Origin of the sequence: Sphingomonas elodea ATCC 31461 (assembly GCF_000226955.1) — a bacterium.
Classification (GTDB): domain Bacteria; phylum Pseudomonadota; class Alphaproteobacteria; order Sphingomonadales; family Sphingomonadaceae; genus Sphingomonas; species Sphingomonas elodea.
The window spans coordinates 1-54735 of sequence record NZ_AGFU01000011.1; the positions used below are offsets into that span (position 1 = coordinate 1).

Below are 54735 nucleotides of genomic sequence, written 5' to 3' on the forward strand. Positions count from 1 at the left end.
CCCCCGCCTCGTCGGCGGTCGAGCGGCCATTGTCGACCGTCGACATGGTGCCGTCGGCGCGCTCCACCGTGCGGCCGGCGGCGGCGGCGGTGGCCTTCAGGCGCTGGTCCATCTGGGTGACGGCGGCAGCCGTCTCCTCCAGGCTGGCGGCATTGGCCTCGGTGCGGCGGGCAAGATCCTCGCTGGCCTGGGCGATCTCGTTCGAGCCGGTACGGATCGACGTCGTCGCCTCGATCACCGAGGCGATCAGCTCGCGCAGGCTCGACAGGGCGCCGTTGAAGTTGGTCTTCACGACGCTGTATTCGCCCGGGAAGTCGGCGGTGATCTGCGCGGTCAGGTTGCCCTGGGCCAGCTCGGCCAGGTGGGTCGACACGGTTTCGACCACCATCTTCTGCGTTGCTTCGGCCTTGGCGCTGGCGGCGTCCGAGGCTTCCTTGGCGACCGCAGCGTCGCGGAACACGAGCACCGCGCGTGCCATGTCGCCGAGTTCGTCGCCGCGGGCGGTCGCCGGCACGTCGATATGATTCCGGCCGGCCGCCAGATCGGCCATGGTGCGGGTGAGCTGGCTGATCGGACGCGCGATGATGCGGCTGAGCATCACGGCCAGGCCGATCGCGATGCCGATCAGGGCAATCGCGCCGATGATCAGCACGGTGGTCGCCGTGGCGATCGCGCCCTCCTGGCGGGCACCGTTCTTCTCGATCGCCTCGGCCTGGGCATCCTTGATCGCGCGCAGCGGCAGCACGGCTGCGGAGACGAGCACCGCCTTGCCGGCATTGCGGACCTCTGCCTGCGCTTCCTCGCGCCGGCCGGCCTTCACTTCCGCGATCAGGCGGTCGCCCCACTTCTCGCGCCACGACAGCGTCTCGGCGCGCGACTTGCGCAGCGCGTCGAGCAGCGACGGATCGGTCAGCAGCTTTTCCAGCTCGACCGAGGTCTCGTCATATTCCGAGCGACCTTCGTCGTACGACTTCAGATAGGTCGGATCAGCGGTGACGAGGAAGCCGCGCAGCTGGCTGTTCTGGCGCAGCAGCGCGGTTTCGAGCGTGAGCGTCTTCGAGTGGATCTGCTGGCTGAGATTGTTCTGGTCGGTGACCGAACGGATCATCGAGATGTTCATGAAGAACACGATCATCACGATCGCCGCCGATGCGCAGATCAGCAGGAACGACAGTGCGAGCTTCCTCGGAATTTTCATCGATGCAATCATTTCTGGTCTTTCCGATACCTGTGTCCGCGCCCCGATGTGCTGGTTTCGATCGCGGCGTGCGCTTCCGCCGAATCAATTGCCGAATGGTCAGGAGGATTTCGGATCATGCGCGGTCCGCATCGATCGAAGGCGTACCGGAAGGCGCAAGGCCCCCTCCTGCATCACCGCCAGCACTGGACTGCAATCGAACGAACATGCGCACTCCCAAACCCATTCCCGGTCTGTGGTTGATCGCATTATAGGAACAATCCCTTACCGAGCGGTCACCGCGCGCAGAAACAGTCCACCGGAGAAACACTTAGGTTTCCGTGGCATTAACACTCCATTTACGAAGTCGCAGAAGCGGCCGGCGAAATCGCCCTGTACGGGCGCCAAGGCCGTCGACGAAGGTCGCGTTGCGTTCGTCGAGAAGATGCGGCGGCAATTGGCGAAATTGTCGTCTTCGCACCGATGATTGCGGAGCGGATCGGCCACTCGGCCATATCCGCCCCACCCGATATCATCTCAAAATATCGCGTTACTTGCGGTCCTTGCGCCCGCCCTTCCAGTATAGCAGCCCGGCGACGATTGCGGCGGAGCCCACGCCGATCGCGGCGCCCATGCCGATCTGGCGCGTGCTCGGCATCCGGCGCTTGGCGGCGGCCGCCAGTTCCTTGGCGACGGCGACGGCTTCGCTTTCCCCGCCCTGGGACGTATCCGATACAGGGGTGGACGATGGCGTTTCGGCGGGCACGGACGGATTCTTGCTCATCTTGTTCCTTCGACACACGCAGTCTTAACCGCCATCTTCATGCGGCGATTGCCCCGCGGCTTGCAAGGCGCAACCGCTCCCCGCAATAGCGCTCTGCGATGAACCCGATCTATTCTTCGATGGGCACCACCATCTTCGAGGCCATGTCCGCCCGTGCCCGGGCGAACGGCGCGATCAATCTGGGCCAGGGCTTTGCCGACGGGCGCGGGCCGGAAGCGGTGCTGGAGGCGGCGGCGCGCGCGCTTCTCGAGCGATCGAACCAATATCCTCCCATGGCCGGGCTGCCCGAGCTGCGGCAGGCGGTGGCGGACCATTATGCCCGGCACCAAGGCCTGAACCTCGCCCCCGAGGAAGTGATCGTCACCTCCGGCGCGACCGAGGCGCTGGCCGCCGCGCTGCTCGCGCTGATCGAGCCCGGCGACGAAGTACTGTGCTTCCAGCCGCTCTACGACGCCTATGTGCCGCTGATCCGCCGCGCCGGCGGCGTGCCCCGCTTCGTGCGGCTTCAGCCGCCCGAATGGCGGATCGAGCGCGCCGCGCTGGAAGCCGCGGTCACGCCCAGGACGCGGCTGATCCTGCTCAACAATCCGCTCAACCCCGCCGCGACCATGACCAGCGCGGAGGATCTGGCGATGCTCGCCGACCTATGCGTCGCGCACGACCTGACCGCGATCTGCGACGAGGTGTGGGAGCAGGTGACCTTCGACGGCGCCCGCCACCTGCCCCTGCTCGGCTTTCCCGGCATGCGGGAGCGGACGGTGAAGATCGGCAGCGCGGGCAAGATCTTCGCGCTCACCGGCTTCAAGGTCGGCTGGATGTGCGCGGCGCCGCCGCTTGCCCGCGTGCTGGCCAAGGCCCACCAGTTCCTAACCTTCACCACCCCGCCAAACCTGCAATGGGCGGTGGCCGAGGGCCTTGCCACGCAGGACGACTGGATCCACGCCGCCCGTGGCCGCTTTCAGGCCGGCCGAGACCGGCTGGCCGCAGGGCTCCGCGACGCCGGTTTCGCGGTACTGCCGAGTGCGGCGACCTATTTCCTCTCGGTCGACCTTGCCGCCTCGGGCATCGCGATGGACGATGTGGCCTTCAGCGAACGGCTGGTCGACGAGGCGAAAGTGGCGACCATCCCCGTCTCCGCCTTCTACGCCGAGGCTCCGGTGACCAACGTCGTCCGCTTCTGCTTCGTCAAGGACGATGCGGTGCTGGACGAGGCGCTCGCCCGCGTGGCCGCATGGCGCGCCTGATCGCTCAAATCCGGTCGAGCACCCCGCGCTCGGTGATATAGCCGGTCACCAGCCGCGCGGGCGTCACGTCGAAGGCGGGGTTGTGCGCGGGGGAATCGGTCACGCGGATCGTCGCGATTCGGCCGGCCTCGTCCGGTCCGGTAAGCCGCGTCACCTCCTCTGCCGCACGCGCCTCAATCGGGATGTCGGCGCCGCTGGCGGTGGCGGGATCGAAGGTGGTGTAGGGCAAGGCGACGTAGAAGGGCACGCCGTTGTCGTGCGCCGCCAGCGCCTTCAGATAGGTACCGATCTTGTTGCACACGTCGCCGTTCGCGGTCACGCGGTCGGTGCCGACGATCACCGCGTCCACTTGCCCCTGCATCATCAGCAACCCGCCGGCATTGTCGGCGATCACGGTGTGCGGCACGCCGTGGTTGCGCAGTTCGAACGCGGTGAGCAGCGCGCCCTGGTTGCGCGGCCGCGTCTCGTCCACCCAGACATGGACCGGGATGCCTGCGTCGTGCGCGAGATAGATCGGCGCGGTGGCGGTGCCGTAATCCACCGTCGCCAGCCAGCCGGCGTTGCAATGGGTGAGGATGTTGAGCGGACGCCCGGCATTCCGCGCGTGCAGGTCGCGCAGCAGCGCCAGACCATGGGCGCCGATCGCGCGGCACAGCGCGGCATCCTCGTCGCAGATCGCATCGGCGCGGTCGAAGGCGGCCGCGGCCCGCTCGGCCTCCGGGAGCGGCGCCACCGCCGCGCGAACCTGGTCGAGCGCCCAGCGCAGGTTGATCGCCGTCGGACGCGTCTCGACCAGCGTCGCATAGGCGGCCGCCAGCGCCGCATCGCGCGCGTCGACGGCCAGGGCCATGGCGAGGCCATAGGCGGCGGTCGCCCCGATCATCGGGGCACCACGCGTCCACATCTCGCGAATGGCGACCGCCGCGGCATCCAGGCTCCGCAGTTCGACCCAGCGTATCTCCCAGGGCAGCTGACGCTGGTCGAGAATGCGAATGCCCTGCCCGTCCTCGGTTCGCGCGATCGAGCGGGTGTGCCGGCCATCGAGGATCACAGGCGAATCTCCGCGAGCGAGTGAATGTCGGCGGGGCCGCCGGCGCGATCGATCAGCAACGCGCCCAACCCGGCGGCGCGCGCCGCCTCCACCTCGGCCCGCATGTCCGACACGAAAAGAATTTCCTTTGGATCCATACCTGTTGCGGCCGCGATCTTCGTATAGCTCTCAGCTTCGCGCTTCGGTCCGGTGGTGGTGTCGAAATAGCCCGATATCATCGGTGTCAGGTCGCCTTCGACCGAGTGTCCGAAGATCAGCTTCTGCGCCGCGATCGATCCGGAGGAATAGATATGGATCGCCACGCCCGCCGTGTGCCAACGGCGGAGCGCCTCGGGCGTATCGGGATAGACATGGCCTTGGAGCGTCCCGTCGGCATAGCCCTGCGCCCAGACCAGGCCCTGAAGCGTCTTGAGCAGGGTGGCCTTGCGGTCCTCGGCGATCCAGCCGAGCAGCGTGGCGATCTTGTCCTCGCCCGGCACCTCGGCCAGGATCGGCGCCACCTCCTCACAATGACTGGCAATATATGCCGGCAAGTGCTTGGCTGCATAAGGAAACAGAACGTCCGCAACGAACGCGATGCTGCTCGTTGTCCCCTCGATGTCGAGCAGGACGGCCTTGGGCTTGGTCATGGTCTGGCTCTCGTTGCGCCGCGCTCAGGCAGCGACAGGCTCGTGACGCGGAAAACGCTCGGCGATCGCGTCACCGGTGAACTGCGCGATCCAGCCATCGGCATTGGTGAACAGCCGGATCGCGGTGAAGCGCGGCGCCGGGCCCATATCGAACCAGTGCGGCGTGCCCGCGGGCACCGAGATCAGATCCCCCGCTTCGCAAAGAACCGCATATACCCGGTCGTTCAGATGCAATGTGAAGAGCCCCTCCCCTTCGACAAAGAAGCGGACCTCGTCCTCGGCGTGGCGATGCTCGGAGAGAAACTTGGCCCGGAGCAGGTCCTTCTCGGGATGATCGGGCACCATCCGGATCACGTCCACGGACCGATAGCCCTTCTCCGCCTTCAGCCGCTCGACTTCCGGCGCGAACGCGGCAAGCACCGCCTCCTGGTCGGCATCGGCGGCGATCGGACGGGCGGGCCAGCGCTCGAACCGCACGCCCTGCGCCGCGAGTTCGGCCGCGATCGTCATCGGCTCGCGCGTGTCGAGGAGCGGGGTCGATCCGGTTTCCGCGAAGATACGAAGCTGGCTCATCGTGCCCATGCCTGTCTGAAGCTGGCTTCGGCGAGTTCGGCGGCGATCATCCACTCGGTCGCCTCCAGCACGCGCTCTGCCTCGTCCACATCCTTGCCCCAGGCATAGAGCCCATGGGCGCGGATCAGATACGCCGGAATGGCGCCCGGCGCCAGCAGCACGGGGCGAATCGCAGCCTCGATCACCGCCATGTCCTGGCTGTTGTCGACGATCGGCAGCCGCACTTGGGCGTCGTGGGTGGTGTGGCCGGGATAGGCCTTCAGCATTTCATGCCCGGCAAGCGTCCAGCCGTCCGCATCGGTCGCGCGGCTGAGGCCCACCGCCTGGGGCGAATGCCCGTGCAGGACCGCGCCCGCGTCCGGAAACATGCGGTACAGCGCGAGATGCAGATCCGTCTCGGCGGAAGGCTTGCCGGGGGTTAGCGGGCGCCCCTCCAGGTCGACACGCATGATCCCGTCGGCGCCGAGCCGGCCCTTGTGGCGTCCGGACACGGTAAGCGCGATGCTGCCGTCGTCGAGCCGGGCCGAATAGTTGCCCGAGGTTGCCGGCGCCCAACCGCGCGCGTCGAGCCGGCGGCCGGCCTCGATCAACGCCGTGACGGCCTGTTGGTAGGACATGGTCATGCCGCGCCTCTAGCGCTTCGCACGCGCCGCGCCACCTGCCATTTTCCGATGCGAAAAGAGCATCGGCACACCTGTCGCGCCGCAGCGTGATTCGCCCAGCAATCGCAGCGCGCATTCACGCCTGGCGGTACGTCAATGCGTGACAGTTCGGTGAACCGAGCAACGGACGCGGCGAAACGCGCCCGATTCCGCCATCGGCCAGCGCATCGTTAACGCCGCTTCTGTTATACGGTTTCCGGAGCATGACAGAAATTTGCGGGCGCAGAACACCATCATGAAGTCTATCGGTACGGTTCAATCGCGACGGGCACTGCTCAAATCGGCGCTGATCATGGCAAGCGGTGCAGCGGTTTCGGCCTGCGCCTCGCGGACGATCGGCACGACGATGGCCAGCGCGCCCCCCGCCCCGCTCCCGCCGCGGATCCAGCCGGTGCATGCCGCCACGCTGGGCGAAGCTCCGAAGGTTGCCGCCCAGGCGCGGATCGTTCCTGCGGGCATCCGTCCGGAGCTGTTCAAGCGGGCCACCGCCGCGCTCGACCGCCACTCGATGCGGGTCGATACCCATGACCGGATCGCGATCGCCGATTTCTCGCTGCCCTCGTCGCAGGCGCGCTTCTTCCTGGTCAACATGGGTACCGGCGAGGTCGAGCCGCTGCTCGTGGCGCACGGCATCGGCTCCGATCCGGGGCACACCGGGCTGCTCCAGCGTTTCTCCAACCAGATCAATTCGGAGGCGACCTGCGAGGGCGCATTCCTGACCGCCGATTATTATGTCGGCAAGCACGGCGACTCGCAGCGCCTGATCGGGCTCGACCCGACCAACAACAACGCGCTGGCCCGCGCCATCGTTGTCCATTCGGCCTGGTATGCCAACCCGGACATGGTTTCCAAGCACGGCAAGCTCGGCCGCAGCCAGGGCTGCTTCGCGGTCGGCGAGCGCCAGCTGGCCAAGGTGTTCGAACGCCTCGGCCCCGGCCGCATGATCTACGCCGCCAAGGCGTAAGGGCGAACCCTGTGCCGCTCCTCCGGCAGGAGGAGCCAAGGGCGTTTCCGCCGCAACCGACCCGCGCCCGCGGGGTTGGCAGGCCATGGTACCCGGCATAGGACATCCGCATGGCCGATCCGCATCCGTTCTTCGCGCTCCACCGCCACGGGATGATCCGGGCGGGCGTCTGCACCCCCATGGGCACCGTCGCCGATCCCGCGGCCAATGCCCGCGCGACGATCGCGCTGGCGCAAGCCGGCGACGCGCAGGGCGCCGACATCCTCGTCTTCCCCGAACTCAACGTCACCAGCTATGCGATCGACGACCTGCACCTGCAGGATACGATCCTCGCTGCCAGCGCGGCAGGCATCGCCGCGATCGCCGAGGCGAGCCGCACGCTGAAGCCGGTGCTGCTGGTAGGCGCGGCGCTGGCGCGGGGCGGGCGCCTCTACAACTGCGCCGTCGCCATCGCGCGCGGCCGGATCCTCGGCGTCGTCCCCAAGACCTACCTGCCAAACTACCGTGAATATTACGAGAAGCGCTGGTTCGCATCGGGCGCGGGCCTGCGCGACCTCGAGATCACCGTCGCCGGCCAGACCGTGCCCTTCGGCCCGGACCTGCTGTTCGCCGCGGAAGACCTGCCGGACTTCGTCTTCCATATCGAGATCTGCGAGGACTACTGGGCGCCGCAGCCTCCCTCCACCGAAGGCGCCTTGGCCGGCGCGCTGGTACTGTGCAACCTGTCCGCCTCGAACATCGTGATCGGCAAGGGCCGCGAGCGCGAGCTGCTCTGCGCCTCGCAAAGCTCGCGCACGATCTCCGCCTATCTCTATTCCGCCTCGGGACCCGGCGAGAGCACCACCGATCTCGCCTGGGACGGCCAGGGCCTGATCTACGAGTTCGGCGAGAAGCTGGCGGCTTCGCAGCGCTTCGAGCTGGCCGACGCGATCACCTATGCCGATCTGGACCTCGAGCGGCTGCGGCTGGAGCGGCTGCGCGACGGCACCTTCAACGACAGCGCCCGCAATGCCGGGCACCCGGAAACCCGCTTCCGCCGCATCGCCTTCCAGCACCAGCCGGACTTCGCCGATCGCGGATTGATCCGCCCGATCCGGCGCTTCCCCTTCGTTCCGAACACGCCGGCGGCGCTGGAGGAGGACTGCTACGAGGCGTTCAACATCCAGGTGGAAGGCCTGCGCCAGCGCCTCGCCTCGACCAGGAGCAAGTCGCTGGTGATCGGCATTTCCGGCGGGCTCGATTCCACCCACGCGCTGATCGTGGCGGCCAAGGCGATGGACCGGCTCGGACGCCCGCGCACCGACATACTGGGCTATACCATGCCCGGCTTCGCCACCAGCGAGGGCACCAAGTCCAACGCCTGGGCGCTGATGCGCGCCGTGGGCATTACGCCCGCCGAGATCGACATCCGCCCTACCGCCCGGCAGATGCTGGCCGATATCGGCCATCCCTTCGCCAAGGGCGAGCCGGTCTATGACGTGACCTTCGAGAACGTCCAGGCGGGGCTGCGGACTGACTATCTGTTCCGCCTCGCCAACCAGAATCACGGCTTCGTGCTCGGCACGGGCGATCTTTCGGAGCTGGCGCTGGGCTGGTCCACCTATGGCGTGGGCGACCAGATGAGCCATTACGGCGTCAATGCCGGCGTGCCGAAGACGCTGATCCAGTATCTGATCCGCTGGAGCGTCGAGAGCGGCCAGTTCGACGGCGAGGCGGCGGCGGTGCTCCTCGCCATCCTCGATACCGAGATTTCCCCCGAGCTCGTCCCCGCCGATGCCGATGGCAAGATGCAGAGCACGCAAGACCGGATCGGCCCCTATGAGCTGCACGACTTCTTCCTGCACCATGTCGCGCGCTTCGGGCTGAAACCGTCCAAGGTGGCGTTTCTTGCCTGGCACGCCTGGAAGGATGCCGAGGCCGGGCTTTGGCCGATCGGCTTCCCCGCCCAAGGGCGCAACCACTATGACCTGACGACAATCGCCAGGTGGCTGGAAACCTTTCTGTTCCGCTTCTTCCAGATCAGCCAGTTCAAGCGATCGGCGCTGCCCAACGGCCCCAAGGTCTCGGGTGCCGCCGCGCTCAGCCCGCGGGGCGACTGGCGCGCACCGTCGGACAGCGTGGCGACGGCCTGGATCGAGGAACTGCGCGCCGCGCTGCCCTGAGCCCTGCTCAGCGGCGGGCGACGTCGCGGATCTTGCGGAGCAGCTCCTGCGATTCGAACGGCTTGCGCAGCACGGTGACGTTTGGCGAGGTCATCGCGTCCAGCTTGGCCGAATCGGCGAAGCCGGTGATGAGGATCACCGGCAGCCCGGCATCGATCGCAGCCACCTGCTCGGCGACTTCGTTGCCGCTCAGCTCGGGCATGGCAAAGTCGACCACCAGCACATCAAACCGCTTCGACTGGACCAGCGCGACCCCGGCCGCGCCGTCGCTCGCCTCTTCCACCATCGCCCCGGCGGTGTGCAGCGTCTCGGCCAGCGAGGCGCGGACCTGGGGATCATCGTCGACCAGCGCGACCTTCAGCGTCGACAGGCTGATCCGTTCGTCCCGCGCGGCATCGTCCTGCACGTCGCGGCGCGGCGGCACGGTGGCCAGCGGCAGCACCAGCGTGATTGCCGTGCCGCGACCCGCCTCGCTGTCGATCAGCAGCGTGCCGCCCGACTGGCGCATCACGCCGAACGCCATGGAAAGGCCCATGCCGGTGCCCTTGCCCACGCCCTTGGTGGAGAAGAACGGCTCCACCGCGCGCGCGCGCACCTCGGGCGGCATGCCGGTGCCGGTATCGGCGACGGTCAGCGCGACATAGTCGCCCGGCGGCAGGTCCGCAGCCACCTTGCCGCTGCGCAGCTCCGCGCTGATCGTCAGTACGCCACCCTCGGGCATGGCGTCGCGGGCGTTGAAGGCGAGGTTCAGCACCGCCAATTCCAGTTGCAGCGCGTCGGTCTGCACGTTCCAGACGGGATCGATCCGCTCCAGCCGCACCCGGCTGAGCGGCGCCACCGCGCGTTCGATGAGGCCGGCCATGCCGCCGATCAGCTCGGCGAGCCGGACCGACTTCACGTCGAGCCGCTGCTTGCTGGAGAAGGCGAGCAGCTGCCCGGTCAGCTGGCGACCGCGCTCCACCGCGTCGAGCGCGCTCGATGTCCAGCGGATCACCCGGTCGGCATCGTCGGGGCGACGCGCGATCAGTTCGAGATTGCCCGCGATCGCCTGGAGCAGATTGTTGAAGTCATGGGCGATGCCACCGGTCAGCTGGCCTACCGCCTCCAGCTTCTGCGCCTGGAGCAGGGCGGCCTCGACATTCTCGCGCTGAACGACTTCGTTCTGCAGTTCGGCGAGCGCCGCATCGCGCTGCTCCACCATGGCGGCCAGCTCGTTGTTGGCCTCCTTCAGCTTTTCCGCGGAGGGCAGCCGCACCAGTGCCGGCAGCCGCACCCAGAGCAGCGCGGCGGTGGCGAGCGAGGCGCCGGCGGTCACCAGCTTAACCAGCGCCTCCACTCCATATTGCGGACTGAACAGCGTGACGATGCCCATCAGATGCGTCATCCCGCACGCCAGGATGAACAGCGCGAAGCACCAGAACATCCAGTCGAAGCCGAGATCCCGTCGCCGCCGCACCAGGGCGATCAGCGCCCAGGGGATGGAGAAGTAGGACAGGGCGATCAGCGTGTCGGCGACAACATGCGTCCAGACCAACTGGGGTTGCCAGAAGAGACAATAGCCGTGCGGCGAATAATTGCCGCTCCAGAAGGCTGCAATCAGGCTCTCCATCGACCCCCCTGCCGCCGGCTGACGCCGACAGAAAATTGCGCAACCGCTAACGCACATCCGGTTCGAACGGAACTACGGAAAAAACCCGGTGAGCCCCGCAAGATCGTCGCGAGAGTTGATGTTGGCGATCGATTGCGGCCAATCGATTGCAGTTGCCCCGATATGGGACGCCCAGCCACGCATCGACGATCGGCCGCCGCCTGACAGATAGGCGTCGCAGCGCGGCGCGAGTGCGGCCTCCCAGATCCCCAGCACCGGCAATTGTGCGACATAGGCCGGGCCGGCGTGCTCCGCCAGCAGGGCGAGCAGCGGCGCCGGCAGCAGCGGCGTGTCGCACGGCGCGACCAGCACGCGCGACAGCCCGCGCGCGGCGGCGGCATGCAGCGCGGCGTTGAGCCCGCCGAGCGGGCCCCGCCCCCCCGCCGGCCGGTCCGGCACGCCGTCCGCCCCGTCCCGCCCGCACAGCACCACGCCGCTACAGTGCGGCAGGAGCGCGATGCGGACATGGTCGATCAGCCGCAGCCCTTCCCATTCGGCCAGCGCCTTGTCCGATCCGAAGCGGGAGGCGGCGCCGCCGGCCAAGATTGCGCCGAGCGGCCTGCTCATGCCAGCCGCAGCAGCGCGTCGGGGCGGACGAGCGCGGCGAGTGCCAGCCCTGCGTCGCGCGCCCGCTCCGCCGCCAGCGCGGTCGGGGCGGAGATGGCGGCGAGCAGCGGGCAGCCGGCGAGCACCGCCTTCTCGACCAGCTCGAACGAGCAGCGCGCGCTGATCAGCGCGAAACCGCCGTCCCAGCCGAGCCCCTGCCGCGCCATCGCGCCCACCAGCTTGTCGAAGGCATTGTGCCGGCCGACATCCTCGCGGACCAGCCGGATGTCGCCGGCGGCCGAGCAGAGCGCGGCGGCATGGGCGGCGCCGGTCGCGCGATTGAGCGGCTGGTGGTCGCGCAAGGCCGCAGCCGCACGGAACAGCGCCGCAGGCCCCGCCTCGCTCGCCGCCGTCACCGGGGAAAGCGGCCGCAGCGCCGCCTCCAGATTGTCGATTCCGCACAGGCCGCAGCTCGAATCGGTGGTGCGATGGCGGACGCGCTCGATCACGGCGGCGGCGTCGCGCAGCGTCACCCGCAGGACCCAGCCCCGCGCGACGCCGTGCGCCTCCACCTCGGCAACCTCGCCCAGGCGCTCCGCGACGACGAAACCGATCGCGAAATCCTCCAGATCGGTCGGCGTCGCCATCATCACGGCATAGCCCAGGCCATTGATTTCGATCGCGACCGGCACTTCCGGTATCAAGGTTCGTTCAAGCCGGGTCTCCGACCCGTCGGGCGCCACGCGATCGAACCACATCTCCATCGGTTGAGGATAGGCGGGCGTATCCGGCAGGTATAGGGAAAAGGCACGGTTTGAAGGAGCGTATGCATGGCGCGGGCAAAAGACGGGACGATCCACTATTCCGGTCCCGAGGGCGGTTGGGGATCGATGCGCGGCATGGCGCTGGTCGCGGGCGCCGAGCGGCCGAGCGCCGACGCGCTGAAGACGCTCGCCCGCCAGAACAAGCCCGGCGGCATGATGTGCACCTCCTGCGCCTGGACCAAGCCGGCCAAGCCGCACATGTTCGAGTTCTGCGAGAACGGCGCCAAGGCGACCCTGTGGGACCTCACCACCCGCAGGGCGACGCCCGACTTCTTCGCACAGCATACGCTCACCGAGCTCAAGGGCTGGAGTGACTATGATCTGGAGCAGGCCGGCCGCCTCACCAACCCGATGCGCTATGACCGCGCGACGGACAAGTATCTGCCCTGTACCTGGGAAGAAGCCTATCAGGCAATCGGCACGAAGCTGCGCGGCTATGATCCCAAGCGCACCATCTTCTATGCTTCGGGCCGGGCCAGCCTGGAGACCAGCTATGCCTGGGCATTGTTCGCACGGCTCTACGGGCACAACAACCTGCCCGACAGCTCCAACATGTGCCACGAAACGACGTCCGTGGCGCTCAAATCGACGATCGGCGCGCCGGTGGGCACCTGTCTGCTCGAGGATTTCGAGCATTGCGATGCGATCTTCTTCTTCGGCCAGAACACCGGCACCAACAGCCCGCGCTTCATTCATACGCTGACCGCGGCGCGCAAGCGCGGTGCCAAGATCGTCACCTTCAACCCCATCCGCGAAAAGGGCCTGGTCGAATTCCGCGACCCGCAGAGCATCCAGATGGTGACCGGCGGCAAGACGAAGATCTCCACGCAATATTACCAGTTGAAGCCGGGCAGCGACATCTCCGCCATGCTTGGCATCGCAAAGCATGTCCTGGCCGAGGAAGATCGCCGCGGCGGGGTTCTCGACCACGCCTTTCTCGCCGAGCATACCCATGGCTTCGAGGCCTTTGCCGAGAAGGTGCGATCGACCAGCTGGGAGACGATCGAGGCGGAAACGGGCCTGCCCCGCGCCGACATGATCGCCGCCGCCGAGGTATATATCCAGGCAGAGCGCGCGATCGGCATCTGGGGCATGGGGCTCACCCAGCATGTCGGCGGCTATGACAATGTCGCCGGCGTGGTGAACCTGATGTTGTTGCGCGGGAATATCGGGCGGCTGGGCGCCGGCGTCTCGCCCGTGCGCGGCCATTCCAACGTGCAGGGCCAGCGCACCGTCGGCATCTCCGAAAAGCCGGAGCTGGTGCCGCTGGACCGCCTTTCCGAACAATATGGCTTCCAGCCGCCACGCGACGAGGGCTACACCACCGTCACCGGCTGCGAGGCGATCGTCGCCGGCGAGGTGGACGCCTTTCTGGGCCTGGGGGGCAACTTCCTCCGGGCCATTCCGGACCACCGGGTGATGGAGAAGGTATGGTCCCGCATGGGCCTGACCGTACAGATCGCCACCAAGCTCAACCGCGGCCACCTGTTCTGCGGCGATACCGCCTATCTCCTCCCCACCCTGGTCCGCTCCGAGCGCGACGTGCGGGGCGGCACCCCGCAGGTGGTGACGATGGAAGACAGCCTGAGCTGCATCCACGGCTCGATCGGCGAGGCCAGGCCCGCCTCCCCGCACCTTCAGCCGGAAATGGCGATCGTCGCCGGCATCGCAGAAGCGACGCTGGACCCCAATCCGAATGTGCCCTGGTCGGCCTGGGCGGACGACTATGCGCTGGTCCGCGACGCGATCGAGGCGACCTATCCGGACAAGTTCAAGGACTTCAACCAGCGGCTGTTTACCCCGGGCGGCTTCTTCAAGGGCAACAGCGCGCGCGATCGCAACTGGCAGACGGAAAGCGGCAAGGCCGAGTTCACCGTCCCCAGCCACCTCAACGCCACCGGCTTCGCCGATGCCGAGGGCGTGTTCCGGCTGATCACGCTGCGCTCGAACGATCAGTTCAACACCACCGTCTATGGCTATTCGGACCGGCTGCGCGGGATCGAGGGCAAGCGCGACGTGCTGCTGATCAACCCCAGGGAAATGGCCCGTATCGGCCTGACGGAAGGCCAGCGGATCAGCCTGATGGGCGACGAATCGGACGGTGTCGAGCGACGGGTGGAAGGCCTGGAGGTGCTGCCCTTCGATCTGCCCGATGGCGCGGTGGCCGGCTATTATCCGGAACTCAACCCGCTGATCGCGCTCAGCCACCATGACAAGGCATCCAAGACCCCGGCGGCCAAGTCCGTCCCGGTCCGCATCCGCACCTGAACGCAAGCCCCGCATGCACAAGAACGGCCGCCGGCTCTTGTCGGCGCCCGTTCTTGTGCTAGGCATCGGACAACGTTGACAAACGATCCGGGAGGAGAGGACGACATGAAGCGACATACCCTGGCGCTCGCCGCGCCGCTGCTGGCGCTGGCCGCCACCACCGCCATCACGGCACCCGCACAGGCGCAACAGGCCGCACGGCCGTGGAGCAACGCCAAGCTCTCGCCAGATGCGCGCGCGAAGCTGGTTCTCGCGCAGATGACCGAGGACGAGAAGCTCACGCTGGTCTTCGGCCTGTTCGGCACCGATTTCGCGCCGAAGAACTTCAAGACCCCCGCCGAGGCCCGCCCGGGTTCGGCCGGCTACATCCCCGGCATTCCGCGCCTTGGCATTCCCGCCCAGTGGCAGACCGATGCCGGCGTCGGAGTCGCGACGCAGGGAAGCGCGGTCAACAAGCGCGGCCGCACCTCGCTTCCCTCGGGCATCGCCACCGCCGCGACCTGGGATCCCGCCCTCGCCTTCAAGGGCGGCGCGATGATCGGCGCAGAGGCCCGCGCCTCGGGCTTCAACGTGCTGCTCGCCGGCGGCGTGAACCTGCTGCGCGAGCCGCGCAACGGCCGCAACTTCGAATATGGCGGCGAGGATCCGCTGCTCGCCGGCACGATGGTGGGCGCGCAGATCGCCGGCATCCAGTCCAACCACATCATCTCCACCGTGAAGCACTATGCGATCAACGACCAGGAGACCGACCGCTTCAAGATGAACGCGGTGCTGGATCGCACCGCCGCGCGGATGAGCGACCTGCTCGCCTTCAACTTCGCGATCGAGCGGGGCACCCCCGGCTCGGTGATGTGCAGCTACAACAAGGTCGACGGGCTCTACGCCTGCGAGCAGCCCTGGCTGCTGACCGACGTGCTGCGTCGCGACTGGGGCTGGAAGGGCTTCGTGATGTCGGACTGGGGCGCCACCCACTCCACCGTCGCCGCCGCCAATGCCGGCCTGGAGCAGGAATCGGGCTGGCCGTTCGACGAGCAGCCCTATTTTCGCGAGCCGCTCAAGGCGGCGATCGCCAAGGGCGAGGTGAGCAAGGCACGCCTCGACGAGATGGCGCACCGCATCCTCCGCTCGATGTTCGCGCACGGCCTGTTCGAGCACCCGATCACCGCCGCACCGCTCGATCTTCCGCCCGCGATGCTCAAGGCACATGCCGACGTGACCCGTGCGGACGCCGAGGCGGCGATCGTGCTGCTTCAGAACAAGGGCGACGTGCTGCCGCTGGCCGCCACCGCCAAGCGCATCGTCGTGATCGGCGGCCATGCCGACAAGGGCGTGCTGGCCGGCGGCGGCTCGTCGCTGGTCTATCCGGTCGGCGGCAATGCGGTGCCGGGGCTGGAGCCCAAGGTGTGGCCGGGCCCGGTGATGTATCACCCCTCCTCGCCGCTGGAAGCGCTACGCCGCCAGTTGCCGAACGCGCAGATCACCTATCTCGACGGTACTGACGCCACCGCAGCAGCGGCTGCCGCCAAGCAGGCGGACGTCGCCTTGGTCTTCGCGACGCAGTGGACGGGCGAAGCGTTCGACGTGTCGCTGAGCCTCACCGACAATCAGGATGCACTGATCGACGCGGTGGCCGGCGCCAACGCCAGGACCGTGGTGGTGCTGGAAACCGGCGGACCGGTGCTCACCCCCTGGGCCGACAAGACCGCCGCGATCCTCGAAGCCTGGTATCCGGGCACGGCGGGCGGCGAAGCGATCGCCAACGTGCTGACGGGCAAGGTGAACCCCTCGGGCCACCTGCCCGCGAGCTTCCCGCGCAGCCTCGCCCAGCTGCCCAAGCCCAGCGCGCCGAACGAAGGCGAGACGCGCTATGCGGAGGGCGCCGCGGTCGGCTACAAATGGTATGACGCGAAGGGCGACAAGCCGCAATTCGCCTTCGGCCATGGCCTGTCCTACACCCGCTTCGCCTATGCCGGGCTCAAGGCCGCCGCGCCCAAGGGCACGGTGACGGTGCGCTTCACCGTGCGCAATGCCGGCACGCGAGCGGGTGCCGATGTCGCGCAGGTCTATGTTTCGGGCAATGGCTGGGAGGCGCCGAAGCGGCTGGGCGCGTTCCAGAAGGTGTCGCTGGCGGCGGGTGCCTCGAAGCCGGTGACCGTCACCATCGACCCGCGCCTGCTCGCGGTGTTCGACGGCGCATCGAACCGCTGGAAGATCGCCGGGGGCAGCTACAAGGTCCTGCTCGGCCATTCGGCGGACGACATCGCCGCCACGACCACCGTCACCGTGCCCGCGCGCACGCTGCCGGCGAGCTGGCATCCCTGATCGGCCGCCCCCCGCACGCCGCTTGATACGGCGTGCGGGGATCGCCGATCAACCCATTGTGATCGTTACACCCTCTTCCGCGCTACGCCGTGCCGCCTCGATCAGCCGGAGGCCGTCCAGCGCATCGCCTGCCGCAACCGGCGCGGCTGCACCGTCGCGGATCGCGGCGGCCACGCCCGCATAGAAGCGCGTATAGTCGCCGCGTTCCGACGGGATCGTCTCCTGCGAGCCATCGGGCAGGGTCAGCACGCCGAACTGTGCCGGATCCTCGGCTCCGTGGCGGGGATCTCCCACCGATCCGCCCGCCCGCATCGCCGCCTCCTGCGGATCGAGGCCGAACTTCACGAAACTGCCGCCGCGCCCGTGGATGGAAAAGCGGGGGCGCGGGGCCGCGATCATCCGCGAACTCGCCAGCACCACCCGGCGCGCACCGTAGAACAAGGTCAGCTCGAAATAGTCGTCGACCGCGCTGTTGCCCCGTTGCCCGACCACGTCCGCGCGCACCGCCTCCGGCATGCCGAACAGCACCAGCACCTGATCGAGCATGTGCGGCCCGAGGTCGAGCAACTGCCCTCCACCCGGCGCCTCCTTCCACGCCTGCGCGAGGTCGGGGCGGAAGCGATCCCAATGCGCCTCGAACAGCAGGATCTCGCCCAGCCGCCCGCTTTCGACCAGCCTGCGCACGGTGAGGAAATCGCTGTCCCAGCGCCGGTTGTGGAACGGCACCAGCAGGCGGCCCTGTTGGCGCGCCAGCGCGATCAGTGCGTCGGCCTCCGACGCAGCGGGCGTCAGCGGCTTGTCGATCACGACATGCTTGCCCGCCGCCAGCGCCGCCTGGGCCAGCGGAAAATGGGTGGCATTGGGGGTCGAGATCACCACCAGGTCGATGGCGGGATCGGCGATCAGCGCCTCCGGCGTGGTGGCGGGCACACCCGGATAGGCGGCGGCGAGCGCCTCGGCCCGCGAGGTGGCGACGGCGGCCAGTTCCAGGCCGTCGACGGCCGCGATCAGCGGCGCGTGGAAGGCGGTGCCGCCAAGGCCGAAGCCGATCAAGCCGGTGCGGATCATGCGGGTCTCCCGAAATAGTGAGATCGGGACCTAGCGGGTGAACCGGCGCTTTCCAAGCAACCGCAGGTCCGCGAACGGAAAACCGCGTCGCTCAGCCCTGCCTTGGCGTCGCGCCGATCCGCTCCGCCGCGGCATCGGCCAGCCGGCGCAGTTCCGCGCGCTGGCGGAACGAGGCCGGACCGTGCGGCCGGACATCGAGCCCGCACAGCGCGCCGATCGGGAAGGGTCCGCTGCACACCGCCGCGCCGGTGTAGTGCCGCATGCGCGGACCGGCGACGACCAGCGGATTGGCGCGAAACCGGGGGTCGACGCGCAGATCCGGTACGCAAAGCAACCCCTCCGCGGTCGCGATGGTATGCGAGCAGAAGGCGATCGAGCGCGGCAGCTCCACTGGCTCGATCCCCAGCGCCCCGGCGACCCGCTGGACCTCGCCGTCGGTCACCGTCAGCATCGCGATCGGGGTCCGCAGCAGGACGCGAACTGCCTCCAGCAGTTCGTGCAGCGCCGGATCCGCAGGCACCAGCGGCGGCAGGCCCTGCACGGCACGCTGGCGCGCGCCCTCGTTTTCGGGACGAAATGCGGCGGAGAAGAACTGCAGCGTCATGCCGCCCGCCGCAGTTCGGCCGGTGCGTCGAACGCGATGCGGATGGCGTTCTTGCCGTTGCGCTTCACCTCCAGCATGGCTTCGTCGGCCAGCCTGATCAGCCGTTCGGTATCGGCCGCGGAGCCCGCGTCGATCACCACCGCGCCCATGCTGCAGGTGACGGCATAGCCGGTGGCGCGCAGCGCGTCGCTGAGCCGCGCATGCAGGCTCTCGGCGACCTGCTCGGGCACCGCCTCGCTCTCGATCGCGAGGAAGGCGCAGAACTCGTCGCCGCCCAGCCGCGCGAACAGGTCGTCAGCCCGCATCCGCGCCCGCGCCTCGTCCGCGAAGCGCCGCAGCACCTCGTCGCCCGCGGCATGGCCATGACGATCGTTCACTGCCTTGAAGCCGTCCAGATCCATGTAGAGCAGCAGCAGCGTCGCACCGCGACGGCGCGCCATCCGCGCCACCCGCTCGATCTTGCTGCGAAACGCGCCGCCGTTCAGCGAGCGGGTGAGATAGTCGGTCGAGGCGCGCCACCGCTCGACGTCGATCGAATGGCGCAGCGTGGCGACCAGCAGCACGATCATCATGGCCGAGGATGCGCGCGTCAGCGTGTTCCAGATCGCCACCGTGGTCGAGAGGCCCGTCAGGTCGACCGCGGGGATGTAGCCGAAACCGTTCACCAACGAACTGAGCGCGACGGTGAACAGCACCACGCCGATGCCGGCGCGCTCGCGCAGCGTCCAGGCGGCCAAACAGTCGACAAACAGATAGCCGATGGTCATCGAGACCGTTGGCCCGGTAAGCCAGTCCGCAACGGTCGTGACGGACAGTGCCGCCATGACCGCAAGCCAGGCTTGGCGACGGCTGAGCCACATCGTCCATCGAAAACTGCGCATCATGGCCTTGATCAAGGCCGATTGCGGCGGCGGTGCCTTCACGCGAACCAACTCCCCCTTACATGTCAGTCCTTTGCGCCACGATGGCTTAACAGGCTCGAAACATAACCCGACGAAAGACGCCGCTCCGGAAAACTACTTGGCCGCCCCCGCCTGCGCCGCCACCAGGGCCACTGCGGCATCCATTGCCGGCACCACGGGGGCGCCGAACGGCGCGTCCGCAGCGTAGAGCGCGAAGCACAGCCGCTGCCCGTTCCCCGTCTCGATATAGCCGGCCAGCGCATGGGTGCCGGCCAGCGTTCCCGTCTTTGCGACGATCCGCGCGGCGCCTGCGTCCTTGCGGAAGCGGCGGGCGAGCGTACCGTCCGCGCCGCCGACCGGCAGGGTTTCCCGCCAGGCCGCGCCCCAAGGCTGCCCCTCGGCCCAGCGCAGGAACAGGACCATCGCCCTCGGGGTGATGCGATTGTACGTCGACATGCCCGATCCGTCGGCAAGGCCGTAGCTCCAGCGCGGCAGATCCGCCTCGGCCAGCATGTCCTCCACCAGCTTTCCACCCGCTTCGATCGATCCACCGCCCAGGCGACGCAGCAGGAGCTCGGCATGGAGGTTGTCGCTCGTCTTGTTGGTGTGCCGGAGGTCCTCGACCAGCGGCGGCGGCACCAGTTGCGCCAGCGGCGGGGCGTCCTTAGCCTCGACCGGCACGGCACCATGGCGATGCCGCACCCGCACGGTGCCGCGCACCGCCACGCCGCGCGCCTCCAGCATCGCCTTGAAGCGCCAGGCCGCCCATTCGGCCGGATCGTCCACCGGCACGCGCCGGACGAGCGGCGCCGCCCCCGCGGCCAGCGTGCCGGTGAGGTGCAGGACGCGGTCGAACGGCGCGCGATCGAGGGCGACGGGCGTTCCCTGCCCGACAACGGTCGCCGTCCGGTTGTCGAGCGTCCAGAATGCCGGCGCCTCCACATGCAGCGCCCCACCGGACTCCCCCGGGGCGATGCGCACCGGGGCCTGATTGTCGTCGAGGGTGAGCGCCGAAACGGCCGCCCCGGAACGTGTGCCGATATTGTTCCAGCTCATCCCCGGGCTCCAGCGGAGATCCACGAAGGCGCGATCGTCGCCGATCACGTCGTTCACCACCCGGGTCCGGCCGGCGACGGCATCGGCCAGCGTTGCCAGGCAATCCACGGTGCAGTCGTCGGCACTCGACAGCCGGGCGTCGCCATGCCCCTCCAGCACCACATCGTCACCCTCCAGCCGCACCACCGTCCCGGCCTCGGCATCGGGCCGGGCTACCGCCAGGCGGGCGAAGACGGCCGCGGTGGTCATCAGCTTGGTGGTGGAGGCGGGCGTGAAGCGCTCGTCCGGGCGAATGGCAAGGATCTCGCGCCCGTCGCCATCGACCACCACCATGCCGAAGCGGGTGCCGGGGCCCGCCTGCGCCAGCTGCGCGGTCACCTGATCCTGCAGCGACTGTGCAGCTGCCGGCATGGCCAGCAGCAGAAGCAACAGACAAAGAAGCCGGCGGACGAACGGAGGACGATACATCGCACCAGCCTATCGCCGCCCGATCGCTTCGGAAAGCGACGGCTTTCCCCTTGCGTCGGAAGCGACACCGGTTACCTGTATCGCTGAAATCACGGCGGCATTTCTCCGTACCGCCGCCAGCCTTATAGTCGGTGCCCATGACCCCTGCCCTGTTCCAGATCGACCCTCGCGACCCCGTCGCCACCGCCCTGCGCGACATCGACGCCGGAGAAGCCGCGCTGGGCGTGACGGTCGCCCAGCCCGTGCCGAAGGGGCACAAGGTCGCGTTGCGGGCGATCGAGGCCGGCGCGCCGGTGCACAAATTCGGTTTCCCGATCGGGCGGGCGACGCAGGCGATTGCCCCGGGCGCACATGTGCACACCCACAATGTCGCGACCGCGCTGGAGACCAGCGGCAGCTATGCCTATCGCCCCGCCTTCGAAGCGGCACCCGCCCGGGACGGCCCCGGCTTCCTCGGCTATCGCCGGGCGGACGGACGGGTCGGCACCCGTAACGAGATCTGGATCCTGCCTACCGTCGGCTGCGTCGGGCGCACGGCGGAGAAGATCGCCGAGCAGGCCGCCCGCCGCTTCGGCGAGCGGGTCGACGGCATCCACGCCTTTGCCCATCCCTTTGGCTGCTCGCAGCTGGGCGACGACCTGGAGGGCACCCGTGCCATCCTGACGGCACTGGCCAACCACCCGAATGCCGGCGGCGTATTGCTCGTCGGATTGGGATGCGAATCCAACCAGATGCGCGACATGCTCGCCGGTATCTCGCAGCCGAACCTGCGCACCATCGGCGCTCAGGCAGCGGGCGACGAGATCGAGGAAGGAATCCTTCTCGTGGAAGCGCTTGTCGAACAGGCCGAACAGTGCGTGCGAACCACAGTGCCGCTTTCCGAGCTGGTGCTCGGCGTCAAGTGCGGCGGTTCAGATGGATTCTCAGGATTGACCGCAAACCCTTTGGTTGGACGCATGAGCGATGCAGTTACCGCGGCAGGCGGCACGGCGATCCTCACCGAAATTCCCGAGATCTTCGGCGCCGAGCAGCTATTGATGGCGCGCGCCGAGGACGAGGGCGTGTTCAACCGGATCGTGGCACTGGTGAACGGCTTCAAGGCCTATTTCACCCGTCACGGAGAGCCCGTCTCGGAAAACCCCTCGCCCGGCAATCTCGCCGGCGGCATCACCACGCTTGAGGAAAAGTCGCTGGGCGCGGTGCAGAAGGCGGGCCATGCTACCGTCACCGACGTGCTCGGCTATGGCAGCCAGGTGCAACGACGCGGGCTGACCCTGCTGGAGGCACCGGGCAACGACGCGGTTTCCTCCACAGCCCTGGCGGCGGCGGGGGCCACCGTCATCCTGTTCACGACCGGACGCGGCACGCCGCTCGGCTTCCCGGTGCCGACGGTGAAGATCGCCTCCAACAGCGACCTTGCCGCCCGCAAGCCGGGCTGGATCGATTTCGATGCAGGCCAGGTGCTTGCCGAGAGCATGGACGACGCCGCCTCCGCCTTGCTGGCGCGCATCGCCGAGATCGCGTCGGGCATGCCGACCGCCGCCGAACGCAATGGCGAGCGCGAGATCGCGATCTGGAAGCGGGGGGTCACGCTCTGATCCTCGCCTGGTTCCGGCGGGATGCGGCCAACGCTTGCTGCATCGCGGCGATCCGCAATTCCCCTGCATTGATGCCGCAAGCTGAACGGGTTAGGGCCGAAAGCGGGGCAGAGATCGGGGTGCGGAAATGGCTGAATTCTTCGTTTTCGTCTATGCGATGGCGTCCGGCTTCGTGCTGCTGACGATGCAGCGCAACCGCCGCGAGCAGCGCGACGATGCGCCGATCGTCACGATGGTCGGCTGGGGCTTGTTCTCGCTCTCCTCCACCCTCGCGCTGCTGCTGGGGGCGGTCGCGCTGGCGCTGGCGCTGGGCCTGCGGATGCCGCTCCCGGCCGGGTTCGAGAGCTTCGCGCTGTAAATCGCAGATGCCGCTCTATGCCTTCGGCGGCAGGGCGCCGCAGCTTGCCGCCGACGCCTGGGTTGCCCCCAGCGCCGAACTGGTCGCCGACGTCCAGCTGGGCGAAGGCGCAAGCGTCTGGTTCGGCGCCGTGATCCGGGCGGACAACACCCCGATCGTGATCGGCGCGCGCAGCAACGTGCAGGAAGGTGCGATCCTCCATTCCGATCCCGGCGCCCCGCTGACCATCGGGGCGGAGGTGACGGTGGGCCACCACGCCGTGCTGCACGGCTGCACCATCGGCGACGGCACGCTGATCGGCATGGGCGCGATCATCCTGAACCGTGCGGTGATCGGGCCGGAATGCCTGGTGGGCGCCGGAGCACTCGTCACCGAAGGCAAGGAATTCCCTGCCGGCCACCTGATCGTCGGCAGCCCGGCGCGCGCCGTCCGCCCGCTCGACGATGCCCAGCGCGCGATGCTGCGGGCGAGCGCGGCCCTCTACGCCGCGAAGCAGCGCGACTATGCCGAAGGCCTGGTGCGACTCGACTGAGTCGCACCCTTCGCGAATCGATTCGGGCCGCGCGCCCACCGGAACGATCGCTTGCCGTAACGTCCGCAGGGCCAGCCTAGACAGGCTTCGTAGCTGCGGTATCACTTGGCCATGGCGTTACCGGCACTTTTCGATCGTCTGCGGCTCCCGGTCATCGGCTCGCCGCTGTTCATCATCTCCGGCCCCGAACTGGTCATCGCCCAGTGCAAGGCGGGTATCGTGGGCTCGTTCCCCGCGCTGAACGCGCGGCCGCAGAGCCAGCTCGACGAATGGCTGCACCGGATCACCGAGGAACTGGCCGCCTGGGACCGCGACCATCCGGACACGCCGGCCGCGCCGTTCGCGGTCAACCAGATCGTCCACCGCTCGAACCCCCGGCTGGAGGAAGACGTCGCTACCTGTGCCAAGTGGAAGGTGCCGATCGTCATCACCTCCCTCGGTGCGCGCCCCGAACTCAACGACGCGGTGCATGGCTGGGGGGGCATCACGCTGCACGACGTGATCGACGACCGCTTCGCCCACAAGGCAGTCGAAAAGGGCGCGGACGGCCTGATCCTGGTAGCTGCGGGCGCTGGCGGCCATGCCGGGCGCCTGAGCCCCTTCGCGCTCGTCCAGGAAGTGCGGGAATGGTTCGACGGCCCTGTGGCCCTGTCCGGCTCGATCGCGACCGGCGGGGCCATTCTGGCCGCCCAGGCGATGGGCGCCGACCTCGCCTATATCGGCTCACCCTTCATCGCCACGGACGAAGCCAACGCCATTGCCGCCTACAAGCAAGCCATCGTCGACGGCCGGGCCGAGGATATCGTCTATTCGAACCTGTTCACCGGCGTGCACGGCAATTATCTGCGCGCCTCTATCGTCAATGCCGGCCTCGACCCTGAAAATCTGCCGGAAAGCGATCCCAGCGCGATGAACTTCGGCGGTGCCAAGGCGTGGAAGGACATCTGGGGTTCGGGCCAGGGCATCGGCGCTGTGCACGCCGTTGAGCCGGCCGGCGCCCGCGTCGCCCGCCTGGCCGAGGAATATGCCGCGGCGCGGGCGCGGCTGGCGCTATAGGGTTTAAAACGCCCCTGCCAGGCGATCGAGCATGCGCCGTGCCGGGCTTGGCACAACCAAGGGCACGTCCAGCGAGGAGTCGAGCCGCGCAACGCGACGGTAAAGGTCGATGCTGGACCGAATGATGCCGACGGCCTGTACGGGCATCTCGGCGAGCAATGCAGCATCGGACTCCGGGGCCGGCCCCAGCCGGCGGGCTGGCGATCGCGCCTCGTCCATGGCCAGTTCGCCGACGTCCACCGCACGCTGGGTGAGCAACCAGGCGATGATATGCATCAACCGGGTCGTCACCTTGAGCGACTCACAGGAAAAGGCGACGCGATTCAGCGCATCCAGCGTCTCGCGCTCATCCCGGCCCAGCTGGTCGAAATAACCGCGCGCCTCGTCGGCCAGCACCATCGCCTCGACATAGAGCGAGTCGACGAGTCGTCGATGGATCGTGGCGGTTTGCTGCCCCCTCATGCAGATACCGGTGCCACAGGAGCGCCCCCGGCGGAAAGCCCCAAAAACAAGCGCCCGCCCCAGCTTGGAACGGTCATGCAATGATATCCGGTATCAGCTGGTCCTCCAGCTGCGAAACCTCATCGCGAAGCTTGAGCTTGCGCTTCTTCAGCCGGGCGACCTGCAGTTGGTCGCCGGTGCCCGTATCCACCAGCGCTGCGATCGCCGCGTCCAGGTCGCGATGCTCGGCGCGCAACGTCTCCAGCCGTCGCCGAATCTCGCTCTCGTCCATCCATGCCCCCGTGCGCCCGATTCGTGCGGGCGAGTGCCCGCGGCACGGATCATCGCGGCTTTTCGCCCATCTGTCGATCAGTGATGATTCTGCACGCGACAAGCCGCGCGAAACATGATGTAGTTGCGTCCCCTCAGAGTCGTTGAAGGAGGACTGCTTCATGCATACCGGGCATCTTTCGGCACTTAACGCCAAGCATTCCCAGTTGGACAAGCGAATCGCTGTCGAAACACAGCGCCCCCTCCCCGATCAAATGCTGCTAGCGCAATTGAAGAAACAGAAACTGCGCGTCAAGGAGGAGATGGCCCGCTAGGTCCATCATCCACAGTTTATTTGCCGTGATCTTGTGCTCGCGCGGTACCAACCGCCGCGCGAGCCCGCACCGGCGCAATGCCTTGCGACTCCGCACCGTTCGTCCGCCCCGTGTCAGGTCGATTGAAATCTGCCAAAAGGAAAAGGGCCCGGCAGTCACCGGACCCTTTTTTTCTGGGCTTGGATGTTGAGTCGCGCGGTCAGCGGCGCGTTAGGATCGGCTTAACATAGACCGGCGTCTGGGTACCGCCGCCCACCGGCTTGCGGGCCAGCTTCGGATCGATCTCGTTATCGAAGGCTACGCCGACTCGCCCTTCCGCCGCCCATGCGATCTTACCCTTCACCCAGCCGACGCCGCGAACTTCCACCTCGACCGGCGTCCGCAGGCCGATCGGTGCGGTGAATTCGGCCATCAGGCCGCCTGAAGAAAGATTGCGGACGCGCACCGTGACGGCATCCTGCCCTTCGACACGGAACTGCGCGGTCAACAGCAGGCTGTCGCGGGCACCGCTCCGCTTGCCGGCGAAGTCATCGGCCGAAAGTGGGCTGGCGGAAATATAAGACTGCTGGTCCATGGCTGGCTCTCAAACTCGGATTCGCACCCGAAGGGAGTAGACCAGCAAGTCTTAACGAAAGAATTAACCGGAATCCGCTCCGGTATTTTGCCGGAGCGGGTTCCGACGTAGATTTCACTCGTCCCGGCTGATCTTCTCGTTGCGCTCGTGCCGCTCCTGCGCCTCGACGGTCATCGTCGCGGTGGGGCGAGCCTCGAGCCGCGCGAGCGGGATCGGCTCGCCGGTTACCTCGCAATAGCCATATTCGCCTTCGTCGATCCGGCGCAGCGCCGCGTCGATCTTCGAGATCAGCTTGCGTTGCCGATCGCGCGTGCGCAGTTCGATCGACCAGTCGGTCTCGCTGGAGGCCCGGTCGGTCAGGTCCGCCTCGCGTAGCGGTTCCGATTGCAGCTGGTTCAGCGTACCCGCCGCCTCGCGATAAATCGCGTCCTTCCAGGCGTTGAGCTTGGCGCGGAAATATTCCTGCTGCCGGGGATTCATAAAGGGTTCGTCGTCGCTCGGTCGGTATCCATCGTCGCCGTCGTTCGCGGCGGGAGGAACGTGCTCGTCAAAACGGCCCACAACAGTCGCCATTCCCACTCTCCACACCGATCCCCCGTTATCCAACCGCCGGGAGACCGCATTGCCCGCAGGCGCTATACTTTCGCACTCAGCCGTTAACAAGCGGATGCTGCGAAAGCTTTTCGCTCCAATCCCCTGTACTCCGGTAGAAATTAGCCCATGCTGAACCGCCGGAGCCATTTTCCGCAGCGTAGCGCAACAAGTTGCGATGCCAAGATCGTTGACCAAGGGGCTTCGTCCTGAAACCGAACATTAAGGATCAATGCCGGCACGCGCGACCTCCCTGGCTCCGCCGGGGACGAGCGGAAGACGGCGCCAGGCAGAATCGCGCGGCGGCTGCAGCAGCCGCATGTCTCGGTCAGGCGCTCCGCAGCGCGGCCTCGATTTCCGGTACCGGATGATCGGTCAGATCCTTGGCCAGTTCGCCCTTCAGCCGCTCGGATACGCTGGGATGATAGTGTTTGCGCAGTTCGCCCAGCGTCTTCTGCGAGGCGACGATGATCAGCGATTCGAAGCTGTTATGGAGTGCCTCGTCCCGCAGCATCCCGGCAACCTCGGCCGCGAAGCGTTCTTCTTCCAGCTGGTGAAAATCGGTCTCGCCCATCGTCCCGCGCGAGGGCGCGAACTGGGCACCGCCGCCCCGAGCGTGCATCGAACCGCCCTGCGCCGCCGATGGCGCGCCCGCGCCCGACTGTGTGGACGAGGCACCGCCGGACGAATCGGTCTTCTGGTCCGAGGTCTTGGGATTGGGGTGGAGCTTCTTCTGCACCACCTGCAGGTTCGGATAGTCGGCGTCACCGTGGTTGCGCAGCATCAGCAGCTTGCGGCCGTCGACAACCACCACCATCGCATCGTGCGGAACCTTCATCACGCTCTCCTCTCGCTGATCGAACAAGGAAGGAACGAGCGGGTCGTATCCGGGTTGCGAGGCGACCGGTACGCGGGCTTGCGCGGTGTGCGCCCCCCCGCCATAGGCTAGGCCCATGCACGACATCCGCTTCCTTCGCGACCATCCCGAAACCTTCGACCAGGGCCTCGCCAAGCGCGGCCTCGAGCCGCAGTCCGAGTCGCTGCTGGCGCTGGACGAGCGTCGCCGCGCGCTGGTGACCGATCTGCAGGCGGGCCAGGCCCGCCGCAACGAGGCGTCGAAGGCGATCGGCGCTGCCAAGGCGAAGAAGGATGAGGAAACCGCCGCCGCGCTGATGGCGGAGGTGACAATCCTCAAGGAGCGTCTTCCCATGCTCGAGGCCGAGGAAAAGGCCGTTGGCGAAGAGCTGGAAGGCCGGCTCGCGGCCCTGCCCAACCTGCCGTATCCCGACGTGGCGCAGGGGGCGGACGAGAATGACAACGTGTTCGTGCACGAGCGCGGCATCATCCCCAACTTCGCCTTCGCCGCGAAGGAGCATGACGCGATCGGCCCGGCGCTGGGCCTCGATTTCGAGACGGGTGCCGCCATGTCCGGCGCGCGCTTCACCTTCGTGCGCGGCACGGCGGCGCGGCTGCACCGGGCGCTCGGCCAGTTCATGCTCGACACGCTGACCGGCAGCCATGGTTATGAAGAATGCGTGCCGCCGCTGCTGGTGCGCGACGAGGCGCTGTTCGGCACCGGCCAGCTGCCCAAGTTCGCCGAGGACCTGTTCCAGACCACCGACGGCCGCTGGCTGATCCCCACCGCTGAGGTGAGCCTCACCAACGCGGTGCGCGAGAAGATCCTGGGCGAGGACGAACTCCCCCTCCGCCTCACCGCGCTCACCGCCTGCTTCCGTTCCGAAGCGGGTGCGGCGGGCCGCGACACGCGCGGCTTCATCCGCCAGCATCAGTTCGAAAAGGTCGAGATGGTGTCGATCACCACCCCCGACCAGTCCGAGGCCGAACATGAGCGGATGACCGCCGCCGCCGAGGACGTGCTGACCAAATTGGGCCTCGCCTTCCGCCGGATGAAGCTGTGCAGCGGCGACATGGGCTTTACGGCCGCACGCACCTACGACCTCGAAGTATGGCTGCCCGGCCAGGACCGCTATCGCGAGATCTCGTCCTGCTCGACCTGCGCCGATTTCCAGGCGCGCCGGATGAACGCGCGCTACCGCCCCGAAGGCGAGAAGGGCACGCGCTTCGTGCACACGCTCAACGGCTCGGGCCTCGCGGTCGGCCGCACGCTCGTCGCGGTGCTGGAGAATTATCAGCAGGAAAACGGCGCGGTGGCGGTGCCGGCGGTGCTCCAGCCCTATCTGGGCGGGCTCACGTTGCTCGAACCGCGCGGCTGATGCGGATCCTCCTCACCAACGATGACGGCTATCACGCCCGTGGTCTGGCGGTGCTGGAGCGGATCGCGCGGACGATTTCCGACGATATCACCGTTGTCGCGCCGGCCGAGGAGCAATCGGGCAAGGGGCGCTCGCTCACCCTCACCGAGCCGTTCCGCGTCCGCCGCCACGGCGACAATCGGTATGCGGTAAAGGGCACGCCGACCGACTGCGTGATGTTCGCGCTCGCCGAGGTGATGAAGGACGCCAAGCCCGATCTGATCCTCTCCGGCGTCAACCGCGGCGGGAACCTCGCCGAAGACGTGAGCTATTCGGGCACCGTCTCGGCAGCGATGGAGGGCGCGCTGGCAGGCATTCGCTCGATCGCGCTCAGCCAGCGCTACGCCCGCAACGGCATGGGGGACGCCGTACCGTTCGATACTGCCGAAATCTGGGGTGAACGTACGCTTCGGCCGCTGCTCGACACGGATTGGGTGCCGCGCACGATGGTGAACATCAACTTCCCCCCGATCGAGGCCGATGCGGTGCAGGGCATCAGGGTCGTGGCGCAGGGCCTGCGCGATTATGGCCGGGTAGCGCTCGACAAGCGGCTCGATCCGCGCGGTTTCCCCTATTACTGGCTGGCCATGGGCCGCCAGCCGCACCAGGCGGCGCCCGACACCGATCTCGACGCGATCGAGGCGGGCTTCGTCACGGTGACGCCGCTGCACCTGGACCTCACCCACCGCGAGTCGATGGACCGGCTGCGCGGCGCCTATACCGGCTGAGCGCAGATGCCGATGCTGGATCGCCTGCTGCCGATCGCGCTGCTGTTCATCTCCAACATCTTCATGACCTTCGCCTGGTACGGGCACCTGAAGTTCAAGAACGCGCCGATCCTGATGGTCATCCTTACCAGCTGGGGGATTGCGCTGATCGAATATTGTTTCGCCATCCCCGCCAATCGCATGGGCAGCGCGGTCTATTCGGCGGCGCAGCTCAAGGGCATGCAGGAGGTGATCACGCTCACCGTCTTCGCCGGCTTCTCGGTGCTGTATCTGGGGCAGAAGATCACGCTCAACCACCTGATCGGCTTCGCGCTGATCGCGGCCGGCGCCTTCTTTCTGTTCCGCACACACAGCTGAACCGCAGCGGCATCGGCGCACTCCTCTCGCAGAGAAGAGCGCCATGAACCCCGAACCGACCCGCGAGACGCCCGAGGCCCAGCCAGGCACGACCCATCAGCCCGACGGCACCGACAGCTCTGCCGAATGGAATGCCGGAGTCGTCGACGAGAACATGGCTCCCGACAAGCATGGGGAGGAATAGCCGCAAGGCGACGCCACATTAGGCGCCTGCCCGGCTACATGTGATGTCAGGACTCGGTTCAAGGCCTCTCGGCCGCGGCCATATCCGGCTCGATGGCGATGTCGTCGATCTTCACGTCCAGCGCCAGAAGCTTGGCCTTCACCGCATTGGCCTGATCGGCGTTCGGGAGGATCAGCTTCTTGATCTCGGAAAGCGTGAAGTTCGGTTTGCTCGCCTCGGCCTCGCTGCTTTCGACGTCCTCGACCTCCACCGTCTCGACGACGTTGGAGAAGATCTTGTCGGCTTCCTGCGGCGTCAGGTCCCTGATGGCGGTGGGAGCAATGCCTTCCGCTTTCAGGACCGCCAGCAGCTTCTCCAGCTTAATCTTGAGCGCCCCTTCCGCATCCGCCCGCGTCTTGCCCTCGCCCAAATAGCGAAGCGTCATCACGACGCGATCGGGCTTCACGAGACCGCTCGCGGTACTTCCGCCCTCCAGCGATGCCGCGCGGACCGACAGGTCCGTCCGGACGATGGCGACAGCCTCCGAACCCAACGCCAGGGCCAGCACAAATCCCCGTCCGAGCATCAACTTCTCCCCCGATTCGCTGTATATCTGCACGAACCGGAGGAGAAAGTCCCGCGCGGTTACCAGCCCTGGGGCTGGCCCTTGTTCTGTTCGTCCAGCCACTTCTTCAGCGGCGCGAAATACTCGACCATCGCCTTGCCCGAGATTTCGCGGCTGCCGGTGAAGGTCTGCAGCGCATCCGGCCAGGGCTTGGAGGCGCCCATCTCGAGCATCTTGTTCAGCCGCGCGCCCACTTCCTTGTTGCCGTAGAAGCTGCAGCGGTGCAGCGGGCCCTTCCAGCCCGACTGGTCGCACGCTGCCTTGTAGAACTGGAACTGGAGCAGCCGCGCAAGGAAGTAGCGGGTGTAGGGCACGCTGCCCGCCACGTGGTACTTGGCGCCGGCGTCGAATTTGGTCTCGTCGCGGGCCACCGGCGGCACGATGCCCTGGTACTGAAGGCGCAGCTTGTTCCAGCCCGCCTCATACTGGTTCGCCGGGATAGTGCCGTCGAAGATCTGCCAGCGATATTTGTCGACGAGCAGGCCGAACGGCAGGAACGCCACCTTGTCCATCGCCTGGCGGAGCAACAGGCCGATATCCTTGTCCGCGCTCGGCACCCGGGCGCGATCGAGCAGACCGATCTGGACCAGATATTCGGGCGTGATCGAAAGTGCTACGAAATCGCCGATCGCCTCGTGGAAGCCATCGTTCGCGCCGTTGCGATAGAGCGCCGGCTGCGCCTGATAGGCGCGCTGATAGTAATTATGGCCAAGCTCATGGTGGATGGTGACGAAATCGTCCGAATTCACCTTGATGCACATCTTGATGCGGACGTCGTTCTTCTCGTCGATGTCCCAGGCCGAGGCGTGGCACAGCACTTCGCGGTCCGCCGGCTTCAGAAACAGCGAACGCTCCCAGAAGGTGCCGGGCAAGGGTTCGAAGCCGAGCGAGGAGTAGAAGCCCTCGCCGGTCTGGACCATCTTCTTCCAGTCATAGCCCTTGGCCTCGAGCAGCTCGCCCGTATCGAAGCCGAGGTCGCCGGCGCCCTTGGGCGCGACCAGATCGTAGATGTTGCCCCATTCCTGGGCCCACATGTTGCCCAGCAGATCGGCGCGGATCGGGCCGGTCCTGGCCTGGACTGCATCCCCGTATTTCTCGTTCAGCTTGCGGCGTACATAGGTGTGGAGGGCGACATAGAGCGGCTTCACCTCGTTCCACAATTTGTCGGTCATCGCCGCGAATTCGGCGGGCGGCATGTCATAGCCCGAGCGCCAGAGCGCGCCGGTATCGGCGAAGCCAAGTTCCTTGGCCCCCTGATTCGCGATGCCGACCAGCTTGGCATAATCGGGTCGCATCGCCGCGCCGACATTGTCGTTCCAGCTGACCCACATCTCCTTCAGCTCGTTGGGATCGCGGCTGGTGCCCATCGCGGCTTCGATGTCGCTGCCGTTGATCGGCTTGCCGCCGCGCGTGCCCTTGCCCTTGGCATAGGCGGAACCGAGCCGCGTGGAGATGTCGCTGAGCTGCTGCGCGGCACCCGGCATGGTGGGCGCCGGCAGCACCAGCGCGGTGCGGAACATGGTGAGCTGGCGCTGCTGCTCCGGGGTAAGCCCTGGCGCCTTCTGGAGGCGAGCAGCGTCGAGCGCGAAGCGGACCGCCATCTCGGTGCCCTTGGCGCCGTAATCGGCCGCCAGCGCGTCGGTATCGTCGGTGATGTAGGTGGCGTTCACCCAGGCGACGCGCTGCGCCGTCAGGTTGAAGGCGGTGACGTCCGACTGCGCCTTCGCGAGGAAGGCTGCGGCATCGGCGGGCGTGGGCGCCGCAATCTGCTGCGCCTGGACGGGCGCCGCCAGCATCGCGGCAAGCGCCACGAGCGAAAGGCCGTTACGGATCATTCTGTTAGTCCCCGAAAATCATCAATGTCGGAGACCCTGCCGCGCCATTCCCGCTCCCGTCAACCGGCCAGAAAGTCCACCAGCGCGTCGCCTAGTTCGGGTCGGGTCACCGCGCTCATGTGATTGCCGGGAATTTCGACGAACAGGCCATAGGGCAGCAGATCCGCCACTTCCTTGGCCGAACCATTGTCATAGTCGTCCGCGCCGGAGATTACCGCTGTCGGCTGGACGATGGCGGCGATCTCCTTGCGCGGAGTATCCACGAAGGTGTCGAGGATGCCGAGCAGCGCCACCGGATCGCCCTTGGTGGTCTTCAGGAACGCCTCGGTCAGCCATTCGGAGCTACCGCGCTGGAAGCTGCCGAGGTTGGTGAGCACGCGGTGAAAATAGGCCCCCCGCCCTTTGGTGGCGACCAGCCCGTCCAGCCCCATGCCGGAAAGTACCACCTTGTCGGGCGTCGCGCCGTTGGCGAGCATCCGCACCGCCGTGCGGGCGCCCAGCGAATAGCCGCCAAGGTCATAGTCGATGAGGCCAAGATGTGCGATCAGCGCAACATTGTCGCGCATCAGCACATCGGGTGGATAGGCAGCGGGATCGTGGGGCTTGGCGCTGTGCCCGTGGGCGCGCAGGTCCGGCATGATCACCCGGCGGCCGCGCGCGGCGAGCTTGGCGGCGTGGCCGTACTTGATCCAGTTCACCTCGGCATTCGAGAAATAGCCGTGGATCAGCACCACCGGCCGCCCCTCGCCCATCTCTGTCCAGGCGATCTCCTGCCCATCGAAGCTGGCGAAGCGGTGCGTTTCAGTCGGGTAATCGGCCAAGGCTTTCCATCCATCGTTTGACGACGTTCGGGTTGTCCTCGGTCCGGTATCGGGGGAGCGTGGTCGTGTCGAGCCACTGTTCGTGCATACTCTCCACCGCATAGTTGTGGCGCGGCAAGAACCGGGCCGGCGCATCGAAGCTGCCGACGGTCAGGTCCATGGTGTCACCGTCGAGAAAGGCGAAGCTGAGCGGCGTCCCGCAGTCGCGGCAAAAGCCGCGCTCCGCGATCGGCGACGAGCGAAAGCGGTCCGGTGGTCGCGTCCAGTGCACATTGTCCTTGCGCACGCCCTTGAACGCGATCGAGACGCCGCCGGTCGCGCGCTGGCACATGCGGCAATGGCAGAGATACGCGTCGTCATTCTCGATCCGCACGCGATATCGGATCCGCCCGCACTGGCACCCGCCTTCGACGTCTTCGGACAAGTTCTTCTCCTTCCCCGACAATCTCCGAAAGCACGGTAGCATATCTTCCGGAGGATCAAGACTAGCCGCCCGTGGTGGGCCGCAGTGCCGCACACCAATCTATAATGAATACGGGACTTACCGGATGGTTGCAGCATTGGGGGCTGCAGCGCCAACACCATGGATCTTCGATGCTCAAGCGCTTTCACACCCTGCCGCTCGCCACCCGGACGACGTTTCTCGCCGTCGCGGGTCTGCTGTGGCTGGCGGTCGCCACCTTCTTCGTCGCCGACCACGCGCTAACCGGGCAGGCGGCGCGCACGGCGGCCGAACGACAGGAAGTGAACATGCGCGTCGCGTGGCGCGTGCTCCATGCATATGGCGAGGGCTTTCGGGTCGACGGTGACGATCTCTATGTCGGCACCCACAAGCTGAACAACTGGGACGAGCCGGTCGACGAGGTGAAGCGCCTTGTCGGGGGCACCGCGACGATCTTCCGGGGCGACATGCGCGTCGCGACCAACCTCACCAAGCCGGACGGCAGCCGCGCGGTGGGCACCCCGCTCGCCCGCAACGCCGCCTACGAGACGGTGCTGGAAAAGGGCCAGCCCTATCGTGGCACCGCGGATATTCTCGGAAAGCCTTTTTTCACCGCCTATGATCCGATCAAGGACGCCTCGGGCAAGACGATCGGCATCCTGTTCGTCGGCATTCCCGAAAGCGACGTGCTGGGGGCCATTGGCGGCGCGCGCTGGTCGCTGGGGCTTTCCGCAGCGATCATCTCCCTCGTCGTAGCGGGTGCCGCCTGGTTCGCCGGGCGCCGAATGTTCGCGCCGCTGGTCCAGATGACCGGAGCAATGCGCGCGCTCGCCGCCGGCCGGGTGGACGTTGCGATCCCCGCACATGCCGGGACCGACGAGATCGGCGCGATGGCACAGGCGCTCGAGCATTTCCGGGCCGCGGAGATCGCGCGCCAGCAGGCCGAAGCCCGCGACCGCGCGGCGGAAGCGGCGCGCGAACGGGCGATGGACGTGCTCGGCCAGGCATTGGCCAAGGTGTCGGGCGGCGATCTCACCGCGGATATCGGCCACGACTTTCCCGTCGAATATGAGAAGCTGGCGACCCATTTCCGCTCCGCGATCGGCAGCCTGCGCGAGCTCATCGGCTCGGTGATCGAAAGCACCGCCTCGATCCGCACCGGCTCGCAGGAAATCGCCAGCGCCTCCGAGGATCTCGCACGCCGCACCGAGGCCAACGCCGCCAGCCTCGAGGAAACCGCCGCAGCCATCACCCAGATGAATCAGCGGATCGACGCCACCGCCACCGCCGCCGGCGTTACCTTGGAGCGGGCCGATCAGGCGATCGGCGTCGTCGGCTCCGGCCGGTCGACCGCCGACGAGGCCGTACAGGCGATGACCCGCGTTTCGGACAGCGCGAAGGGCATCGACAGCGTCATCGAAGGCCTGGACAAGATCGCTTTCCAGACGCGGGTTCTGGCCATGAACGCCGCCGTCGAGGCAGGGCGCGCCGGGGAAGCGGGGCGCGGATTCGCGGTCGTCGCCGACCTGGTCTCCGCCCTCGCCATGCGCGCGGAGGAAGAAGCCAAGCGCGCCCGCGACCAGCTCACCGTAACCCAGTCCGAGGTCGAGATCGCCCGCGGCTCCGTCGAGAAGGTCGATCACGCCCTGGCGGAAATCGTCAATACCGTGGGGGAAGTGCATCAGCTGCTCGGGGGCATCGCCGCCGACAACAAGGCACAGTCCACGGCCATCCGCGAGATCAGCGGGGCGATCGGCGACATGGACCGCGCGACCCAGCAGAACGCGGCAATGGTGGAGGAAACCTCGGCCGCCGCACGCCAGCTGACCGATCAGGTCGCGCGGCTCGACGCCCATGCCGCCACCTTCCGCACCGGCGGCCATCCCGCTGCACTCCGGACACCTGTGCTTCGCACGCCGCGTCCGACGGGCCCGGCGGCCGCCGGCACGCGCGCGGTGCCGGTTCAGGCAATGGCTGACGGCGACGACTGGGCGTCCTTCTGACGGTCGTCGTTACCGAACTGACGCACTCAAAGGAAAAGCGGGCCGGATCGCTCTGGCCCGCTTTTCCTTTGAGTCGTGGCCTTTGGTCAGGCGCCGCCGGACAAGGCCGGCACCGCCCCCTTCCCGTCAGCGCGACGCGGTCTGCTGGCGCTTCTCGAGGTAGCGCAAGCCGTTCATCGCAACCGTGTGCGAGTTCGCGGTCCGGTCGGTCGAAAGGTTCATCGGTACATTGGCCTGCGCCAGAACGTCGCGGTACAGCGCGCGCGCCTGTTCGGTACGGCCGGTAGCGTAATAGACGGCGGCAAGGTTCAGCTGCACTTCGGGGCGCTCGCCTGCCTGCATCTGCGCAAGAAGCTTATGCTCGGCCTTGGCATAGGCACCGGTCATGATCTCGCGCGCCGCAACGCTGCCATCCTGGGCAGCAGCCGGCGAGGCCAGAACGAACGTCGGCGCCAAGGCCGCGACGACAAGTTTGATCGACATGTTACTCTCCTATCCGTGACACCGAGGTTTCACCTTTATGACACTTCGGTGACGTAGGAGTGACATTTAGAAGACGGTTCCGCAACCCCGCAATTGCGCCTAGCCGCTGCGGGTCGACGCAGCAGGGGGCCCTTGCCCTAGCGATGCCCCGATCCTCGGGGCGTCTCGGATGTCGACGCTTGCTCGTCTTTAGTTCCGGGCCGCGCGGGGCTGCGCGCGCGTGTCATGCCTTGGAAAGCCGGGTATCCCCCTCCGCTTGGGTCCAGCAGGGCTTGGCAGCCTCGCATGCCATCGCTCGGCCGATGGGGCTACGCCTCTCCTGCTCATGGCCCCGAACGACAGGCACAAAAAAAGGCGGCCCCGAAGGGCCGCCCTCCCAAAATACTCCGACCGCGTCGCGGATCAGAAGTCGTTGCGATACTGCTCGTTGCCGACGAAGCCGAGCTTCGTCACGTTCGCGCGCTTGATGATCGCCAGCACGCGATCGACCACGTCGTACCGCGCCTGCGGATCCGGCTGGAAGTGCAGCTCGGGCTCCGGCGAACGCTGCAGCGATGCGTCCAGATACTGGCGCAGCATCACGTCGTTGATCGGCATGCTGTTCCAGAACACCTGGCCCTGCGCGTCGATATAGACCTTGTTCTTGTCCGGCTCGACGGGCGGTGCGCTGTTGTTGCTCGGCTGCGGCAGATCGACCTTCACCGCATGCGTCTGAACCGGAATGGTGATGATGAACATGATGAGGAGCACGAGCATGACGTCGATCAACGGCGTCGTGTTCATGTCCATCATCGGCTCGCCGTCATCACGGCCTGCGCTCATTGCCATTGTCGTAACTCCTTAAGCGAGGCCGTTCAGAGCCGGCTGGTGCCAGAACCGGGCTCCGGCTCCGAGATAAACCCGACCTTCACGAAACCCGCCATCTGCATCGTATAGATGGTGCCGCCGATGCAGCGATAGGGCGTGTTGATGTCGCCGCGGATGTGAACTTCCGGAAGCTCGAGACCGGCGGCGTTCGGGCCACCCTGGCGCTCGATCTCGGCCTTCAGCTTGGCAACCGCGCGGTCGAGCAGCTCGGTGTGATTGACCCGGGTAAGACCCCAATAGATCTCGCAGCCTTCCGGGCTACCCTTGACGGAGAGCGAGACGTTCTCCGGCTTGGTGGTCGTCGGCTCGAACTGCACCTTCGGCAACGCGAGGTCGATCGTCTGGACCACAACGGGAACGGCGATGAGGAAGATGATCAGAAGAACCAGCATCACGTCCACGAGGGGCGTGGTGTTGATGTCCGACATCGGTGCGTCGTCGCCGCCGCTGCCTGTGCTAATCGCCATTGGGCGTTATCCTATCCTCTTGTGCGCCGGACGGATCCGGCGGCAGGGCTGCGCGACGGCACAGCCCTGCGCCTTCCAATTACGAGCGGGTCGGGGTGCCGCCGGTCGTGGTCGCCGGCTTCGCAGCGGCGGCGGCAACGGGCTTCTTGGCAGCAGCGGCAGTCGCCGGCTTCACGCGGCCGTCCGAAGCCAGGTAGCCGAGGACGTCGTTCGAGAACGCGTTCAGGCCTTCCGCGATCGCCTTGTTGCGGCGCTGCAGGAAGTTGAAGGCGAGCACCGCCGGCACGGCGACGACGAGGCCGAGTGCGGTCATGATGAGCGCTTCACCGACCGGGCCGGCGACGGCGTCGATCGAAGCCTGACCGGCCGAACCGATCTTGATGAGCGCGCGGTAGATACCGATAACCGTACCGAACAGACCGATGAACGGCGAGGTCGCGCCGACGGTCGCGAGGAAGGCGAGACCGCCGCCCAGTGCCGAGTTGATCGAACCTTCCGAACGGGCCAGCGAACCGTGCAGCCAGTCATGTGCTTCGACCGGATCGGTCAGCAGCTTGTACTGCTCCTGCGCCTCGATGCCGTCGTCGACGATCTGGCGATAGGCCGAGTTCTTCTCGAGCTTGGCAGCGCCTTCACGCAGGCTGCTGGCGCTCCAGAAGGTAGCGCGGACGCGCTTCGCCTGGTTGATGATCTTCTGCTGCTCGAACACCTTGGTGAAGAGAATGTAGAGCGACACGAAGAGCATGAGCACCAGGATGGTGAACACCGACTGCGAGATCAGGCCGCCTTCCTTCAGCGCCTGCTGGAGGCCGTAGGGGCTTTCGCCGCCCTTAGCTGCGGCGGCACCGGCAGCGAGAATGGTCGTGAGCATTTTGGGTCTTTCCTCTAAAAGATAGCTTCTTGCGCAAGCCGGCCCGCCGCGCCCGGCGGACCGGAAACCGGAGAGTTACTTCTGCAGTCGCCAGGTGAAACGGCCATTGTACGGCGCGGGAATCTTGTTCCCCTCCGCATCCTGGGCCGGATCGAACCGGGCGCGACGCCGCAACAGGTTGCAGGCCGTGCTGTCGAGCAGCGACGAACCGCTGGACGACGTGATGCTGCAGTTGGTCACCTTGCCCGAACCGTCGACGTCCAGACGGAAGGCAACGGTGCCCTCGTCGCCGGCGCGCGAGGCGGCTGCCGGATAGTCGTCGTCGGTCACCCACGAACCGGGAGGCGTGCGAGGCTTGAGCGGCTTCGCAATCCGCGGCGGTGCGGGCGGCGCCGGAGGTGCCGGCGGCGCGGGAGGCGCAGGCGGCGAGATCGGCGGCGGTGGGGGGATGATCGGAGTATTCTGGATCGGCGGCGCAGGCGACTGGGACTGCACGATAGCCGGCGGCACCACGACCTGGGTCGGGGGCGGCGGCACCGGCGTGTCCGGCGGCGGCGGCGGCGGCGGAATCTCCTCCGGCGGGGGCGGCGGCTCGTCGACCTCGAAGGTCTTCAGCTCTTCCGCCTTCTTCTTGATATATTGGTATGCCAGACCTGTGACGAAGGCATAACCCATGCCAGCCACGATGATAGCGACGATTACGATCGCTACCACACGACTGCCACTTACATTCCGGTCAGCGTAAGCCATTCGGCAACGTCACTCCCTCTAATCCTGCTTGCGACCCTGGCCGGCTGGCAGCCGCGCACAAGTCCGCTCGCCTCGGGTCGCACTGCGCCCCTGATGGCGAGAGCACCGAGTCTGTATCGTGGGCCTTCCGACGACGCAAACTCTTTGTCGGACGAATTGGTCCTACAACACGCCCATGGCAGAATTATTTCTGTATAAGATCGGCACAATCCGGTACCGGCACCGGTATGAAACATGCCCTTCCCATGCTGTTTTGTTGCGCTGCGGCATTTCCTGCGCTCGCGCAACCCGCCCCACAAACCGCGCAAATCCGCCACGAAGCGCAAAGTGGCTTACCCAGTTACGCCACCGTAGCGACCGCGATCGTGGGCGCGCCGCTGGTGATCGACGCCCGCATCACCGACTTGATCCGCATCAAGGATAACGCGGCCCCCAGTCTCGTTGCGGGACGCGCCCGCCTCTACGTCCGCGCCGATGTTTTGGCACTGATTCGCGGTAGCAGTGCGCTTCCGACGCAGATTTCCTACCTGGCGGATGTGCCGCTCGATTCTCGAGGCAAGGTGCCGAAGCTGAAAAAGCAGCGCGTGCTCCTGTTCGCGCGGCCGGTGCCGGGCAAGGCGAGCGATATTCAGCTCGCCGGCATCGACGGGCAATATGCCTGGTCGCCCGAGCTCGACACCCTTACCCGCCGCATCACGCGCGAGCTGCTCGCCGCCGATGCTCCGCCCGCGATCACCGGCATCGGCAACGCCTTCCACGTGCCAGGTGCGCTGCCCGGCGAAGGCGAGAGCCAGATCTTCCTCAAGACCGCCAACGGCGCGCCGATCTCGCTCCAAGTGCTGCGCCGCCCGGGCGAGAAGACCCTGTGGGGCGTATCGCTCGGCGATATCGTCGACGCGAGCGCGGGCCAGCCCCCGCGCGACACGCTGGCGTGGTACAGGCTTGCCTGCGGGCTTCCCAAGGCCCTGCCCCAGGATGCGGTGGGTGCCGAGACGCCGGAAAATGCCGAAGCCGTGCGGCAGGACTATCAGCTGGTGCTGCGCGACCTAGGCCCCTGCAGCTGACCGCAGCGGCGCCGCCGCCGGCCGCTCAGCGCCGGTGGCGGACCAGCGTGATCCCGATCGATTCCTGCGCCTCGGCGATCGCCAGCTTGACGATCCGCACCTCGACCCTGCGGACGCGCGAATCCGAGACGAACACCGTCTGGCAGATATGATCCGCAACCGCCTCGATCAGCGTGAAATGTACGTCCTTGGGCAGTGCGTCGGTGGCGGCGTGCTTGAGGTCGATATAGCTTTTCGAGGCACTGAGCGGAGTTTCCGGGGCGAAATGCTCCGGCAGGTCCAGATCTGCGGTGACGGAGATGCGCAGCGGCTGCGGCAGATGCGTCTCCTCGGAATAGACCCCGGTGAGGACTTCGACTTCGAGATCGAGCACCTGAAGCTGCAATAGGTCGGGCAATCAAACGGCCTTTCTTCGGCAAGACAAGCGCGCGCCATAGCAGATGGGGCCGCCGGGAAAAGCCCGTGCACTTCCTGCACCTTGATAGGTAGCAATTCGCGCTTGCGCTTCGCCGCAGCAGCGCTAAGGCGCGCGCCTTTCGGCATCAGGCCGAGGCGGCACGAAGGATTCGCGGTGATACAGATAGTTGCGCTGGATGCGGTTGACCCGCACGCCGTAGAGGCGCTGCTCGATCGCGCCTTTGGGGCCGATCGGCACCTGCGCACCGCCTATCGGATTCGCCAGGGCACCCAGCCGATTCGTCCATTCAGTTTTGCCGCATTAACCGAAGATGGCAAGCTGGCCGGCACGATTCAGAGCTGGCCCGTCGCGCTGGCGAGCGATTCGGGCCCGCAGGTGCCGCTGGTGATGGTAGGCCCGGTCGCGGTAGAGCCCACGTTGCAACAGGGCGGCATCGGCCGCCGCCTGATGCAGGAGACGCTGGACGCGACCGACGTGAGCGCGTTGCCGGGTGCCGAGGCGCTGATGCTGATCGGCGATCCTGAATATTATGGCCGCTTCTTCGGGTTCGACGCGAACCGCACCGCCCGCTGGCGTCTGCCCGGGCCGTTCGAACCGCGCCGGCTGCTCGCACGCGGTGCGGCGGTGCCGAGCTGTTCGGGACTGCTCGTGCCCCGTCTGCGCAAGGTCGCCTGAACTACGGGGTTCGACAAAGCGGCGGCCCGCGCTAAGGGACGTGCATGCCCAACACGCCGCCCCCCGATTTCGCCAGCCTGTCGCTCGCCGAGATCGCCCGGCTTGCCGAGGAACACCGGTTGCCGCCGGTAGAAAGCTGGAACCCCGCGCATTGCGGAGATAGCGAGATGCGCATCGCCCGCGACGGAACCTGGTACCACCAAGGCAATCCGATCGGTCGTCCCGCGATGGTGCGGCTGTTCTCGACCATCCTGCGTCGCGAGCCGGACGGCACGTTCGTCCTGGTCACGCCGGTGGAAAAGCTCGACATCGCTGTCGAGGATGCGCCGTTCGTGGCCGTGGAGCTGAAGGCCGAGGGCAGCGGCTCGTCCACCCGGCTCGCCTTCCGGCTGAACACGGGCGACGTGGTCGTCGCCGGCCCCGATCACCCGCTGCGGATCGAGCAGCATGAGGACGGCCCCCACCCCTATCTGGCGGTGCGCGGCGGACTGGATGCACTGGTCGGCCGCAACGTCTATTACGAACTGGCCCAGTTGGCCCTTGCCGACGAGCATAGCGCAACCCCCGGCATATGGAGCCAGGGCGTGTTCTTCCCGCTGGAGCCAGGCGCATGAGACTGGCCGATCGGCTGCGCCGGGCGCTGGCGGGCCGGCCGGCACAGGCGACGCCGCTGCTGCCCGGCGACCATGCCTTTATCGATCCCGCCCAGGTACCGAGCGCCGCGGCCGTGCTGGTCGCTGTGACAGACCGTGACACGCCGGGGGTACTGCTGACCCGTCGAAACGCCAATCTGCGGCGCCATGCCGGGCAGATTGCTTTTCCGGGAGGGCGCATCGATCCGGGTGATGCCGACGCGGTCGAGGCGGCACTACGGGAGGCGGAGGAGGAAATCGCCCTGCCCCGCCGGCTGGTCGAGGTGATCGGCACGGTCGAATGCTACCGCACCGTCACCGGCTATGCGGTGACCCCGGTGATCGGGGTAGTCCCTGCCGACGTTCCACTGGTGCCGTCCGAAGCGGAGGTCGAAGAGGTATTCGAAGTGCCCCTCGCCTTCCTGCTGGACGACGCCAATCATCAAAAGAAGCACGCTCTTTATCAAGGGCATGAGCGCCATTATTACGAGATATTGTGGAAAGAGTACCGGATATGGGGCGCCACGGCGGCAATGCTGGTCAACCTCTCGCGGCGGATGGCATGGCCGCATTGACGCTGCCGGCCGCCGAGTGGCGGGACCGCGCCGGGCTCGACACGCTGACGGAAGTGCTGGGGGCACATGAGGGCCTGTGCCGCTTCGTCGGCGGCGCGGTCCGCGACGCGCTGCTCGGCATTCCCGTCGCCGATCTCGACCTCGCGACGGCGCTGTCTCCGGACGAGGTCATGGCGCGCCTGCGCGCTGCCGGCATCCGCGCGGTGCCGACGGGGCTTCAGCATGGTACCGTCACCGCGGTGCTGGAGAGCGGTCCGGTCGAGGTGACGACGCTGCGCCGCGACGTCTCCACCGATGGCCGCCACGCTACCGTCGCCTTCACCGACGACTGGCGCGAGGATGCCGCACGGCGCGACTTCACGATCAATGCGCTCTACGCCGATCCGATCACCGGCGCGCTGTTCGACTATTTCGGCGGGCTAAACGATCTGGCGGCGCGCAGGGTGCGCTTCATCGGTGCCCCCCTGCAGCGCATCGCCGAGGATCACCTGCGCATCCTCCGCTTCTTCCGGTTTCTCGCGCGCTTCGGCGATGCGCCCGATGGCGATGGCCTCGATGCCTGCACGATCCGCGCCCGCGACCTGATGGCGCTCAGCCGCGAGCGCATCCGCGACGAGTTGCTGAAGCTGCTGGTCGCCCGCGAAACCGTCGGCGTGGTACGCCTGATGCTCGCGCGCGGCATCTTCGAACCGGTCGTGCCCGAGATCCGCAGCGCGGACCGGCTGGCCGCTTTGGTCGCGCGCGAGGCGCTGGTCGGCACCCTCCCCGATCCGATCCGCCGCCTTGCCGCGCTACTCGCGACCGATCCGGCACAGGCCGACCTGATCGGCGCACGGCTCAAGCTCTCAAACGCCCAACGAAAGCGGCTGATGCTTGCCAGCAGCGACGAGGGAATCGCCGGACCGCGCGCGTTGGCCTATCGTGTCGGGCGGGAGTCGGCCGAGGACCGGCTGTTGCTTGCGGCAACCGACGATGCGGCGCTTGGCCAGGGCTGGCAGCAGCTGACCGGCTGGGACATTCCCCGCCTGCCGCTCACCGGCGGCGCGCTGGTCGCCCGCGGCCTCGCCAAGGGACCGGACGTGGCCCGGGCGCTACGGGCCATCGAAGACCAGTGGATCGCGGAAGGCTTTCCGGCGACCGATCGGGTCGAATCGATCGCCGACGCAATCGTCGCTCAGGCGCTGAGCGCACCGATCAGCGCGAAGGCGGCGTCGCCGGGCACCGGCCGAGAGTAATGATAGCCCTGGCCGTAGGTGCAGCCTAGCGCCGCGAGGGTCTGGGCCAGCTCCGGCGTCTCGATGCCTTCGGCCGTGGTCTGCATACCCAGTGCCAGTGCGAGGCTGAGAATCGCGCGGATGATGGCAATCTTGTCGCGATCGGCGAGCATCCCGGTCACGAAGCTGCGGTCGATCTTCAGCACGTCGATCGGCAGCTTCTGGAGATAGGCGAGGTTCGAATAGCCGGTGCCGAAATCGTCCATCGCCAGCGTGGTGCCAAGGTCCTTCAGCGCCGTCATGGTTTGGGCGATGCGATCCGGATCGCTGACGATCGCGCTCTCGGTCAGCTCCAGGGTGAAGCGCGATCCGGGCATGTTGTGCCGGTCGAGCGCGGCCTTCACCATCGCCCCGATCTGGTCGCGCTGGAGCTGGATCGCCGAGAGGTTGACCGCGATCTTGACGCCGCAGTGGCCGCCCGCGCGGGCGTCCCATTCCGCCAGGGTGCGCGCCGCCTCCTCCATCGCCCAGCGGCCGAGCGGCACGATCAGGCCGGACTCTTCCGCAACCGGGATGAAGTCGTTCGGCGACACGGGAACGCCCTCCTCGTTGGTCCAGCGGGCGAGCGCCTCGAACGAGGTGATCCGACCGGTGCTGAGGTCGCAGATCGGCTGGAAGGCGAGCGACATCCTGCCATTCTCGATGGCGCGGCGCAGCTCGGTTTCGATCGCGAACTGCTCGCGCGCCAGATCGAAGGCGCGGGTATGGTAGAACTCGGTCCGGCCGCTCTTCTTCGCGCGGCGCACTGCGAGCTGGGCGTTGCGGACCAGGTCCTCCGGATCGCCCTCGATATCGGCGCCGAGCGCGATGCCGATCGAACAGTCGATGCGGATCTCGAAATTGGACAGGCGGAAGGGGTTGGTCAGCGCGGCATGGACTCGCTTGGCGACCTGCACCGCGTCGTCCGGCCCATCTTCCAGCGTCATCAGCACGCCGAACTCGTCTCCGCCGATTCGCGCCAGGATGTCGCGGCCGCGAAGCGCGCCCTTGATCCGGCGCGCGACGGAGATGAGCAGTTCGTCGCCGGCCAGCGCACCCATACAGGCGTTCACCCGGCTGAAGCGGTCGAGGTTGATCACGAGGACGCCGAAGCAATGCGCGTCGCCCGGATCGATCCGGCTTTCGATCTCATCGGAGAAGCCGGCGCGATTCGGCAGGCCGGTCAGGCTGTCGGTCGCCATCTCCCGGCGCAGACTCTCCTCCGTGCGCAATTCCGAGGTCTGGTCAAGCAGCGTGATCAGGCAGCGCCGCGCGCTGGCCTCGCGCCGCGCCAGCACCACCCGGAAATGGCGGCTGTCGACCTCGCCGCCGAAACGCCAGGCGATCTCCTCATGCAGCATGTCGGAAGCCAGGAACTGGCCGATTCGCGGCCCGAGCAGCTGGACCACCGGCGATTCCTGCGCGATCAGGCCCAGCCCTGCTACCCGGAACGGAACGTTGGTGGCACCGAACGCATAGCGGCCGTCTGCTATCTCGATCACCGCCGCAGGGATAGGCAGCAGCTCCAGCATCCTGCCCAAGTCTTCCGCGGGCGCATGCAACGCGGGGTCGACCGGTGGAGCGGGCTCCACGGTACGCATACTCAGAGCCCGGACCCTTCGAAACGCCATCCCCTCAGTTGTAGCGCCCAAGTGGTTAAAGGGGTCTGAAGACCCTGTCCGTACGGACAGCTTTTACCGCTCAGAAACGGTTGTCGCGCGGGAACCCGGTGGGCGGCATGCGGCCTGCAGCGCCGCGCGCGGCACGCCACGGCATCACGTCCGGCTCGGAGCGGTAGCGGCCCTGCTCGCCGCCCATCCGCCAGCGCAGGCCGTCGGTAAACTTGAAGGTGATCACGTCAGACAGCCCGCCATCCCGGTAGCGCTGCAGCTGCACGCCCTGCCCGCGCGTCATCTCCGCCACCTCGGACAGCGGGAAGACCAGCATCTTGCGATTGTCGCCGATCGCCGCAACGAAATCGTCCTCGGGCCCGATCGGGCGGACCAGCTTCAGATGCGCGCCCGGGCGCGGGGTGACGACCTGCTTGCCCTTGCGGGTTTCGGCGATCACTTCGTGGCTGCTCACGATGAAACCGCGCCCATCGCTCGCCGCGACCAGCAGCTTGGGCGCGGCGCTGGCGGGAAGCAGTGTGACGATGTGCCGTTCGGCCTCCAGGTCGATCATCAGCCGCACCGGCTCGCCAAAGCCGCGGCCACCGGGCAGCTTGTCCGCCCCCAGCGTGTAGAAGCGGCCATTGTCGGCCGCGAGCAGCAGCTTGTCGGTCGTCTGGGCATGGAACGCCAGGAAGGGCCCGTCGCCTTCCTTGAACTTCAGCGCCTCGCCGCCGAGATCCTCGACATGCCCCTTCATCGCGCGGATCCAGCCGCGCTGCGAAAGGATGACGGTGATCGGCTCGCGCTCGATCATCGCCTCCAGCGGGATCTCGCGGGCGGGCGCCATCTCGATGATCGCGGTACGCCTGGCCCCCAGCGGCGTATCCTGGCCGTAGCGGGTGATCATCTTGCCCAGCGCGCGCTTCATCCAGGTGCGCTGGCGCGCCTCGGAGCCGAGCAAGGTCTCCAGCTCGGCCTGCTCCTTCTCCAGCTTCTCCTGCTCGCGGCGGAGTTCCATCTCCTCCAGCTTGCGCAAGCTGCGCAGCCGCATGTTGAGGATCGCCTCGGCCTGGCGATCGGTTAAGGAGAACTCGGCCATCATGATCGGCTTGGGCTCGTCCTCGGTGCGGATGATCTCGATCACCCGGTCGAGGTTGAGATAGGCGGTGATATAGCCGCGCAGCAGCTCCAGCCGATCGGCGATCTTCTCCAGCCGGTGCTGCGACTTGCGCTGCAGCACCACGAACTGGTGCTCCAGCCAGCCGGCCAGCGCCTCGCCCAGGCTCATCACCCGCGGCGTGCGGTTCTTGTCGAGCACGTTGAGGTTGAGCGGCACGCGCACCTCGAGGTCGGACAGGCGGTAGAGGCTGTCCATCAGCGTATCGGCGTCGACCGTGCGGCTACGCGGTTCGAGGACGATGCGGATGTCCTCGGCCGATTCGTCGCGCACGTCGCCCAGGATCGGCAGCTTCTTGTCGTTGATCAGCGCCGCGATGCCCTCGATCAGCTTGCCCTTCTGCACGCCGTAGGGGATCTCGGTGACGATCAGGTGCCAGCCCCCGCCCTTCTCGGTCACCTTCTCGATCTTGGCGCGCACCCGGAAGCTGCCGCGGCCGGTGGTATAGGCCTCCGCGATCGCGGCGGGGCTGTCGACGGCGATGCCGCCGGTGGGGAAGTCCGGGCCCTTCACGAACTCGAGCACGTTCGCCTGCGGATTGTCGATCAGCGCGACCGCGGCCTGCATCAGCTCGGCGGCGTTATGCGGGGGGATGCTCGTCGCCATGCCCACCGCGATTCCCGCCGCACCGTTGGCCAGCAGGTTGGGGAACAGGCCGGGGAACAGCTCGGGTTCCTCGTCCTCGCCGTTATAGGTGGGGCGGAAATCGACGGCATTCTCGTCGAGGCCGTCCATCAGATCGATCGCGACCTGGGTCAGCCGGGCTTCGGTATAGCGATAGGCGGCGGCGTTATCGCCGTCGATATTGCCGAAATTGCCCTGCCCGTCGACCAGCGGATAGCGCAGCGCGAAGGTCTGCGCCAAGCGCACCATCGCGTCATAGACCGAGGCATCGCCATGCGGGTGATACTTACCGATCACGTCGCCGACAACGCGCGCGCACTTCTTGTAGCCGCTCGCCGGATCCAGCTTGAGCAGCCGCATCGCCCAGAGCAGCCGGCGATGCACCGGCTTCAGCCCGTCGCGAACGTCGGGCAGCGAGCGCGCGGTGATCGTCGACAGCGCATAGACCAGGTACCGCTCGGACAGTGCGCTGTCGAAGGGGACGTCGGAGGCGCCGGAAGGTTCGGAAACGTCGGTGTCGAGGCTCATCGCCGGACGGGATAGCAGGCAGGAGGGGCAAACGCCAAGGGCGTTCCCCGTTTGATCCGAATTGTTTCGTGCTCAGCCGATCAGGTGGCGGAAGAAGCTGCGGTTCCTGGCGATCAGCGGGCGCAGATGCTCGGGCACCTCATGCCACTTCAGCTTGCGGATCATCGGCGTGCGGTGCGACGGCCCGATCGAGACGAGCAGCGACAGCATGCCGCGGCGCTGGGCCGGCGGGGTGCCGCGATGCAGCGCGAAGGTGTTGACGAAATAGACGTCGCCCTTCTCGGCCAGCACCACGCCCGCACCGTTGGCCTGCTTGATCAGCTCCAGTTCCTCGTCGCGAAAGCGCCTTGCCTCCGAGAATGCGTGCAGGCCCGAGGTGCCCGGGATCAGCTCCAGCGGGCCGTCCTCGCGCGTCGCGATCGGCGAGAGCGGCACGAACACACGGATGAAGTTGAGCGGTTCCACACAGTCGCGGTGCCAGTTCTGGTTCTGATAGGCGAAGCCCACCGGCTGCGAGATCCACGCCCAGGCCCAGCTGAGCGCCGCGCGGGGACCGATCGCCTCGCGGCAGAAGGCGATCAGGTCGGGATTGGCGCAGATCTCCAGGAAACCATGGTCCTCGAACAGCCGCTGCGCGTCCATGTAGAGGAAGGGGTGATCGGTCGCCTCCGGCGCGCCGACATGTTCGAAACCGGGCAGATAGGGATCGGTGAAGGTCTGCGGCGCGAACATCGATGCCGCCATGCGATCGACCAGGCCGCTGTCGAGCATCTTCTCGGCGAAGTGGAAATCGGCGGCGTGAAACGCCGCGGCGCGGGGCGTGCGGCCGATCCGCGCCCACGGCGCGTGCAGCAGCCGCTCGATCCGCCCCAGCCTGCGCAGCCGGGCCGGATCGTTCGATCTGGTCCGCAGCCAGAAGATGTAGTTATAGGCATAGTTGTAGAAAGCGATGTGCCGCAGCCGCGCCAGCCGCGTGTCCCGCCGCATGCCGTCCGCCACCTGGGCCGTGTACGGCTTGATCCCCGCTTCGGGGGTATGGTCCGCACCCACCAGCATCGCCTTGCCCAAGCGCGTCATCATCCGGTTCCACTGCCCTGTCCGTTCCCATTTTAGGACGGCGGTGCGCGCCATGGGCCGCAGCCGGCCAATTTGACACGCGGGCCATGCTGCAATTTCGCCGCAATGTCGCCTCATTTACGGCAGAATTGTGGCTTGACTTTGTCCTATCCGAATGGTGGGATTTGCGCCTCACCTTCAAGGGGATCGCGATGCGCAAATTTCTCGTGCTCGGTTTCGCAGCGTTGCTTGCCGCCTGTTCCAGCAATGACGGCGGCGGTTCGGGCCAGCAGGACGCGCCCACCGCCGAAGCGCCGGCGACGCCGGGGGCCGAACCGCTCAAGGTCGCCCTGCCCCAGCTCGCCTATCGGTACACGCTCAGCTTCCTGCTGCCCGATGGGCGCCTGGCCGAGACGCAGGAGGCGCATCGCGCGCTGTGCGAGCAGCTGGGCCCGGCGCGGTGCCAGCTGGTGGCACTAACGCGAGACGATGCCGAGGGCCGCGCCGGCAGTGCGGTGCTGAAACTCCGCGTCGCCGCCGCCGATGCGCCCTATTTCACCGGCGAGGCCGGCCGGCAGGTTGCGGCCGCGGGCGGCCGCGCGCTCAATACCAACGTGGCGGGCGACGACGTGTCGAAGGACCTGACCGACACCGCCGCCCGCATCCATCAGCGCGAGTTGCTCGTCGCCCGCGTCACCGAGACGCTGCGGACGCGCAAGGGCACGGTCGGCGAACTGGTCGAGGCCGAACGCAATGTCGCCGGGGCGCAGGAGGAACTCGACAAGGCCCGCGCCTGGCAGCGTGAACTCCAGGGCCGCGTCGCGATGGCCGAGGTGGAGATCCACTACCAGCCGCTCGCCGCCCCGGCCTCGGGCGCCAGCGTCGGTGCGGCACTCGGCGAGGCCGCGCAGGGCTCCGCGACGATGTTTGTCTGGGGCCTGCAGCTGCTGCTCTCGCTGGCGATCTACCTGCTGCCCTGGGCCGCGGTCTTCGGCGCCGGGGTCGCGGTGGCGACGCTGCTGCGCCGACGCAACCGCGCGGCATGAGTGCAGGGCCCGCTTTGGGATCGACGCTGCATTGCACCCTCGCCCCCCTTGCGGTATAGCGCGAGGCCTTCCAGAGCCCCGGCTGTTGCGTGGAGAAATCCCGTGAGGCCGGGGCAACGCATTTCCAAGGGACTAGGCCGACATGGCACGCCGCCGGCAAATCTACGAAGGCAAGGCTAAGATTCTCTACGAGGGTCCGGAGCCCGGCACGCTGATCCAGTATTTCAAGGACGACGCAACCGCCTTCAACGCCCAGAAAAAGGGTACGATCAACGGCAAGGGCGTGTTGAACAACCGCATCAGCGAGCACGTCTTCACGCTGCTCGGCGGCATCGGCATCCCCACGCACTTCATCCGCCGCCTCAACATGCGCGAGCAACTGATCCGCCAGGTCGAGATCGTGCCGATCGAGGTCGTGGTACGCAACGTCGTCGCCGGTTCGCTGGCGAAGAAGCTGGGGATCGAGGAGGGCACGCCGCTGCCCCGCACGATCGTCGAATATTATTACAAGGACGATGCGCTCGGCGACCCGATGGTCACCGACGAGCACATCCTGGCCTTCGGCTGGGCCGCGCAGGAAGAACTGCACGACATGGCCGACATGGCCATCCGCGTGAACGACTTCCTCTCAGGGCTCTTCGCCGGCATCGGCATCCGCCTGGTCGACTTCAAGCTCGAGTTCGGCCGGATCTGGGAAAACGAATATCCCCGGATCATCCTGGCGGACGAGATCAGCCCCGATGGCTGCCGCCTGTGGGACATCACCACCGGCGAAAAGCTCGACAAGGATCGCTTCCGTCGCGACCTCGGCGGCGAAGTCGAGGCCTATCAGGAAGTGGCGCGCCGCCTTGGCCTGTTCCCGGAAGGCGACGCCTCCGACGTGCTCGACCTCGAGACGCACCGCAAGAAGCGGGGGAAGTAAGCGTCGTTTCGCGCAGCAAGGAATTGAAGGGGCTCGCCGCCAGCGGGCCCCTTTCCTTTCCGCCTTCCGTGCACTGCCAACGCCCTTCCCGAACGATTTCCGATTGCGAGTTCGCCCCCGCCGCGCCATAGGCGCGCCCATGAAACTCCGCATCATCGTCACCTTGAAGAACGGCGTGCTCGATCCGCAGGGCAAGGCCATTCAGAACGCGCTCGGCGGCCTCGGTTTCGAGGGCGTCGAGGATATCCGCGCCGGCAAGATCTTCGAGCTGGACGTCGCCGATTCGACCAGCGACGCCGCCATCGACGAGATGTGCCGCAAGCTGCTCGCCAACACGGTGATCGAGAACTACCGGGTCGAGAAGCTGTGAAGACCGCGGTCATCGTCTTCCCCGGCTCCAACTGCGATCGCGACATCGCGGTCGCGCTGGAGAGCGTGACCGGCACCAAGCCGCACATGGTGTGGCATGGCGACAGCGAACTGCCGGAGGGCCTGGGCCTGATCGCCCTGCCCGGCGGCTTCTCCTATGGCGACTATCTGCGCTGCGGCGCCATCGCGGCGCGTTCGCCGGTCGTGAAGGCGGTGGTGGAAGCGGCCAATCGCGGCACGCCGGTGATCGGCATCTGCAACGGCTTCCAGATCCTCACCGAAACCGGGCTGCTGCCGGGCGCGCTGATGCGCAATGCCGGCCTCGACTTCGTCTGCCGCGACGTGCCGTTGGTGGTGGAGAACAGCCAGTCGATCTTCACCAGCGCCTATCAGGCGGGCGAACAGCTCTCGATCCCGGTCGCGCACCATGACGGCAATTATTTCGCCGACGCCGAGACGCTCGATCGTCTCGAAGGCGAAGGCCGCGTGGCGTTCCGCTACGGCCAGAACATCAACGGTTCGGCCCGCAACATCGCCGGCGTAATGAACGCCGCCGGCAACGTGCTCGGCATGATGCCGCACCCCGAGCGCAAGATCGAGGCAGCGCATGGCGGCGACGACGGCCGCAGGCTGTTCGAAGGGCTGCTCGCCGCGGTCGCCTGACCGCCGCAGTCTCCGTGAAAAAGGGCCGTGGTCGGGGGACCGCGGCCCTTTTTCATTTCAGAACAGCATCTTCACGCCGACCACCGCCAGCGTCGCGGCGAGGATCGGCACCAGCACCTTGTCCGACGTGCGCGTCGCCAGCAGGCTGCCCAGGATGATGCCGGGGATCGACCCCGCAAGCAGCGACAAGAGCAGCGCACCGTTAACCGACCCCAGCCACCAATGACCCAGGCCGGCAAGCAGCGTTAGCGGCACCGCATGCGCGATGTCCGATCCGACCAGCCTGTTCACGGGCTGGTGCGGATAGAGCATCAGCAGCGCGGTCATGCCCAGCGCCCCCGCGCCCACCGAAGTGAGCGACACCAGCAGCCCCAGCACCGCACCCAGTGCGACAGTCACCATGCCGATTCGAGCATCGCCCAGCCGCTCGAAGCGCGGCGCCATGAAGGTGACGAGTCGCCCGCGAAAAAAGGTGGCGATCGCCGTTGCGAGCAGGGCACAGCCAAGCGTCACGGTGATCAGCCCGCCGCTGTTCTTGGCATGCTCTTGCGCACTCGACAGCAGCAACAGCGTCACGGCCGTGGCGGGCACGCTGCCATAGGCGAGCCGGCGCACCACCTTCCAGTCGATCGTGCCGTGCAGCCCGTGCACGCCTGCTCCCACCGTCTTGGTGGCGGAGGCGTAAAGCAGGTCCGTACCGACGGCGGTCGCCGGATGGAAGCCGAAGGCGAGCACGAGCAGCGGCGTCATCAGCGAGCCGCCGCCGACGCCGGTCATGCCGACCAGCATTCCGACGAGCACACCGGCGACGGAGTAGAGCGGGTTGATCGCGAACACGGGAATCCTTGGGAACCGATTTCCCACCAGCATGCGGGGATTTGGCGCGAACGCCAGAAAGATTTGGTTTCAGCCCGTCCTGCCGGTCCCGCCTTGCGACCGGATGCGTGTCAGATCCGCGTGGCGAAGGGGGTGAAATTCGTGCCTTCGTCGAACACGTCGACCCCTTCGGCGCGCTTGAGGAAGCCCACCACCACATAGGTCAGCGGCGTCAGCAACACCTCCCAGCTGACCTTGAGCACCCATTGCGTGACCAGCACCTTCAACACCAGCGCGTCGGTCCAGCCCTCGGCGCGGAGAAAGGCGAGCGGGTAGAAGATCAGGCTGTCCATCGCCTGGCCGGCGATGGTCGAACCGATCGTGCGGGTCCACAGCATTCTGCCGCCAGTCCACAGCTTCATCCGCGCGAGGACGTAGGAGTTGACGAACTCCCCTGCCCAGAAGGCGACGACCGACGCCAGGACGATTCGCGGCACCTGTCCGAAGATCACCTCATAGGCCGCCTGGTTGGTCCAGTCGGGCGCGGGCGGCAGCTTCACCACCACCCACGCCATGAACGCCATGAACACCACCGCGGCCGTGCCAGCCCAGATCACTCGGCGGGCCCGGGCATAGCCATACACCTCGGTCAGCACATCGCCGATGATGTAGGAGATGGGGAAGAACAGGATGCCCGCCCCGAACGGCCAATAGCCGACGCCCGGCAGCCAGATCTGCGCGACCTTGCCCGCGCCGATCACGTTCGACAGCAGGATGATCGCGACGAACGCGGCCATGACGAAGTCGAAATAGCGGAAATGCCCGCCGGCAAGGCTGCGGGCGGTAACGTGCGCGGGGCGAGAGGGCATGTTCATTGCACTGCACTATGCGAGGCGTTTGCCCCTCACGCAATCTGCGCCTAAAGGCATTTCCAGCGCGCGCCCGTAGCTCAGTTGGATAGAGCACGAGCCTTCTAAGCTTGGGGCCGCTGGTTCGAATCCAGCCGGGCGCGCCAGTTCCGAAAAACTATGGATTACCGTCCGTTTGAGCAAACTCCGTCGAACAGCGATGGGCACCGAATGCCGTACCGAGGCTGCGATCGCCTGATTGAGCGGGGGACGTGCACGTGGCCGCTCACCTCGAGGCGTCGTCTATTCGTACCGTAGCGCAACGATAGGTGCCCGACGGGCGGTGGCACCGGCCAGCACGCCGATGCTCGCGACCGCCACGACGAACGCAGCTCCGCCCGCCGCAGGATACAACCATAGCGGCATGTCGATCCGATACGCATAGCCGTTGAGCCAGCGCTGCATCACCCACCACGTGACCGGCCAGGCGGCGAGGTTGGCCAGCAGTGCGGGCCGTGTAAGCTGGCGGAGGAGCAGCCAGAGCACCTGCCCCGTGCTCGCGCCCATCGCCTTGCGAATGCCGATCTCCTTCGTGCGGCGATCGGTCGTTGCAATCGCGATGCCGACCATCCCCGCCGCCGCCAGCAGCACCGCCAGCGCGGCGAAGATGGCGAACAACTGCATGCCGCGTTCGAGATCGCGATAGAGTTCCTCCATGCGATCGGACAGGAAGCGGCGGCGGATCGGCCCCTGCCCCCCGGTCTCCCGCCACACGCGATCGATCGCCGCGAGCGTCTCCGGCACCTGCTTGCCGGACAGGCGGATCGACACCATGCCAGCATTCGGCCCCACCCGTCGCGGGGCGTCGATATAGACCGTAGGCTTCGCCGCCAGTTCGGCCGAGGTGAACTGGAAGTTTGGCACCACTGCGACGACCACGCCCAGCAGTTCGCCCTCGGTATAGGGAGAGGTGCTGGTCACCGGCGAGAAGTTGGTCACCGGCACATGCTTACCGACCGCGTCGCGCGGCGACCCCAGTTCCAACGCCTTCACCGCCGCCGCGT

General features: G+C 67.1%; 59 protein-coding genes and 1 tRNA gene (1 of these 60 only partly in view). 26 read left to right on the forward strand and 34 right to left on the reverse strand.

What is annotated here, in order from left to right; genetic code table 11:
* A partial coding sequence (locus tag KK7_RS0104165) for a CHASE3 domain-containing protein (RefSeq protein WP_237709128.1) occupies positions 1-1135 on the reverse strand: 1135 nt, incomplete at its 3' end.
* Here KK7_RS0104165 and KK7_RS23115 point away from each other — a divergent pair.
* Complete coding sequence (locus KK7_RS23115; RefSeq protein WP_162097246.1) at positions 1119-1664, forward strand: hypothetical protein; 546 nt, start codon at positions 1119-1121, stop codon at positions 1662-1664. The genes KK7_RS0104165 and KK7_RS23115 overlap by 17 nt on opposite strands.
* 63 nt (positions 1665-1727) lie before the next feature.
* Here KK7_RS23115 and KK7_RS0104170 read toward each other — a convergent pair whose 3' ends face one another.
* The gene (locus KK7_RS0104170; RefSeq protein WP_010543388.1) at positions 1728-1961 is read right to left on the reverse strand and encodes a hypothetical protein; all 234 of its coding nucleotides are present in this window, start codon (positions 1959-1961) and stop codon (positions 1728-1730) included.
* 98 nt (positions 1962-2059) lie between these two features.
* Here KK7_RS0104170 and KK7_RS0104175 point away from each other — a divergent pair, with 98 nt between their 5' ends.
* Positions 2060-3205, forward strand: coding sequence for an aminotransferase (locus tag KK7_RS0104175; protein ID WP_010543389.1), 1146 nt, complete (start codon positions 2060-2062; stop codon positions 3203-3205).
* A gap of 4 nt (positions 3206-3209) precedes the next feature.
* On the opposite strand, the gene mtnA is transcribed toward KK7_RS0104175, so the two are convergent.
* Genes mtnA through KK7_RS0104195 form a run of 4 tightly spaced genes read right to left on the reverse strand, consistent with a single transcriptional unit; the run spans position 3210 to position 6081 of the window.
* Positions 3210-4256, reverse strand: a complete 1047-nt coding sequence (mtnA, locus tag KK7_RS0104180; protein WP_010543390.1) for an S-methyl-5-thioribose-1-phosphate isomerase — start codon at positions 4254-4256, stop codon at positions 3210-3212.
* The gene (gene mtnC, locus KK7_RS0104185) at positions 4253-4885 is read right to left on the reverse strand and encodes an acireductone synthase (RefSeq protein ID WP_010543391.1); all 633 of its coding nucleotides are present in this window, start codon (positions 4883-4885) and stop codon (positions 4253-4255) included. Before mtnC ends, mtnA begins: the two co-directional genes overlap by 4 nt.
* A 24-nt stretch (positions 4886-4909) precedes the next feature.
* On the reverse strand, positions 4910-5458 hold the full coding sequence (locus KK7_RS0104190) for a 1,2-dihydroxy-3-keto-5-methylthiopentene dioxygenase (protein ID WP_029622775.1): 549 nt from the start codon (positions 5456-5458) through the stop codon (positions 4910-4912).
* The gene (locus KK7_RS0104195) at positions 5455-6081 is read right to left on the reverse strand and encodes a methylthioribulose 1-phosphate dehydratase (protein WP_010543393.1); all 627 of its coding nucleotides are present in this window, start codon (positions 6079-6081) and stop codon (positions 5455-5457) included. Before KK7_RS0104195 ends, KK7_RS0104190 begins: the two co-directional genes overlap by 4 nt.
* Positions 6082-6355: 274 nt before the next feature.
* On the opposite strand from KK7_RS0104195, the gene KK7_RS0104200 reads away from it, so the two are divergent.
* Positions 6356-7084, forward strand: a complete 729-nt coding sequence (locus KK7_RS0104200) for a murein L,D-transpeptidase catalytic domain family protein (protein ID WP_029622777.1) — start codon at positions 6356-6358, stop codon at positions 7082-7084.
* Between the two features lie 110 nt (positions 7085-7194).
* A complete protein-coding gene (locus KK7_RS0104205; RefSeq protein ID WP_010543395.1) occupies positions 7195-9246 on the forward strand; it encodes an NAD(+) synthase in 2052 nt (683 codons plus the stop codon).
* A gap of 7 nt (positions 9247-9253) precedes the next feature.
* On the opposite strand, the gene KK7_RS0104210 is transcribed toward KK7_RS0104205, so the two are convergent.
* The 3 genes from KK7_RS0104210 to fdhD form a co-directional block, all read right to left on the reverse strand.
* Positions 9254-10855: a response regulator gene (locus KK7_RS0104210; RefSeq protein WP_010543396.1), complete on the reverse strand. Its 1602-nt coding sequence runs from the start codon at positions 10853-10855 to the stop codon at positions 9254-9256.
* 72 nt (positions 10856-10927) lie between these two features.
* The gene (mobA, locus tag KK7_RS0104215) at positions 10928-11461 is read right to left on the reverse strand and encodes a molybdenum cofactor guanylyltransferase (protein ID WP_010543397.1); all 534 of its coding nucleotides are present in this window, start codon (positions 11459-11461) and stop codon (positions 10928-10930) included.
* Positions 11458-12204 (reverse strand): formate dehydrogenase accessory sulfurtransferase FdhD, encoded by a 747-nt coding sequence (gene fdhD / locus KK7_RS0104220; RefSeq protein WP_010543398.1) that lies wholly within the window; start codon positions 12202-12204, stop codon positions 11458-11460. The genes mobA and fdhD overlap by 4 nt, the downstream gene beginning before the upstream one ends.
* A 66-nt stretch (positions 12205-12270) precedes the next feature.
* On the opposite strand from fdhD, the gene KK7_RS0104225 reads away from it, so the two are divergent.
* Positions 12271-14532, forward strand: coding sequence for an FdhF/YdeP family oxidoreductase (locus tag KK7_RS0104225; RefSeq protein ID WP_010543399.1), 2262 nt, complete (start codon positions 12271-12273; stop codon positions 14530-14532).
* Between the two features lie 105 nt (positions 14533-14637).
* Positions 14638-16854 (forward strand): beta-glucosidase family protein, encoded by a 2217-nt coding sequence (locus KK7_RS0104230; RefSeq protein WP_010543400.1) that lies wholly within the window; start codon positions 14638-14640, stop codon positions 16852-16854.
* Between the two features lie 48 nt (positions 16855-16902).
* Here the strand turns inward: KK7_RS0104230 and KK7_RS0104235 are convergent, their stop codons facing one another.
* The 4 genes from KK7_RS0104235 to dacB form a co-directional block, all read right to left on the reverse strand.
* Positions 16903-17922 (reverse strand): oxidoreductase, encoded by a 1020-nt coding sequence (locus KK7_RS0104235; protein WP_010543401.1) that lies wholly within the window; start codon positions 17920-17922, stop codon positions 16903-16905.
* Positions 17923-18013: 91 nt separating this feature from the next.
* Complete coding sequence (locus KK7_RS0104240) at positions 18014-18526, reverse strand: GAF domain-containing protein (RefSeq protein WP_010543402.1); 513 nt, start codon at positions 18524-18526, stop codon at positions 18014-18016.
* On the reverse strand, positions 18523-19410 hold the full coding sequence (locus KK7_RS0104245) for a GGDEF domain-containing protein (protein ID WP_237709129.1): 888 nt from the start codon (positions 19408-19410) through the stop codon (positions 18523-18525). Before KK7_RS0104245 ends, KK7_RS0104240 begins: the two co-directional genes overlap by 4 nt.
* 132 nt (positions 19411-19542) lie before the next feature.
* Positions 19543-20913, reverse strand: a complete 1371-nt coding sequence (dacB, locus tag KK7_RS0104250) for a D-alanyl-D-alanine carboxypeptidase/D-alanyl-D-alanine endopeptidase (protein ID WP_237709130.1) — start codon at positions 20911-20913, stop codon at positions 19543-19545.
* 176 nt (positions 20914-21089) lie between these two features.
* Between dacB and KK7_RS0104255 the strand changes: the two genes are divergently transcribed.
* The 4 genes from KK7_RS0104255 (at position 21090) to KK7_RS0104270 (ending at position 24496) form a co-directional block, all read left to right on the forward strand.
* Positions 21090-22550, forward strand: coding sequence for a UxaA family hydrolase (locus KK7_RS0104255; protein WP_010543405.1), 1461 nt, complete (start codon positions 21090-21092; stop codon positions 22548-22550).
* Positions 22551-22677: 127 nt separating this feature from the next.
* Positions 22678-22908, forward strand: a complete 231-nt coding sequence (locus KK7_RS0104260) for a hypothetical protein (RefSeq protein WP_010543406.1) — start codon at positions 22678-22680, stop codon at positions 22906-22908.
* 7 nt (positions 22909-22915) lie between these two features.
* Positions 22916-23440: a gamma carbonic anhydrase family protein gene (locus KK7_RS0104265; protein ID WP_010543407.1), complete on the forward strand. Its 525-nt coding sequence runs from the start codon at positions 22916-22918 to the stop codon at positions 23438-23440.
* Positions 23441-23551: 111 nt separating this feature from the next.
* Positions 23552-24496: an NAD(P)H-dependent flavin oxidoreductase gene (locus tag KK7_RS0104270; RefSeq protein ID WP_010543408.1), complete on the forward strand. Its 945-nt coding sequence runs from the start codon at positions 23552-23554 to the stop codon at positions 24494-24496.
* Positions 24497-24499: 3 nt separating this feature from the next.
* Here the strand turns inward: KK7_RS0104270 and KK7_RS0104275 are convergent, their stop codons facing one another.
* Positions 24500-24958, reverse strand: a complete 459-nt coding sequence (locus KK7_RS0104275) for a DUF1465 family protein (protein WP_010543409.1) — start codon at positions 24956-24958, stop codon at positions 24500-24502.
* Between the two features lie 73 nt (positions 24959-25031).
* The gene (locus tag KK7_RS0104280; protein WP_010543410.1) at positions 25032-25229 is read right to left on the reverse strand and encodes a YdcH family protein; all 198 of its coding nucleotides are present in this window, start codon (positions 25227-25229) and stop codon (positions 25032-25034) included.
* Positions 25230-25389: 160 nt separating this feature from the next.
* Here KK7_RS0104280 and KK7_RS21775 point away from each other — a divergent pair, with 160 nt between their 5' ends.
* A complete protein-coding gene (locus tag KK7_RS21775; RefSeq protein WP_010543411.1) occupies positions 25390-25542 on the forward strand; it encodes a YdcH family protein in 153 nt (50 codons plus the stop codon).
* 199 nt (positions 25543-25741) lie between these two features.
* Here KK7_RS21775 and KK7_RS0104290 read toward each other — a convergent pair whose 3' ends face one another.
* The 3 genes from KK7_RS0104290 to KK7_RS0104300 all read right to left on the reverse strand — a co-directional run bounded on the left by KK7_RS0104290 (position 25742) and on the right by KK7_RS0104300 (position 27545).
* Complete coding sequence (locus tag KK7_RS0104290) at positions 25742-26116, reverse strand: PilZ domain-containing protein (protein ID WP_010543412.1); 375 nt, start codon at positions 26114-26116, stop codon at positions 25742-25744.
* A 114-nt stretch (positions 26117-26230) separates the two neighbouring features.
* Positions 26231-26689 carry an RNA polymerase-binding protein DksA gene (dksA, locus tag KK7_RS0104295; RefSeq protein WP_010543413.1) on the reverse strand — a complete coding sequence of 153 codons (459 nt, stop codon included), beginning with the start codon at positions 26687-26689 and terminating at the stop codon, positions 26231-26233.
* A gap of 346 nt (positions 26690-27035) precedes the next feature.
* Positions 27036-27545 (reverse strand): host attachment family protein, encoded by a 510-nt coding sequence (locus tag KK7_RS0104300; RefSeq protein WP_010543414.1) that lies wholly within the window; start codon positions 27543-27545, stop codon positions 27036-27038.
* A gap of 115 nt (positions 27546-27660) precedes the next feature.
* Between KK7_RS0104300 and serS the strand changes: the two genes are divergently transcribed.
* The 4 genes from serS to KK7_RS22810 are packed head-to-tail and all read left to right on the forward strand — an operon-like array spanning position 27661 to position 30249.
* Positions 27661-28941: a serine--tRNA ligase gene (gene serS / locus KK7_RS0104305; protein ID WP_010543415.1), complete on the forward strand. Its 1281-nt coding sequence runs from the start codon at positions 27661-27663 to the stop codon at positions 28939-28941.
* Positions 28941-29708, forward strand: a complete 768-nt coding sequence (gene surE / locus KK7_RS0104310; protein WP_010543416.1) for a 5'/3'-nucleotidase SurE — start codon at positions 28941-28943, stop codon at positions 29706-29708. Before serS ends, surE begins: the two co-directional genes overlap by 1 nt.
* Positions 29709-29714: 6 nt before the next feature.
* Positions 29715-30065 carry a DMT family protein gene (locus tag KK7_RS0104315; RefSeq protein ID WP_010543417.1) on the forward strand — a complete coding sequence of 117 codons (351 nt, stop codon included), beginning with the start codon at positions 29715-29717 and terminating at the stop codon, positions 30063-30065.
* Between the two features lie 43 nt (positions 30066-30108).
* Complete coding sequence (locus tag KK7_RS22810) at positions 30109-30249, forward strand: hypothetical protein (RefSeq protein WP_157999977.1); 141 nt, start codon at positions 30109-30111, stop codon at positions 30247-30249.
* A 58-nt stretch (positions 30250-30307) separates the two neighbouring features.
* Here KK7_RS22810 and KK7_RS0104325 read toward each other — a convergent pair whose 3' ends face one another.
* The 4 genes from KK7_RS0104325 to KK7_RS0104340 are packed head-to-tail and all read right to left on the reverse strand — an operon-like array spanning position 30308 to position 33933.
* The gene (locus KK7_RS0104325; RefSeq protein ID WP_010543418.1) at positions 30308-30814 is read right to left on the reverse strand and encodes an SIMPL domain-containing protein; all 507 of its coding nucleotides are present in this window, start codon (positions 30812-30814) and stop codon (positions 30308-30310) included.
* A 59-nt stretch (positions 30815-30873) separates the two neighbouring features.
* Positions 30874-32688 carry a M2 family metallopeptidase gene (locus KK7_RS0104330; RefSeq protein WP_010543419.1) on the reverse strand — a complete coding sequence of 605 codons (1815 nt, stop codon included), beginning with the start codon at positions 32686-32688 and terminating at the stop codon, positions 30874-30876.
* A 59-nt stretch (positions 32689-32747) separates the two neighbouring features.
* Positions 32748-33509: an alpha/beta fold hydrolase gene (locus KK7_RS0104335; RefSeq protein WP_010543420.1), complete on the reverse strand. Its 762-nt coding sequence runs from the start codon at positions 33507-33509 to the stop codon at positions 32748-32750.
* Positions 33490-33933 (reverse strand): GFA family protein, encoded by a 444-nt coding sequence (locus tag KK7_RS0104340; protein WP_010543421.1) that lies wholly within the window; start codon positions 33931-33933, stop codon positions 33490-33492. Before KK7_RS0104340 ends, KK7_RS0104335 begins: the two co-directional genes overlap by 20 nt.
* Before the next feature lie 170 nt (positions 33934-34103).
* Here KK7_RS0104340 and KK7_RS0104345 point away from each other — a divergent pair, with 170 nt between their 5' ends.
* Positions 34104-35954 carry a methyl-accepting chemotaxis protein gene (locus KK7_RS0104345; RefSeq protein WP_010543422.1) on the forward strand — a complete coding sequence of 617 codons (1851 nt, stop codon included), beginning with the start codon at positions 34104-34106 and terminating at the stop codon, positions 35952-35954.
* Positions 35955-36080: 126 nt separating this feature from the next.
* Here KK7_RS0104345 and KK7_RS0104350 read toward each other — a convergent pair whose 3' ends face one another.
* The 5 genes from KK7_RS0104350 to KK7_RS0104370 all read right to left on the reverse strand — a co-directional run bounded on the left by KK7_RS0104350 (position 36081) and on the right by KK7_RS0104370 (position 39392).
* The gene (locus tag KK7_RS0104350; protein WP_010543423.1) at positions 36081-36437 is read right to left on the reverse strand and encodes a tetratricopeptide repeat protein; all 357 of its coding nucleotides are present in this window, start codon (positions 36435-36437) and stop codon (positions 36081-36083) included.
* Positions 36438-36839: 402 nt separating this feature from the next.
* Positions 36840-37265: an ExbD/TolR family protein gene (locus tag KK7_RS0104355; RefSeq protein ID WP_010543424.1), complete on the reverse strand. Its 426-nt coding sequence runs from the start codon at positions 37263-37265 to the stop codon at positions 36840-36842.
* Between the two features lie 26 nt (positions 37266-37291).
* Positions 37292-37771, reverse strand: a complete 480-nt coding sequence (locus KK7_RS0104360; RefSeq protein WP_010543425.1) for an ExbD/TolR family protein — start codon at positions 37769-37771, stop codon at positions 37292-37294.
* 79 nt (positions 37772-37850) lie between these two features.
* Entirely contained in the window at positions 37851-38642 is a 792-nt protein-coding gene (locus KK7_RS0104365) for a MotA/TolQ/ExbB proton channel family protein (protein ID WP_010543426.1), read from the reverse strand.
* A gap of 75 nt (positions 38643-38717) precedes the next feature.
* Positions 38718-39392: a TonB family protein gene (locus tag KK7_RS0104370; RefSeq protein WP_029622783.1), complete on the reverse strand. Its 675-nt coding sequence runs from the start codon at positions 39390-39392 to the stop codon at positions 38718-38720.
* Between the two features lie 227 nt (positions 39393-39619).
* On the opposite strand from KK7_RS0104370, the gene KK7_RS0104375 reads away from it, so the two are divergent.
* A complete protein-coding gene (locus tag KK7_RS0104375) occupies positions 39620-40456 on the forward strand; it encodes a hypothetical protein (protein WP_237709131.1) in 837 nt (278 codons plus the stop codon).
* A gap of 25 nt (positions 40457-40481) precedes the next feature.
* On the opposite strand, the gene KK7_RS0104380 is transcribed toward KK7_RS0104375, so the two are convergent.
* On the reverse strand, positions 40482-40853 hold the full coding sequence (locus KK7_RS0104380) for a dihydroneopterin aldolase (protein ID WP_029622785.1): 372 nt from the start codon (positions 40851-40853) through the stop codon (positions 40482-40484).
* 174 nt (positions 40854-41027) lie between these two features.
* Between KK7_RS0104380 and KK7_RS0104385 the strand changes: the two genes are divergently transcribed.
* Genes KK7_RS0104385 through KK7_RS0104400 form a run of 4 tightly spaced genes read left to right on the forward strand, consistent with a single transcriptional unit; the run spans position 41028 to position 43991 of the window.
* Entirely contained in the window at positions 41028-41549 is a 522-nt protein-coding gene (locus KK7_RS0104385) for a GNAT family N-acetyltransferase (protein ID WP_010543430.1), read from the forward strand.
* Positions 41550-41593: 44 nt separating this feature from the next.
* Complete coding sequence (locus KK7_RS0104390; protein ID WP_010543431.1) at positions 41594-42163, forward strand: DUF1285 domain-containing protein; 570 nt, start codon at positions 41594-41596, stop codon at positions 42161-42163.
* Entirely contained in the window at positions 42160-42756 is a 597-nt protein-coding gene (locus KK7_RS0104395) for a CoA pyrophosphatase (RefSeq protein ID WP_010543432.1), read from the forward strand. The genes KK7_RS0104390 and KK7_RS0104395 overlap by 4 nt, the downstream gene beginning before the upstream one ends.
* Entirely contained in the window at positions 42744-43991 is a 1248-nt protein-coding gene (locus KK7_RS0104400; RefSeq protein WP_010543433.1) for a CCA tRNA nucleotidyltransferase, read from the forward strand. The genes KK7_RS0104395 and KK7_RS0104400 overlap by 13 nt, the downstream gene beginning before the upstream one ends.
* Here the strand turns inward: KK7_RS0104400 and KK7_RS0104405 are convergent.
* The 3 genes from KK7_RS0104405 to KK7_RS0104415 all read right to left on the reverse strand — a co-directional run bounded on the left by KK7_RS0104405 (position 43931) and on the right by KK7_RS0104415 (position 49031).
* Positions 43931-45541 carry a putative bifunctional diguanylate cyclase/phosphodiesterase gene (locus KK7_RS0104405; RefSeq protein WP_010543434.1) on the reverse strand — a complete coding sequence of 537 codons (1611 nt, stop codon included), beginning with the start codon at positions 45539-45541 and terminating at the stop codon, positions 43931-43933. The two genes, KK7_RS0104400 and KK7_RS0104405, sit on opposite strands and share 61 nt — an antisense overlap.
* A 169-nt stretch (positions 45542-45710) precedes the next feature.
* Positions 45711-47951, reverse strand: a complete 2241-nt coding sequence (gene parC / locus KK7_RS0104410) for a DNA topoisomerase IV subunit A (RefSeq protein WP_010543435.1) — start codon at positions 47949-47951, stop codon at positions 45711-45713.
* Between the two features lie 72 nt (positions 47952-48023).
* Positions 48024-49031: a phytanoyl-CoA dioxygenase family protein gene (locus KK7_RS0104415; RefSeq protein ID WP_237709132.1), complete on the reverse strand. Its 1008-nt coding sequence runs from the start codon at positions 49029-49031 to the stop codon at positions 48024-48026.
* 188 nt (positions 49032-49219) lie between these two features.
* Between KK7_RS0104415 and KK7_RS0104420 the strand changes: the two genes are divergently transcribed.
* From KK7_RS0104420 to purQ, 4 genes are all read left to right on the forward strand, one after another.
* Entirely contained in the window at positions 49220-50053 is an 834-nt protein-coding gene (locus KK7_RS0104420; protein WP_040597644.1) for a DUF4349 domain-containing protein, read from the forward strand.
* A gap of 142 nt (positions 50054-50195) precedes the next feature.
* Entirely contained in the window at positions 50196-50975 is a 780-nt protein-coding gene (purC, locus tag KK7_RS0104425) for a phosphoribosylaminoimidazolesuccinocarboxamide synthase (RefSeq protein WP_010543438.1), read from the forward strand.
* A 139-nt stretch (positions 50976-51114) separates the two neighbouring features.
* Entirely contained in the window at positions 51115-51345 is a 231-nt protein-coding gene (gene purS / locus KK7_RS0104430; RefSeq protein ID WP_010543439.1) for a phosphoribosylformylglycinamidine synthase subunit PurS, read from the forward strand.
* A complete protein-coding gene (gene purQ / locus KK7_RS0104435) occupies positions 51342-52007 on the forward strand; it encodes a phosphoribosylformylglycinamidine synthase subunit PurQ (protein ID WP_010543440.1) in 666 nt (221 codons plus the stop codon). The genes purS and purQ overlap by 4 nt, the downstream gene beginning before the upstream one ends.
* A 57-nt stretch (positions 52008-52064) precedes the next feature.
* Here the strand turns inward: purQ and KK7_RS0104440 are convergent, their stop codons facing one another.
* Complete coding sequence (locus tag KK7_RS0104440; RefSeq protein ID WP_010543441.1) at positions 52065-52844, reverse strand: sulfite exporter TauE/SafE family protein; 780 nt, start codon at positions 52842-52844, stop codon at positions 52065-52067.
* Positions 52845-52954: 110 nt separating this feature from the next.
* Complete coding sequence (locus tag KK7_RS0104445) at positions 52955-53698, reverse strand: queuosine precursor transporter (protein WP_010543442.1); 744 nt, start codon at positions 53696-53698, stop codon at positions 52955-52957.
* A gap of 63 nt (positions 53699-53761) precedes the next feature.
* Here KK7_RS0104445 and KK7_RS0104450 point away from each other — a divergent pair.
* Positions 53762-53838: transfer RNA gene (locus KK7_RS0104450), tRNA-Arg, on the forward strand.
* 136 nt (positions 53839-53974) lie between these two features.
* Here KK7_RS0104450 and KK7_RS0104455 read toward each other — a convergent pair.
* On the reverse strand, positions 53975-54735 hold the final stretch of the coding sequence (locus tag KK7_RS0104455) for an ABC transporter permease (protein ID WP_010543443.1). The gene runs 1642 nt beyond the window's last position; the window shows 761 of its 2403 coding nt (coding positions 1643-2403); its start codon lies beyond the right edge, outside the window; the stop codon is at positions 53975-53977.

Excerpts from the sequence above, each read along its gene's own strand:
- KK7_RS0104405 (WP_010543434.1), bottom strand. The coding sequence starts at position 45,541 with ATGCTGGAGCTGCTGCCTATCCCTGCGGCGGTGATCGAGATAGCAGAC.
- KK7_RS0104365 (WP_010543426.1), bottom strand. The coding sequence starts at position 38,642 with ATGCTCACGACCATTCTCGCTGCCGGTGCCGCCGCAGCTAAGGGCGGC.
- KK7_RS0104195 (WP_010543393.1), bottom strand. The coding sequence starts at position 6,081 with ATGACCATGTCCTACCAACAGGCCGTCACGGCGTTGATCGAGGCCGGC.
- KK7_RS0104170 (WP_010543388.1), bottom strand. The coding sequence starts at position 1,961 with ATGAGCAAGAATCCGTCCGTGCCCGCCGAAACGCCATCGTCCACCCCT.
- fdhD (WP_010543398.1), bottom strand. The coding sequence starts at position 12,204 with ATGGAGATGTGGTTCGATCGCGTGGCGCCCGACGGGTCGGAGACCCGG.
- KK7_RS0104240 (WP_010543402.1), bottom strand. The coding sequence starts at position 18,526 with ATGACGCTGCAGTTCTTCTCCGCCGCATTTCGTCCCGAAAACGAGGGC.
- purC (WP_010543438.1), top strand. The coding sequence starts at position 50,196 with ATGGCACGCCGCCGGCAAATCTACGAAGGCAAGGCTAAGATTCTCTAC.
- KK7_RS0104275 (WP_010543409.1), bottom strand. The coding sequence starts at position 24,958 with ATGAGGGGGCAGCAAACCGCCACGATCCATCGACGACTCGTCGACTCG.
- KK7_RS0104290 (WP_010543412.1), bottom strand. The coding sequence starts at position 26,116 with ATGGACCAGCAGTCTTATATTTCCGCCAGCCCACTTTCGGCCGATGAC.
- KK7_RS0104280 (WP_010543410.1), bottom strand. The coding sequence starts at position 25,229 with ATGGACGAGAGCGAGATTCGGCGACGGCTGGAGACGTTGCGCGCCGAG.
- KK7_RS0104420 (WP_040597644.1), top strand. The coding sequence starts at position 49,220 with ATGCGCAAATTTCTCGTGCTCGGTTTCGCAGCGTTGCTTGCCGCCTGT.
- KK7_RS0104225 (WP_010543399.1), top strand. The coding sequence starts at position 12,271 with ATGGCGCGGGCAAAAGACGGGACGATCCACTATTCCGGTCCCGAGGGC.
- KK7_RS0104350 (WP_010543423.1), bottom strand. The coding sequence starts at position 36,437 with ATGTCGATCAAACTTGTCGTCGCGGCCTTGGCGCCGACGTTCGTTCTG.
- KK7_RS0104255 (WP_010543405.1), top strand. The coding sequence starts at position 21,090 with ATGACCCCTGCCCTGTTCCAGATCGACCCTCGCGACCCCGTCGCCACC.
- KK7_RS0104210 (WP_010543396.1), bottom strand. The coding sequence starts at position 10,855 with ATGGAGAGCCTGATTGCAGCCTTCTGGAGCGGCAATTATTCGCCGCAC.
- KK7_RS0104270 (WP_010543408.1), top strand. The coding sequence starts at position 23,552 with ATGGCGTTACCGGCACTTTTCGATCGTCTGCGGCTCCCGGTCATCGGC.
- KK7_RS0104205 (WP_010543395.1), top strand. The coding sequence starts at position 7,195 with ATGGCCGATCCGCATCCGTTCTTCGCGCTCCACCGCCACGGGATGATC.
- KK7_RS0104360 (WP_010543425.1), bottom strand. The coding sequence starts at position 37,771 with ATGGCGATTAGCACAGGCAGCGGCGGCGACGACGCACCGATGTCGGAC.
- KK7_RS0104200 (WP_029622777.1), top strand. The coding sequence starts at position 6,356 with ATGAAGTCTATCGGTACGGTTCAATCGCGACGGGCACTGCTCAAATCG.
- KK7_RS0104370 (WP_029622783.1), bottom strand. The coding sequence starts at position 39,392 with ATGGCTTACGCTGACCGGAATGTAAGTGGCAGTCGTGTGGTAGCGATC.
- KK7_RS0104265 (WP_010543407.1), top strand. The coding sequence starts at position 22,916 with ATGCCGCTCTATGCCTTCGGCGGCAGGGCGCCGCAGCTTGCCGCCGAC.
- KK7_RS0104390 (WP_010543431.1), top strand. The coding sequence starts at position 41,594 with ATGCCCAACACGCCGCCCCCCGATTTCGCCAGCCTGTCGCTCGCCGAG.
- KK7_RS0104175 (WP_010543389.1), top strand. The coding sequence starts at position 2,060 with ATGAACCCGATCTATTCTTCGATGGGCACCACCATCTTCGAGGCCATG.
- KK7_RS0104245 (WP_237709129.1), bottom strand. The coding sequence starts at position 19,410 with ATGATGCGCAGTTTTCGATGGACGATGTGGCTCAGCCGTCGCCAAGCC.
- KK7_RS23115 (WP_162097246.1), top strand. The coding sequence starts at position 1,119 with ATGAAGAACACGATCATCACGATCGCCGCCGATGCGCAGATCAGCAGG.
- KK7_RS0104190 (WP_029622775.1), bottom strand. The coding sequence starts at position 5,458 with ATGAGCCAGCTTCGTATCTTCGCGGAAACCGGATCGACCCCGCTCCTC.
- mtnC (WP_010543391.1), bottom strand. The coding sequence starts at position 4,885 with ATGACCAAGCCCAAGGCCGTCCTGCTCGACATCGAGGGGACAACGAGC.
- KK7_RS0104375 (WP_237709131.1), top strand. The coding sequence starts at position 39,620 with ATGAAACATGCCCTTCCCATGCTGTTTTGTTGCGCTGCGGCATTTCCT.
- KK7_RS22810 (WP_157999977.1), top strand. The coding sequence starts at position 30,109 with ATGAACCCCGAACCGACCCGCGAGACGCCCGAGGCCCAGCCAGGCACG.
- KK7_RS0104355 (WP_010543424.1), bottom strand. The coding sequence starts at position 37,265 with ATGGCAATGAGCGCAGGCCGTGATGACGGCGAGCCGATGATGGACATG.
- KK7_RS0104230 (WP_010543400.1), top strand. The coding sequence starts at position 14,638 with ATGAAGCGACATACCCTGGCGCTCGCCGCGCCGCTGCTGGCGCTGGCC.
- purS (WP_010543439.1), top strand. The coding sequence starts at position 51,115 with ATGAAACTCCGCATCATCGTCACCTTGAAGAACGGCGTGCTCGATCCG.
- KK7_RS0104395 (WP_010543432.1), top strand. The coding sequence starts at position 42,160 with ATGAGACTGGCCGATCGGCTGCGCCGGGCGCTGGCGGGCCGGCCGGCA.
- KK7_RS21775 (WP_010543411.1), top strand. The coding sequence starts at position 25,390 with ATGCATACCGGGCATCTTTCGGCACTTAACGCCAAGCATTCCCAGTTG.
- KK7_RS0104330 (WP_010543419.1), bottom strand. The coding sequence starts at position 32,688 with ATGATCCGTAACGGCCTTTCGCTCGTGGCGCTTGCCGCGATGCTGGCG.
- KK7_RS0104300 (WP_010543414.1), bottom strand. The coding sequence starts at position 27,545 with ATGAAGGTTCCGCACGATGCGATGGTGGTGGTTGTCGACGGCCGCAAG.
- KK7_RS0104345 (WP_010543422.1), top strand. The coding sequence starts at position 34,104 with ATGCTCAAGCGCTTTCACACCCTGCCGCTCGCCACCCGGACGACGTTT.
- KK7_RS0104315 (WP_010543417.1), top strand. The coding sequence starts at position 29,715 with ATGCCGATGCTGGATCGCCTGCTGCCGATCGCGCTGCTGTTCATCTCC.
- dksA (WP_010543413.1), bottom strand. The coding sequence starts at position 26,689 with ATGGCGACTGTTGTGGGCCGTTTTGACGAGCACGTTCCTCCCGCCGCG.
- serS (WP_010543415.1), top strand. The coding sequence starts at position 27,661 with ATGCACGACATCCGCTTCCTTCGCGACCATCCCGAAACCTTCGACCAG.
- KK7_RS0104325 (WP_010543418.1), bottom strand. The coding sequence starts at position 30,814 with ATGCTCGGACGGGGATTTGTGCTGGCCCTGGCGTTGGGTTCGGAGGCT.
- mobA (WP_010543397.1), bottom strand. The coding sequence starts at position 11,461 with ATGAGCAGGCCGCTCGGCGCAATCTTGGCCGGCGGCGCCGCCTCCCGC.
- KK7_RS0104235 (WP_010543401.1), bottom strand. The coding sequence starts at position 17,922 with ATGATCCGCACCGGCTTGATCGGCTTCGGCCTTGGCGGCACCGCCTTC.
- KK7_RS0104260 (WP_010543406.1), top strand. The coding sequence starts at position 22,678 with ATGGCTGAATTCTTCGTTTTCGTCTATGCGATGGCGTCCGGCTTCGTG.
- KK7_RS0104445 (WP_010543442.1), bottom strand. The coding sequence starts at position 53,698 with ATGAACATGCCCTCTCGCCCCGCGCACGTTACCGCCCGCAGCCTTGCC.
- surE (WP_010543416.1), top strand. The coding sequence starts at position 28,941 with ATGCGGATCCTCCTCACCAACGATGACGGCTATCACGCCCGTGGTCTG.
- KK7_RS0104415 (WP_237709132.1), bottom strand. The coding sequence starts at position 49,031 with ATGATGACGCGCTTGGGCAAGGCGATGCTGGTGGGTGCGGACCATACC.
- KK7_RS0104400 (WP_010543433.1), top strand. The coding sequence starts at position 42,744 with ATGGCCGCATTGACGCTGCCGGCCGCCGAGTGGCGGGACCGCGCCGGG.
- parC (WP_010543435.1), bottom strand. The coding sequence starts at position 47,951 with ATGAGCCTCGACACCGACGTTTCCGAACCTTCCGGCGCCTCCGACGTC.